The 55265-nt window shown below is 61.8% G+C and carries 58 protein-coding genes (2 of these 58 cut by a window edge); 20 read left to right on the top strand and 38 right to left on the bottom strand.

Annotated features, from left to right (window positions below):
- On the bottom strand, positions 1-56 hold the start of the coding sequence (locus DXT77_RS23870; protein WP_119429436.1) for a TIGR00730 family Rossman fold protein. The gene continues 532 nt to the left of window position 1, outside the view; 56 of the gene's 588 nt are visible here — the first part of the coding sequence; it begins with the start codon at positions 54-56; the stop codon falls past the left edge of the window.
- Positions 57-395: 339 nt separating this feature from the next.
- Between DXT77_RS23870 and azu the strand changes: the two genes are divergently transcribed.
- A complete protein-coding gene (azu, locus tag DXT77_RS23865; RefSeq protein ID WP_065258792.1) occupies positions 396-842 on the top strand; it encodes an azurin in 447 nt (148 codons plus the stop codon).
- 55 nt (positions 843-897) lie between these two features.
- Here azu and nadE read toward each other — a convergent pair whose 3' ends face one another.
- From nadE to DXT77_RS23850, 3 genes are all read right to left on the bottom strand, one after another.
- A complete protein-coding gene (gene nadE, locus DXT77_RS23860; protein ID WP_119429435.1) occupies positions 898-1725 on the bottom strand; it encodes an ammonia-dependent NAD(+) synthetase in 828 nt (275 codons plus the stop codon).
- A gap of 4 nt (positions 1726-1729) precedes the next feature.
- Positions 1730-2953 (bottom strand): nicotinate phosphoribosyltransferase, encoded by a 1224-nt coding sequence (pncB, locus tag DXT77_RS23855; protein ID WP_085685119.1) that lies wholly within the window; start codon positions 2951-2953, stop codon positions 1730-1732.
- Positions 2954-3060: 107 nt separating this feature from the next.
- Positions 3061-3966 carry a LysR family transcriptional regulator gene (locus DXT77_RS23850; protein WP_119429434.1) on the bottom strand — a complete coding sequence of 302 codons (906 nt, stop codon included), beginning with the start codon at positions 3964-3966 and terminating at the stop codon, positions 3061-3063.
- On the opposite strand from DXT77_RS23850, the gene DXT77_RS29845 reads away from it, so the two are divergent.
- The 10 genes from DXT77_RS29845 (at position 3965) to DXT77_RS23800 (ending at position 15122) form a co-directional block, all read left to right on the top strand.
- Positions 3965-4117 carry a hypothetical protein gene (locus DXT77_RS29845; RefSeq protein WP_158593104.1) on the top strand — a complete coding sequence of 51 codons (153 nt, stop codon included), beginning with the start codon at positions 3965-3967 and terminating at the stop codon, positions 4115-4117. The two genes, DXT77_RS23850 and DXT77_RS29845, sit on opposite strands and share 2 nt — an antisense overlap.
- A gap of 10 nt (positions 4118-4127) precedes the next feature.
- The gene (locus tag DXT77_RS23845) at positions 4128-5618 is read left to right on the top strand and encodes an aldehyde dehydrogenase family protein (RefSeq protein WP_119429433.1); all 1491 of its coding nucleotides are present in this window, start codon (positions 4128-4130) and stop codon (positions 5616-5618) included.
- Positions 5619-5791: 173 nt separating this feature from the next.
- Complete coding sequence (locus DXT77_RS23840; RefSeq protein ID WP_119429432.1) at positions 5792-7075, top strand: FAD-binding oxidoreductase; 1284 nt, start codon at positions 5792-5794, stop codon at positions 7073-7075.
- A gap of 364 nt (positions 7076-7439) precedes the next feature.
- Positions 7440-8573, top strand: a complete 1134-nt coding sequence (locus DXT77_RS23835; RefSeq protein WP_085711176.1) for an ABC transporter substrate-binding protein — start codon at positions 7440-7442, stop codon at positions 8571-8573.
- 145 nt (positions 8574-8718) lie between these two features.
- Positions 8719-9633: a branched-chain amino acid ABC transporter permease gene (locus DXT77_RS23830; RefSeq protein WP_007950661.1), complete on the top strand. Its 915-nt coding sequence runs from the start codon at positions 8719-8721 to the stop codon at positions 9631-9633.
- 3 nt (positions 9634-9636) lie between these two features.
- Positions 9637-10938, top strand: coding sequence for a high-affinity branched-chain amino acid ABC transporter permease LivM (gene livM, locus DXT77_RS23825; protein ID WP_085711177.1), 1302 nt, complete (start codon positions 9637-9639; stop codon positions 10936-10938).
- On the top strand, positions 10935-11807 hold the full coding sequence (locus DXT77_RS23820; protein WP_119429431.1) for an ATP-binding cassette domain-containing protein: 873 nt from the start codon (positions 10935-10937) through the stop codon (positions 11805-11807). The genes livM and DXT77_RS23820 overlap by 4 nt, the downstream gene beginning before the upstream one ends.
- Positions 11804-12520: an ABC transporter ATP-binding protein gene (locus tag DXT77_RS23815; RefSeq protein WP_064388664.1), complete on the top strand. Its 717-nt coding sequence runs from the start codon at positions 11804-11806 to the stop codon at positions 12518-12520. The genes DXT77_RS23820 and DXT77_RS23815 overlap by 4 nt, the downstream gene beginning before the upstream one ends.
- A gap of 757 nt (positions 12521-13277) precedes the next feature.
- Positions 13278-14042 (top strand): SDR family oxidoreductase, encoded by a 765-nt coding sequence (locus tag DXT77_RS23805; RefSeq protein WP_119429430.1) that lies wholly within the window; start codon positions 13278-13280, stop codon positions 14040-14042.
- Between the two features lie 174 nt (positions 14043-14216).
- A complete protein-coding gene (locus DXT77_RS23800; protein WP_119429429.1) occupies positions 14217-15122 on the top strand; it encodes a cation diffusion facilitator family transporter in 906 nt (301 codons plus the stop codon).
- Between the two features lie 81 nt (positions 15123-15203).
- Here the strand turns inward: DXT77_RS23800 and DXT77_RS23795 are convergent, their stop codons facing one another.
- The 7 genes from DXT77_RS23795 to DXT77_RS23765 all read right to left on the bottom strand — a co-directional run bounded on the left by DXT77_RS23795 (position 15204) and on the right by DXT77_RS23765 (position 20397).
- Positions 15204-16337 (bottom strand): AGE family epimerase/isomerase, encoded by a 1134-nt coding sequence (locus DXT77_RS23795; RefSeq protein WP_119429428.1) that lies wholly within the window; start codon positions 16335-16337, stop codon positions 15204-15206.
- 100 nt (positions 16338-16437) lie between these two features.
- Positions 16438-17010, bottom strand: coding sequence for a HupE/UreJ family protein (locus DXT77_RS23790; protein WP_064379124.1), 573 nt, complete (start codon positions 17008-17010; stop codon positions 16438-16440).
- Positions 17011-17037: 27 nt separating this feature from the next.
- Positions 17038-17652, bottom strand: a complete 615-nt coding sequence (ureG, locus tag DXT77_RS23785; RefSeq protein WP_007950645.1) for an urease accessory protein UreG — start codon at positions 17650-17652, stop codon at positions 17038-17040.
- A 23-nt stretch (positions 17653-17675) separates the two neighbouring features.
- Positions 17676-18350 carry an urease accessory protein UreF gene (locus DXT77_RS23780; protein ID WP_119429427.1) on the bottom strand — a complete coding sequence of 225 codons (675 nt, stop codon included), beginning with the start codon at positions 18348-18350 and terminating at the stop codon, positions 17676-17678.
- Positions 18347-18847 carry an urease accessory protein UreE gene (gene ureE / locus DXT77_RS23775; protein WP_119429426.1) on the bottom strand — a complete coding sequence of 167 codons (501 nt, stop codon included), beginning with the start codon at positions 18845-18847 and terminating at the stop codon, positions 18347-18349. The genes DXT77_RS23780 and ureE overlap by 4 nt, the downstream gene beginning before the upstream one ends.
- 277 nt (positions 18848-19124) lie before the next feature.
- Positions 19125-19757 carry a TetR family transcriptional regulator gene (locus tag DXT77_RS23770; protein WP_119429425.1) on the bottom strand — a complete coding sequence of 211 codons (633 nt, stop codon included), beginning with the start codon at positions 19755-19757 and terminating at the stop codon, positions 19125-19127.
- Positions 19758-19932: 175 nt separating this feature from the next.
- Complete coding sequence (locus DXT77_RS23765) at positions 19933-20397, bottom strand: hypothetical protein (protein WP_114881238.1); 465 nt, start codon at positions 20395-20397, stop codon at positions 19933-19935.
- Between the two features lie 375 nt (positions 20398-20772).
- On the opposite strand from DXT77_RS23765, the gene DXT77_RS23760 reads away from it, so the two are divergent.
- On the top strand, positions 20773-22848 hold the full coding sequence (locus DXT77_RS23760) for an AsmA family protein (protein WP_119429424.1): 2076 nt from the start codon (positions 20773-20775) through the stop codon (positions 22846-22848).
- Between the two features lie 102 nt (positions 22849-22950).
- Here DXT77_RS23760 and DXT77_RS23755 read toward each other — a convergent pair whose 3' ends face one another.
- Both DXT77_RS23755 and DXT77_RS23750 read right to left on the bottom strand, forming a co-directional pair.
- On the bottom strand, positions 22951-23481 hold the full coding sequence (locus tag DXT77_RS23755) for a bacterioferritin (protein WP_085711185.1): 531 nt from the start codon (positions 23479-23481) through the stop codon (positions 22951-22953).
- Between the two features lie 90 nt (positions 23482-23571).
- Entirely contained in the window at positions 23572-24501 is a 930-nt protein-coding gene (locus DXT77_RS23750) for a LysR substrate-binding domain-containing protein (protein WP_178083488.1), read from the bottom strand.
- 108 nt (positions 24502-24609) lie between these two features.
- On the opposite strand from DXT77_RS23750, the gene DXT77_RS23745 reads away from it, so the two are divergent.
- The 3 genes from DXT77_RS23745 (at position 24610) to DXT77_RS23735 (ending at position 26536) form a co-directional block, all read left to right on the top strand.
- Positions 24610-25248, top strand: a complete 639-nt coding sequence (locus DXT77_RS23745; RefSeq protein ID WP_114881240.1) for an FMN-dependent NADH-azoreductase — start codon at positions 24610-24612, stop codon at positions 25246-25248.
- Entirely contained in the window at positions 25249-25554 is a 306-nt protein-coding gene (locus tag DXT77_RS23740; protein ID WP_119429422.1) for a multidrug efflux SMR transporter, read from the top strand.
- Between the two features lie 91 nt (positions 25555-25645).
- Positions 25646-26536, top strand: coding sequence for a triacylglycerol lipase (locus tag DXT77_RS23735; RefSeq protein ID WP_119429421.1), 891 nt, complete (start codon positions 25646-25648; stop codon positions 26534-26536).
- Here DXT77_RS23735 and DXT77_RS23730 read toward each other — a convergent pair.
- Complete coding sequence (locus DXT77_RS23730) at positions 26533-27426, bottom strand: DMT family transporter (protein ID WP_114881242.1); 894 nt, start codon at positions 27424-27426, stop codon at positions 26533-26535. The two genes, DXT77_RS23735 and DXT77_RS23730, sit on opposite strands and share 4 nt — an antisense overlap.
- Positions 27427-27524: 98 nt before the next feature.
- On the opposite strand from DXT77_RS23730, the gene DXT77_RS23725 reads away from it, so the two are divergent.
- From DXT77_RS23725 to DXT77_RS23715, 3 genes are all read left to right on the top strand, one after another.
- Positions 27525-28319 (top strand): helix-turn-helix transcriptional regulator, encoded by a 795-nt coding sequence (locus DXT77_RS23725; RefSeq protein WP_085711295.1) that lies wholly within the window; start codon positions 27525-27527, stop codon positions 28317-28319.
- A 63-nt stretch (positions 28320-28382) separates the two neighbouring features.
- A complete protein-coding gene (locus DXT77_RS23720; protein ID WP_065258819.1) occupies positions 28383-28688 on the top strand; it encodes a PsiF family protein in 306 nt (101 codons plus the stop codon).
- A gap of 98 nt (positions 28689-28786) precedes the next feature.
- Complete coding sequence (locus DXT77_RS23715; protein ID WP_119429420.1) at positions 28787-29800, top strand: AI-2E family transporter; 1014 nt, start codon at positions 28787-28789, stop codon at positions 29798-29800.
- Between the two features lie 61 nt (positions 29801-29861).
- On the opposite strand, the gene DXT77_RS23710 is transcribed toward DXT77_RS23715, so the two are convergent.
- Positions 29862-31136 carry an Hsp70 family protein gene (locus DXT77_RS23710; RefSeq protein WP_119429419.1) on the bottom strand — a complete coding sequence of 425 codons (1275 nt, stop codon included), beginning with the start codon at positions 31134-31136 and terminating at the stop codon, positions 29862-29864.
- Positions 31137-31428: 292 nt separating this feature from the next.
- Here DXT77_RS23710 and DXT77_RS23705 point away from each other — a divergent pair, with 292 nt between their 5' ends.
- Both DXT77_RS23705 and DXT77_RS23700 read left to right on the top strand, forming a co-directional pair.
- Positions 31429-32379 carry a DnaJ C-terminal domain-containing protein gene (locus tag DXT77_RS23705; protein WP_119429559.1) on the top strand — a complete coding sequence of 317 codons (951 nt, stop codon included), beginning with the start codon at positions 31429-31431 and terminating at the stop codon, positions 32377-32379.
- Positions 32380-32402: 23 nt separating this feature from the next.
- Positions 32403-32708, top strand: coding sequence for a chaperone modulator CbpM (locus DXT77_RS23700; protein ID WP_119429418.1), 306 nt, complete (start codon positions 32403-32405; stop codon positions 32706-32708).
- Between the two features lie 4 nt (positions 32709-32712).
- On the opposite strand, the gene DXT77_RS23695 is transcribed toward DXT77_RS23700, so the two are convergent.
- From DXT77_RS23695 to DXT77_RS23585, 23 genes are all read right to left on the bottom strand, one after another.
- The gene (locus DXT77_RS23695) at positions 32713-33840 is read right to left on the bottom strand and encodes a sensor histidine kinase KdpD (protein WP_119429417.1); all 1128 of its coding nucleotides are present in this window, start codon (positions 33838-33840) and stop codon (positions 32713-32715) included.
- A 172-nt stretch (positions 33841-34012) separates the two neighbouring features.
- Positions 34013-35713, bottom strand: coding sequence for an urease subunit alpha (gene ureC / locus DXT77_RS23690; RefSeq protein ID WP_119429416.1), 1701 nt, complete (start codon positions 35711-35713; stop codon positions 34013-34015).
- A 149-nt stretch (positions 35714-35862) separates the two neighbouring features.
- Positions 35863-36168, bottom strand: a complete 306-nt coding sequence (locus DXT77_RS23685; protein ID WP_119429415.1) for an urease subunit beta — start codon at positions 36166-36168, stop codon at positions 35863-35865.
- On the bottom strand, positions 36168-36701 hold the full coding sequence (locus tag DXT77_RS23680; RefSeq protein ID WP_119429414.1) for a GNAT family N-acetyltransferase: 534 nt from the start codon (positions 36699-36701) through the stop codon (positions 36168-36170). The genes DXT77_RS23685 and DXT77_RS23680 overlap by 1 nt, the downstream gene beginning before the upstream one ends.
- A gap of 5 nt (positions 36702-36706) precedes the next feature.
- Positions 36707-37240, bottom strand: coding sequence for a GNAT family N-acetyltransferase (locus tag DXT77_RS23675; RefSeq protein ID WP_119429413.1), 534 nt, complete (start codon positions 37238-37240; stop codon positions 36707-36709).
- A 9-nt stretch (positions 37241-37249) separates the two neighbouring features.
- Entirely contained in the window at positions 37250-37552 is a 303-nt protein-coding gene (gene ureA / locus DXT77_RS23670; protein ID WP_039766748.1) for an urease subunit gamma, read from the bottom strand.
- 147 nt (positions 37553-37699) lie between these two features.
- A complete protein-coding gene (locus DXT77_RS23665; protein ID WP_119429412.1) occupies positions 37700-38539 on the bottom strand; it encodes an urease accessory protein UreD in 840 nt (279 codons plus the stop codon).
- Between the two features lie 43 nt (positions 38540-38582).
- On the bottom strand, positions 38583-39281 hold the full coding sequence (urtE, locus tag DXT77_RS23660) for an urea ABC transporter ATP-binding subunit UrtE (RefSeq protein WP_085685026.1): 699 nt from the start codon (positions 39279-39281) through the stop codon (positions 38583-38585).
- Positions 39282-39413: 132 nt separating this feature from the next.
- Positions 39414-40283 carry an urea ABC transporter ATP-binding protein UrtD gene (gene urtD, locus DXT77_RS23655; protein ID WP_085711202.1) on the bottom strand — a complete coding sequence of 290 codons (870 nt, stop codon included), beginning with the start codon at positions 40281-40283 and terminating at the stop codon, positions 39414-39416.
- Positions 40280-41359, bottom strand: a complete 1080-nt coding sequence (urtC, locus tag DXT77_RS23650) for an urea ABC transporter permease subunit UrtC (protein WP_119429411.1) — start codon at positions 41357-41359, stop codon at positions 40280-40282. The genes urtD and urtC overlap by 4 nt, the downstream gene beginning before the upstream one ends.
- On the bottom strand, positions 41359-42861 hold the full coding sequence (gene urtB / locus DXT77_RS23645) for an urea ABC transporter permease subunit UrtB (RefSeq protein WP_119429410.1): 1503 nt from the start codon (positions 42859-42861) through the stop codon (positions 41359-41361). The genes urtC and urtB overlap by 1 nt, the downstream gene beginning before the upstream one ends.
- Before the next feature lie 164 nt (positions 42862-43025).
- Positions 43026-44291 carry an urea ABC transporter substrate-binding protein gene (gene urtA / locus DXT77_RS23640; protein WP_119429409.1) on the bottom strand — a complete coding sequence of 422 codons (1266 nt, stop codon included), beginning with the start codon at positions 44289-44291 and terminating at the stop codon, positions 43026-43028.
- Positions 44292-44515: 224 nt separating this feature from the next.
- Positions 44516-44815, bottom strand: coding sequence for a hypothetical protein (locus tag DXT77_RS23635; protein WP_119429408.1), 300 nt, complete (start codon positions 44813-44815; stop codon positions 44516-44518).
- A gap of 45 nt (positions 44816-44860) precedes the next feature.
- Entirely contained in the window at positions 44861-45871 is a 1011-nt protein-coding gene (locus tag DXT77_RS23630) for an iron ABC transporter permease (protein WP_119429407.1), read from the bottom strand.
- Positions 45868-46815: an ABC transporter substrate-binding protein gene (locus DXT77_RS23625; protein ID WP_119429406.1), complete on the bottom strand. Its 948-nt coding sequence runs from the start codon at positions 46813-46815 to the stop codon at positions 45868-45870. The genes DXT77_RS23630 and DXT77_RS23625 overlap by 4 nt, the downstream gene beginning before the upstream one ends.
- A complete protein-coding gene (locus DXT77_RS23620) occupies positions 46812-47600 on the bottom strand; it encodes an ABC transporter ATP-binding protein (RefSeq protein ID WP_119429405.1) in 789 nt (262 codons plus the stop codon). The genes DXT77_RS23625 and DXT77_RS23620 overlap by 4 nt, the downstream gene beginning before the upstream one ends.
- 117 nt (positions 47601-47717) lie before the next feature.
- Positions 47718-49844: a TonB-dependent siderophore receptor gene (locus DXT77_RS23615; protein WP_119429404.1), complete on the bottom strand. Its 2127-nt coding sequence runs from the start codon at positions 49842-49844 to the stop codon at positions 47718-47720.
- Positions 49845-50004: 160 nt separating this feature from the next.
- Positions 50005-51384: a PepSY domain-containing protein gene (locus tag DXT77_RS23610; protein ID WP_119429403.1), complete on the bottom strand. Its 1380-nt coding sequence runs from the start codon at positions 51382-51384 to the stop codon at positions 50005-50007.
- Between the two features lie 128 nt (positions 51385-51512).
- Positions 51513-53633, bottom strand: a complete 2121-nt coding sequence (locus DXT77_RS23605) for a TonB-dependent copper receptor (protein ID WP_119429402.1) — start codon at positions 53631-53633, stop codon at positions 51513-51515.
- 84 nt (positions 53634-53717) lie between these two features.
- Complete coding sequence (locus DXT77_RS23600) at positions 53718-54164, bottom strand: DUF2946 domain-containing protein (protein ID WP_119429401.1); 447 nt, start codon at positions 54162-54164, stop codon at positions 53718-53720.
- A gap of 21 nt (positions 54165-54185) precedes the next feature.
- Positions 54186-54665, bottom strand: a complete 480-nt coding sequence (locus DXT77_RS23595; RefSeq protein ID WP_119429400.1) for a copper chaperone PCu(A)C — start codon at positions 54663-54665, stop codon at positions 54186-54188.
- A 48-nt stretch (positions 54666-54713) separates the two neighbouring features.
- A complete protein-coding gene (locus tag DXT77_RS23590; RefSeq protein WP_119429399.1) occupies positions 54714-55115 on the bottom strand; it encodes a DUF2946 domain-containing protein in 402 nt (133 codons plus the stop codon).
- A 47-nt stretch (positions 55116-55162) separates the two neighbouring features.
- Positions 55163-55265: the end of a hypothetical protein gene (locus DXT77_RS23585; RefSeq protein WP_039772019.1), read on the bottom strand. Its footprint extends 209 nt past the window's final position; the window shows 103 of its 312 coding nt (coding positions 210-312); the start codon falls outside the window, past its right edge — the gene reads right to left on this strand; its stop codon occupies positions 55163-55165.

Raw genomic sequence — 55265 nt, 5'->3', positions numbered from 1 at the left:
GCCGGGGTGGTGCCGGCGTTGGCACCGCAAAATACACAAACGGATGTGAGAGACATGCCTTCCTCCTGGGTCAATCGGTCACAGGGTAATGGCTGGCACGCCTCGATCCAAGGGCTAGACTTCGCGTTTCGGGGTTTCACAGGTGCCGCTGGCGCCACAGGCGTAAGCGGCGAGCACACTGCACAACAGGCTGTTGAAGGACATGACTGATGCTCCAGTTGAGTTGAGCCCTGAAGATACGTCCCGGCCAAACGTCTGGCTGTTAGATTGTTTCGATGAGTGTCATAGCCTGAAAGTTGTATACAATTTTTGACTCAAGTCATAGGAACTTGCGAAGATTTCAGGCAGTCTTTCCACCATTCGTGTTTTTGTTAACCCTGCCTTGGAGATTCACCATGTTTTCCAAAGTTGTTGCGGTATCCCTGCTGGCGCTGGCCAGCAGCCAATTGATGGCTGCCGAGTGCAAAACCACCGTCGACTCCACCGACCAGATGTCCTTCAACACCAAGGAGATCGTGATCGACAAGAGCTGCAAGACCTTCACTGTCGAACTGACCCACTCCGGCAGCCTGCCGAAAAACGTCATGGGCCATAATCTGGTAGTCAGCAAGACTGCTGACATGCAGCCGATCGCCACCGACGGCCTGGCCGCCGGTATCGACAAGAACTACCTGAAGGACGGTGACGAGCGCGTCATCGCCCACACCAAGATCATCGGCGCCGGCGAAAAAGATTCGCTGACCATCGATGTATCGAAACTGGCAGCCGGCACCGATTACGGCTTCTTCTGCTCGTTCCCTGGCCACATCTCGATGATGAAAGGCACAGTGGTTGTGAAGTAAGAAAACCGCAGTCCAAAAAAAGCGTCCCGAGGGACGCTTTTTTCATGCCTGAAATTCAAGGCGCAAACGGCATGACCCGCTTGTGATGGGTCTTCTTGTAGGTGTTGACGATGATGTCGAACGCTTCCTGACGCACCGGCTCGCCATGCAGGAACGCGTCGATCTCGGCGTAAGTCACGCCGTGGGACGCTTCGTCCGGCTTGCCCGGCGACAGGTCTTCCAGATCCGCCGTCGGCACTTTTTCCACCAGCGATTCCGGTGCACCGAAGCTGCGGGCGATGGCCCGGACCTGGTTTTTCACCAGACCGCTCAGTGGTGCCAGATCGCAGGCGCCGTCACCGAACTTGGTGAAGAAACCCATCACCGCTTCCGCCGCGTGGTCGGTACCGATCACCAGACCATGGGCCGCGCCGGCGATGGTGTACTGGGCGACCATGCGCATCCGCGCCTTGGTGTTGCCGAGCACGAAATCCACCGACACCGCGTGCTTGCCTTCGAAGGCTGCGACTTCGCCGGCCAGGGATTTCACTGCCGGGCCGATGTTGACGGTGTGACGCTCGTCCGGGGCGATGAAGTCCACCGAGGCCTGGGCGTCGTGTTCATCGAACTGCACGTCGTACGGCAGGCGCACGGCGATGAACTTGTAGGCCTCGTCTCCGGTGCGCTCGCGCAGTTCACGCATGGCGCGCTGGGCCAAAAGGCCTGCGGTCAGCGAATCGACACCGCCGCTGATGCCCAGCACCAGGGTCTTGAGCCCGGAACTGGTCAGGCAATCCTGGATGAAGGTGATGCGTCGGGCGACTTCCGCTTCAAGGGCCTGGTAATCGGCGAACGGCGGCTGAACGTTGAGCTGTTCAGCAATCTCACGCTGTACGGCTTGCATGAATTCACTCCTTGCTAGAAAGGCTGGAAACGGCAGGAACCTGGAAAACGTGTCGCAAATAGGCGACGAAATTCGGGTCTTTGCAGTGGGTCTTGCCCGGCTCGTCGGAGATCTTTGCCACCGGTTGGCCGTTGCAAGCGGTCATTTTAAGCACGATGCTCATCGGTTCGACACCCGGAATGTCACAGGTCAGGTTGGTGCCGATGCCGAAGCTGACATTGATCCGCCCCCGCAACGCCCGGAAGATCTCCAGCGACTTGGGCAGCGTCAGGCTGTCGGAGAACACCAGGGTCTTGCTCATCGGGTCGATGCCGAGCTTGTGATAGTGAGCGATGCATTTTTCGCCCCACTGCACCGGATCCCCGGAGTCATGGCGCAAACCGTCGAACAGCTTGGCGAAGAACAGATCGAAATCGCCGAGGAACGCGTCGGTGGTGATGCAGTCGGTCAGGGCGATCCCCAGCAAGCCACGGTACTCGCGGACCCAGCAATCGAGGGCGGCGATCTGGCTGTCGATCAGCCGTGGGCCGAGTTGCTGGTGCGCCATTATCCACTCGTGAGCCATGGTGCCCAGGGGTTTCATGTCCAGTTCGCGGGACAGGTGCACGTTGCTGGTGCCGACGAAACGTCCGGGGAAGTCGTGCTTGAGCACGTTCACCACTTCTTCCTGCACACGGTAGGAAAACCGGCGGCGTGTGCCGAAATCGGCGACCTGCAACTGCGACAATTCTTCGGCCGAAGCGTTGGCGGTCAGCCAGTCGAACTTGCGGTACAGCTGCTCGCGGGCCTGTTCCAGCACGGTTTCACGGTAGCGATAGCGGTTGCGCACTTCGCTGACGATCGCCAGCAACGGCACTTCGAACAGAATCACATGCAGCCACGGCCCGCGCAGGCGGATGAACAGCTCGCCGTTCTCGATGCCGGTGTGCAGGTAACGCAGGTTGAAGCGGAACAGACCGAGGAACCGCAGGAAATCCGGCTTGAGGAACGAGATGCGCTCGAGAAAGCTCAACTGATCGGCGCTCAGGCTCAACTCGGCCAGACGCTCGACCTGAAAGCGGATCTCCGCCAGATACGGGCGCAGATCTTCACTGTTACGGCAACGGAACTCCCATTCGACTTCGACGTTGGGGTAGTTGTGCAGCACCGCCTGCATCATCGTCAGTTTGTAGAAGTCGGTGTCGAGCAGGTTCTGCACGATGCGATCGGCAAACACACTCTCGCTCATAACGGGGTCTCCAGGCGGGCCGCGCGTTGGCGCGGTATCAATCAATGGCGCTAGTGGCGCATATCCGGGGTGTGGATTGCCAGCGATTTTTATCCCGGCACCGGCCCTCAGACCGCGTCAGGACTGTCGATCTGCTCCAGCATCCACTTCACGAAATCCCGCACCTTGGGCACTTCCGCCGCGTGTTCCGGGTAGGCCAGGTAATACGCGTCGGTGCTGGGCATTGCATGCTGCCAGGGAATGACCAGTTTGCCGTCGGCCAATTCCTCTTCCACCAGAAACCTCGGCAGCAACGCTACGCCGCAGCCGACCTGCGCCGCGCGGATGCACATATAAAAGGTTTCGAAGCGCGGGCCGTGGTAGCTGTGCTCGGTCTGATGGCCCTGGCTGTCGAACCAGTCGTGCCACGCTTGCGGGCGCGAAGCATTCTGCAGCAGCACCAGATCGGTGAGTTGCGTTGGATCAGTCAACGGCGTGTCCGGCAGGCTGCCGGGCGCGCACACCGGAACCAGCTCTTCGCCGAACAGCTTCAGGCACTCGGTGCCGGGGCGTGAACCCTGGCCGAAATAGAACGCCAGGTCGCTGCGCCCTTGCAGCAAGTCATCGGCCTCCTGCTCGTTGCACAGGTCCAGATGAATCGACGGATGGCGCAGGCGCCAGCCCTTGAGGCGCGGCACCAGCCAGCGGGCGCCGAAGGTCGAGGGTGTGGAGACGCGCAGGACTTCGGTCTCGCCGCCGTAGGAACGCAGGTAATGGGTCGACATCTCGACCTGGGTCAGGATTTTTCTGACTTCCACCAGGTACAGATCGCCGGCCGGGGTCATCTGCAAACGGCGGCGTACCCGACGGAACAACAAGTGCTGCAGCAATTCTTCGAGCTGCGCCACCTGCTTGCTGACAGCGCTCTGGGTCAGGTTCAGTTCCTCGGCGGCCCGGGTGAAACTCAGGTGCCGGGTCACGGCCTCGAAGCACTGCAGCGCGGTGATCGACGGCAAGTGGCGTTTGTTCAGCATGGGCGATCCTTTTCTTGTCTTTCTGCGCAGCATGAATAAACGGAATGATATCTCGCGTAAAGGTCGTTTGTTGCATGGCCTTCCTGAAGCTACAACTAAAGGCCTGCCCGGTCGTGAAGGCGCGACCGCACACATTCAGTTTTTTGCTTGAGGAGTGACCCATGGTTGCCGCATTGCTTGATCGTCTTGGTGTGAACCCGGCCCTGTACCAGAACGGCAAAGTGCCGGTGCATTCGCCCGTCGACGGCAGCCGCATCGGCGCCGTGAACTGGGAAGGCCCGGCCGAAGTCGAGCAGCACATCAGTCGCGCAGATCATGCGTTCGAACAATGGCGCAAGGTGCCGGCCCCCCGTCGCGGCGAACTGGTGCGTCAGTTCGGCGAAGTGCTGCGGGAATACAAGGCCGACCTCGGCGAGCTGGTGTCGTGGGAGGCGGGCAAGATCACCCAGGAAGGCCTCGGTGAAGTGCAGGAGATGATCGACATCTGCGACTTCGCCGTCGGCCTGTCCCGTCAGTTGTACGGTTTGACCATCGCTTCCGAGCGTCCGGGCCACCACATGCGTGAAACCTGGCACCCGCTGGGCGTGGTCGGCGTGATCAGTGCGTTCAACTTCCCGGTCGCGGTATGGGCGTGGAACACCACGCTGGCGCTGGTCTGCGGCAACCCGGTGGTGTGGAAACCGTCGGAAAAGACTCCGCTGACCGCACTGGCCTGTCAGGCGCTGTTCGAGCGCGTACTGAAGAATTTCAGCGATGCCCCGGCGCATCTGAGCCAGGTGATCATCGGCGGCCGCGATGCCGGCGAAGCGCTGGTGGATGACCCGCGTGTCGCGCTGATCAGCGCCACCGGCAGCACCCGCATGGGCCGCGAAGTGGCGCCGAAAGTCGCCGCGCGCTTCGCCCGCAGCATCCTTGAACTGGGCGGCAACAACGCCATGATCCTCGGCCCGAGCGCCGATCTGGACATGGCGGTGCGCGCCATTCTGTTCAGCGCCGTCGGCACTGCCGGTCAGCGTTGCACCACGTTGCGTCGCCTGATCGCCCATGAATCGGTGAAAGAAGAAATCGTCACCCGCCTGAAAGCCGCGTACTCCAAAGTCCGTATTGGCCATCCGCTGGAAGGCACCCTGATCGGCCCGCTGATCGACAAACACAGCTTCGAAAACATGCAGGACGCGCTGGAACAAGCGCTGAGCGAGGGCGGCCGGGTGTTCGGTGGCAAGCGCCAACTGGAAGACCAGTTCCCCAACGCCTACTACGTGTCGCCGGCCATCGTTGAAATGCCGGAGCAGAGCGATGTGGTGTGCAGCGAAACCTTCGCACCGATCCTGTACGTGGTCGGCTACAGCGATTTCGACGAGGCGCTGCGCCTGAACAATGCCGTGCCGCAAGGCCTGTCGTCGTGCATCTTCACCACTGATGTGCGCGAGGCCGAGAAATTCATGTCGGCAGTCGGCAGCGACTGCGGCATCGCCAACGTCAACATCGGCCCGAGTGGCGCGGAAATCGGCGGCGCGTTTGGCGGTGAAAAGGAAACCGGTGGCGGTCGCGAGTCGGGCTCGGATGCTTGGCGCGCCTACATGCGCCGCCAGACCAACACCGTGAACTACTCGCTGGAGTTGCCGCTGGCGCAGGGCATCACATTCGACTGATCCCTTCGGTCAAATGGAGATCCCCTTGTGGGAGCGGGCTTGCCCGCGAATGCGGTGGTTCAGTCGACATTAAAGTTGGCTGAAACGCCGCTTTCGTCGGAGCGTCGTCCGGAGCAGGCTCGCTCCCACATTATTGAACTGTGTGTTTGTTAGGTTTCTGTTGGAGTCTGGCAATGCCGTTACGCGAAGAATGTCTGTGGGAAAAACTCACGCCGCAACGACCGGATAACCCGGCGCTCAGGGGCGAGGTCAAAGTCGATGTCTGCGTGATCGGCGCCGGGTTTACCGGGCTGTCGGCGGCGCTGCATCTGTTGGAGAAAGGCAAAAGCGTCTGCGTGCTTGAAGCCCATCGCGCCGGGCAGGGTGGCTCCGGGCGCAATGTCGGGCTGGTCAACGCCGGGATGTGGATCCCGCCGGACGAGATCGAGGCCGGCTTCGGCGAGGCGGTCGGCAGCCAGCTCAACCGCATGCTCGGTGCGGCGCCGGCGCTGGTGTTCAGCCTTGTGGATAAATACGACATCGATTGCCAGTTGCGCCGCGAAGGCACCCTGCACATGGCGCACAACGCCAAGGGTGAGGCGGATCTGCGCAGTCGCGAAGAGCAGTGGAAACGCCGCGGTGCGCCGGTTGAACTGCTGACCGGCAAGGCCTGTGAACAGGCGACCGGCACGCAGAAGATTGCCGCCGCGCTGCTGGATCGACGTGCCGGCACGCTCAATCCGATGGCGTATGTCACCGGCCTGGCGAAAGCCGTGGCGGGGCTCGGCGGGCAGATGTTCGATCATTCCCCGGTCACCCGCCTTGAGCGTCAGGGCCAGCAATGGTCGGTGCAGACCGGTCAGGGCTCGGTCCAAGCCGAGCAAGTGGTCATTGCCTCCAACGCTTACACCGAAGGCGACTGGACCGAACTCAAACGCAATTTCTTTCCCGGTTACTACTATCAGGTCGCTTCGGTGCCGCTCACCGAAGATGCGGCTCAGGAAATCCTGCCGGGCGGGCAGGGCTCGTGGGATACCCGCCAGGTGCTGAGCAGCATCCGCCGCGACAAGGATGGCCGCTTGTTGCTGGGCAGCCTCGGTAACGGCAATCAGAAACCGACCTGGTTCCTCAAGGCCTGGGCCGACCGGGTGCAGCAGCATTACTTCCCCAACCTCAAGCCCGTCGAATGGGAATGCACCTGGACCGGGCGCATCGCTTTCACTCCCGATCACTTGATGCGCCTGTTCGAGCCAGCCCCCGGATTGGTGGCCGTCACCGGTTACAACGGCCGTGGCGTAACCACCGGCACCGTGGTCGGCAAGGCCTTCGCCGACTACCTGTGTAACGGAAATCCTCAGGCCTTGCCGATTCCCTTTGCACCGATGCAGCCCCTGACAGGCGTTGGCCTGCGCAGTTGCCTGTACGAGGCCGGGTTCTCGCTGTATCACGCGGGCCAGTGCCTGCGCATCGTCATCTGAGTGTTGAAATATGTTGCCGGAAGCGGCGCTTTTCGATGTAGCGACTAGCCTGTAATGGTGCGGGTTGTAGCAGTCCCGCACCAGCAGTGTGCAGTTCGGTGACGCGGGCTGTTACAGGCTGGTTGCACGTCGTTTGGCGCCGCGGTTGCAATGATGGCGCGTGCGGGTTGCGCCTGAAAAAACAAATGGTTTCACCTTCCGCGGTTTAGACGGTTGCACGCCCAATGAAAATGGGAACGAAACAGTCGAAAAAACAAGAAAGCAGCGACTTTTTGAAGAATAAAAAACCGATGGCACGGCCCTTGCTCTGAGCAATCCAGTGAAGTCGCAGTGCCAACTAAAAAAAACCTTGGAGCACCACCTCATGTCCCAGACGTTTTACAAGAAAGGCTTTCTGGCCCTCGCAGTGGCTACTGCGCTGGGTGTTTCTGCGTTTGCACAAGCTGATGTGAAAATCGGTGTGGCGGGCCCCATGACTGGCGCCAACGCGGCATTTGGCGAGCAGTACATGAAGGGGGCACAAGCGGCGGCCGATGCGGTCAACGCGGCGGGCGGCGTCAACGGGGAGAAAATCGTTCTGGTCAAAGGCGATGACGCCTGCGAACCGAAACAGGCGGTGACGGTCGCCAAGGACCTCACCAACCAGAAAGTCGCCGGTGTGGTCGGCCACTTCTGCTCGTCTTCCACCATTCCTGCGTCGGAGATCTACGACGAAGCCGGCATCATCGCGATCACCCCGGGTTCCACCAACCCGCAAGTGACCGAGCGCGGCCTGAGCGCCATGTTCCGTATGTGCGGCCGTGACGACCAGCAAGGCATCGTTGCCGGCGACTACATCGTCGACGTGCTCAAGGGCAAGAAAGTGGCCGTGCTGCACGACAAGGACACCTACGGTCAGGGCCTGGCCGATGCGACCAAGGCACAGCTGGAAAAACGCGGCGTGAAGCCGGTGCTGTACGAAGGCCTGACCCGTGGCGAGAAAGACTTCAGCGCCGTGGTCACCAAGATCCGCGCGGCCGGTGCCGACGTGGTCTACTTCGGTGGCCTGCACCCGGAAGCCGGTCCACTGGTCAAGCAACTGCGTACCGAAGGCCTGAAAGACGTGAAGTTCATGTCTGACGACGGCATCGTGACCGACGAACTGGTCACCACCGCCGGCGGCCCGCAATACGTTGACGGCGTGCTGATGACCTTCGGCGCCGACCCGCGCCTGCTGCCGGAAAGCAAAACTGTCGTGGATGCCTTCCGCAAGGCCGGTACCGAGCCTGAAGGCTACACCCTGTACGCCTACGCCTCGATCCAGGCCCTGGCCGCCGGCTTCAACGGTGCCAAGTCCAACAAGGGCGAAGACGCTGCCAAGTGGCTGAAAGCCAACCCTGTGAAAACCGTGATGGGCGAGAAGACCTGGGACGCCAAGGGCGACCTGAAAGTCTCCGACTACGTGGTCTACCAGTGGGACGCGACCGGCAAATATCACCAGCTGGAAAAACAGAAGTAAGGGCTGACGCGATCGGCTGACCTCCACAGAACTTCTGTGGGGGCAGTCCGGTCGTGGCTGACACTGCTCCGACGTAAATCTGTATTTTTCCTAGAAGAACCGCGCGCCCCCGGGTGTGCAGGTTCTCACTGCGTGAGATTGCGTTATGGATGGTATTTTCCTGCAGCAACTGGTCAACGGCCTGACCCTCGGGTCGGTCTATGGCCTGATCGCCATCGGCTACACAATGGTCTACGGCATCATCGGCATGATCAACTTCGCCCACGGCGAGGTTTACATGATTTCCGCTTACCTTGCGGCAATCAGTCTGGCTCTGCTGGCTTACTTCGGTATCGAATCCTTCCCGCTGCTGATGCTCGGCACACTGGTCTTCACCATCGTCGTCACGGGGGTGTATGGCTGGGTCATCGAACGCATCGCCTACAAACCACTGCGCAACTCCACCCGACTGGCTCCGCTGATCAGCGCCATCGGTATCTCCCTGATCCTGCAAAACTATGCCCAGATCAGCCAGGGCGCCCGTCAACAGGGTGTTCCGACGCTGCTCACCGGTGCCTGGCGCATCGACGTCGGTTCGGGCTTCGTCCAGCTGACCTACACCAAGATCTTCATTCTCGTCGCGGCATTCGTCGGGATGGGCCTGCTGACCTACGTGATCAAGTACACCAAGCTCGGCCGCATGTGCCGCGCCACCCAGCAAGACCGCAAGATGGCTTCGATCCTGGGGATCAACACCGACCGGGTGATTTCCTATGTGTTCATCATCGGTGCAGCGATGGCGGCCCTGGCCGGCGTGCTGATCACCATGAACTACGGAACGTTCGACTTCTACGCAGGCTTCGTCATCGGCATCAAGGCGTTCACCGCTGCGGTGCTCGGCGGGATCGGCTCGCTGCCTGGCGCCATGTTGGGCGGGATCATCCTCGGGATCTCCGAGTCGCTGTTCTCGGGCCTGGTCAACTCCGACTACAAAGACGTGTTCAGCTTCTCGCTGCTCGTACTTGTTCTGGTCTTCCGGCCTCAGGGCCTGCTGGGCCGTCCTCTTGTGTCGAAGGTGTAAGCGATGTCTTCAACCACTACAAAATCCATTGATGTCAAAAAAAGCCTGGTTGAGGCGATTCTCGCCGGTCTGATCGCCCTGATCGTGTTCGGGCCGATTGTCGGTGTGGTACTCGACGGCTACAGCTTCAACCTCGAAGCGACCCGCGTGGCGTGGATCATTGCCATCGTCATGGCTGGCCGCTTTGCCCTCAGCCTGTTCCTGCAAACCCCCAAGGGCCTGAAAATCCTCGAAGGATTCGAAAGCACCGGTTCCGGCGTGCATGTGCTGCCTGCCGACCACAAGTCCAGGCTGCGCTGGATCATCCCGCTGCTGATCGTGCTGGCCGTGATCGTGCCATTCGTTTCCAACTCCTACCTGCTGGGCGTGGTCATCCTCGGACTGATCTACGTGCTGCTGGGGCTGGGGCTGAATATCGTGGTCGGTCTGGCCGGCCTGCTCGACCTGGGTTACGTGGCGTTCTACGCCATCGGCGCCTACGGTCTGGCGCTCGGTTATCAGTACCTCGGCCTGGGCTTCTGGACGGTGCTACCGCTGGCGGCGATCACCGCTGGCCTTGCCGGTTGCATCCTGGGTTTCCCGGTGCTGCGCCTGCACGGTGACTATCTGGCGATCGTGACCCTCGGTTTCGGTGAAATCATCCGTCTGATCCTCAACAACTGGCTGTCCCTGACTGGCGGTCCGAACGGCATGCCGGCACCTCTGCCGACGTTCTTCGGTCTGGAATTCGGCAAGCGGGCGAAGGATGGCGGGGTTCCGTTCCACGAGTTCTTCGGCATCGCCTACAACCCGGACGTGAAGTATTACTTCATCTACGCGGTGCTGTTCCTGGTGGTGCTGGCCGTACTGTACATCAAGCACCGTCTGGTGAAGATGCCGGTCGGCCGCGCCTGGGAAGCCCTGCGTGAAGACGAAATCGCCTGCCGCTCGATGGGCCTCAACCACGTGCTGGTCAAGCTCTCGGCGTTCACCATCGGTGCGTCCACGGCGGGTCTGGCGGGTGTGTTCTTCGCCACTTACCAAGGCTTCGTCAACCCGACCTCGTTCACCTTCTTCGAATCGGCATTGATCCTCGCCATCGTCGTGCTCGGCGGCATGGGTTCGACCATCGGTGTGGTGATCGCAGCGTTCGTGCTGACCGTCGCCCCGGAACTGCTGCGCGGCTTCGCCGAATACCGCGTGCTGCTGTTCGGGATCCTGATGGTATTGATGATGATCTGGCGACCTCGTGGGCTGATCCGCATCAGCCGTACCGGGGTCACTCCACGCAAAGGTGCCATTCACTATGAGAGGACTGCGCCATGAGTGAAGTCGTACTCTCTGTTGAAAAACTGATGATGCACTTCGGTGGCATCAAGGCCTTGAGCGACGTCAGCCTGAAGGTCAAACGCAACTCGATCTTCGCCCTGATCGGCCCGAACGGCGCCGGCAAGACCACGGTGTTCAACTGCCTGACCGGGTTCTACAAGGCTTCCGGCGGCAAGATCGAACTCAACGTGCGCGGCAAGCAGACCAACGTCATCAAGCTGCTGGGCGAGTCGTTCAAACCGACCGACTTCGTCTCGCCGAAAAACTTCGCCAGTCGCCTGTACTACAAGATGTTCGGCGGCACCCATCTGGTGAACCGCGCGGGCCTGGCCCGGACGTTCCAGAACATTCGCCTGTTCAAGGAAATGTCGGTGCTGGAAAACCTGCTGGTGGCCCAGCACATGTGGGTCAACCGCAACATGCTGGCCGGCATCCTCAACACCAAGGGCTATCGCAAGGCCGAAAGCGATGCGCTGGACTGCGCGTTCTACTGGCTGGAAGTGGTGGATCTGGTGGACTGCGCCAACCGTCTGGCCGGTGAACTGTCCTACGGCCAGCAACGCCGTCTGGAAATCGCCCGGGCCATGTGCACGCGGCCGCAGATCATCTGCCTCGACGAGCCGGCCGCCGGCCTCAACCCTCAGGAAACCGAAGCGCTGAGCGCGATGATCCGGCTGCTGCGCGACGAGCACGATCTGACCGTGGTGCTGATCGAACACGACATGGGCATGGTAATGAGCATTTCCGATCACATCGTGGTGCTGGACCACGGCATCGTCATCGCCGAAGGCGGTCCGGACGATATCCGCCACGATCCGAAGGTGATTGCGGCTTACCTGGGTGCCGACGAAGAGGAAGTCGTATGACGCAACCCATCCTCGAACTCAAGGATCTGGACGTGTTCTACGGCCCGATCCAGGCCCTCAAAGGCGTCTCGCTGCAGATCAACGAAGGGGAAACCGTCAGCCTGATCGGCTCCAACGGTGCGGGCAAGTCGACGCTGCTGATGTCTATCTTCGGCCAGCCACGGGCGGCGGGCGGGCAGATCCTCTATCAGGGCGTGGACATTACCCATAAGTCATCGCATTACATTGCCTCCAACGGCATTGCGCAGTCGCCGGAAGGGCGGCGGGTGTTCCCCGACATGACCGTCGAGGAAAACCTGCTGATGGGCACCATCCCGATTGGCGACAAGTACGCCAAGGAAGACATGCAGCGCATGTTCGAGCTGTTCCCGCGGCTCGAAGAGCGCCGTAACCAGCGCGCAATGACCATGTCCGGCGGCGAGCAGCAGATGCTGGCCATCGCCCGGGCGCTGATGAGCCGTCCCAAGCTGTTGCTGCTGGATGAGCCGAGCCTGGGACTGGCGCCGATCGTGGTGAAACAGATCTTCGCCACCCTGCGGGAACTGGCGAAAACCGGCATGACCATTTTCCTCGTCGAGCAGAACGCCAACCACGCGTTGAAACTGTCCGACCGGGCCTACGTGATGGTCAACGGCGAGATCCGCCTGACGGGCACCGGCAAGGAACTGCTGGTGAACGAGGAGGTGCGTAACGCCTATCTTGGCGGGCACTGAGTTCTCAGGTTTTCCACAGCGATACAGAGCCCCGAGACGCGAGTCCCGGGGCTTTTTTGTATCCAGAATCGATCACGATCCACGCCATTCCCGAAATTGTGGAAAACAAAATCCCCAACCTGCCAAAGCGCGACATATAGACGCTGCAAATCGCTGTTTTTTCACAGTTTTGACTTGTCCCCGTTTGCTGTGGAGCCGGCTGTGAATAACGTGGGAGTAGCTGGCTGAGAACCTTTAAAACCGTGGCTTGCAGGCGTGCGGTTGTTTTTTGATCAGGGCGTTTCCCGGTTGCTGAAGACCTGTTTGTCAACCTTTTTATGACCATGGCAAAACAGGCGAATGCATGTGGGCAAGCCTGTGGATAAGTCTGTGATTAAACTCTGGAAAGACTGCGCCAAGGGCCGTGATTACTGGCCCTGCGCAATCACGGCGATGACTGGCCGGTCGTGCAGAATGCCTTGCCCGGCACAATCGGCGGATCAGGGTCAAGCGAAAAACTTTGCTTTTGCCGCGCAAAGCCTTGTGTGGCGCGGCTCTGCGCGTTTCCACTTGCCCCCGGAAACTGTGGAAGGGCTTGTGGATAACATGCGTGCATGTGGCTACAGGCCACGCTATTCAAGGCGTTGCGAGGGTTGATCAATTTATGAGCAGAAATGCACGCCAGCCGGTGGTTGCTCGTGAATGCCGGGCCGGGCATGCTGCCTGCTGATTTTCTATTCCAATGGCTGCCCCGGGTGGCCGAAGCAAGGAGAACACGATGTCCAACACCCTGTTTATCACCGGCGCGACGTCCGGTTTTGGTGAAGCCTGCGCCCGTCGTTTTGCCGAGGCCGGCTGGAAACTGGTGCTGACCGGTCGTCGTGAAGAACGCCTCAACGCGTTGTGCGCCGAGCTGTCGAAGCTGACCGAAGTGCATGGCCTGGTGCTGGACGTGCGTGATCGCAAGGCGATGGAGGAGGCGATTGCCAACCTGCCGCCGTCCTTCGCCAAACTGCGCGGCCTGATCAATAACGCCGGGCTGGCGCTGGGCGTGGACCCTGCCCCCAAGTGCGACCTCGACGATTGGGACACCATGGTCGACACCAACGTCAAAGGCCTGATGTACAGCACTCGCCTGTTGCTGCCACGCCTGATCGCCCACGGTCGCGGCGCCGGCATCGTCAACCTCGGTTCCATCGCCGGTAACTACCCGTACCCGGGCAGCCACGTTTACGGCGCGACCAAGGCGTTCGTGAAGCAGTTCTCGCTGAACCTGCGTTGCGACTTGCAGGGCACCGGTGTGCGCGTCAGCAACATCGAGCCGGGCCTGTGCGAGAGCGAGTTCTCGCTGGTGCGTTTCGCCGGTGACCAGGCGCGTTACGACGCGACCTACGCCGGTGCCGAGCCGATCCAGCCGCAGGACATCGCCGAAACGATTTTCTGGGTGCTGAATGCGCCGGCGCACATCAACATCAACAGCCTGGAACTGATGCCGGTGAGCCAGACCTGGGCGGGTTTTGCCATCGAGCGCAACAAGGTTTAAGACCGCTTAACGGCCCATCGCCAGCAGGCTGGCTCCCACATTGATTGCATTTTAATGTGGGAGCCAGCCTGCTGGCGAAGAGGGCAAATCGGCCAGAATCTGGCAGTAAGGTAGACTCATCCCTCAACAACCCCACCGCACCCTGCGGTTTTCAAGGTTTTTCGAGGAGTCAAAGTGAGTAACCGAGGTGAGCAGTCGCTGCTCAAACAATCGACCATCCTGATGTTCGCCGTGTCGATCGCCGGGATCGCCACCGGTTTTATTTCGGGTTCCCAGTCCATCCTGTTCGATGGCTTTTTTTCGCTGATTGCAACCTTCATCAAAGTCCTGATGCTGATCACCGCGAAGCTGATCGCCAAGCAAAGCAACCAGCGTTTTCAGTTCGGCTTCTGGCATCTGGAGCCGATGGTGCTGTTGATCGAGGGCAGCTTCCTGCTGCTGATTGCGATCTACGCGTTTCTCAATGGTGTGTTCGGCATCATCAATGGCGGTCGTGAGATCGAACTGGGTCTGGTGATCATCTACGCGGCGGTGTTTACCGTTGTCGAGTTCGCCTACTTTTTCTACGTGCGCCACCGCAATCGCAAGCTCAAGTCGAGCCTGATCCAGTTCGACAACATCAGCTGGCTGGTGGACGCGATGCTCTCCGTAGGCCTGTTGATCAGCTTCCTGGCGGCGCTGCTGCTCAAGTCCCAGGGCTATGGCGAGTGGGCGAAGTTCGTCGATCCGCTGATCCTGATCGTGCTGGCCCTGACCATGTTGCCGCCGGCCTTCAAGATCCTCGGCCCGGCGCTGCGTGATGTGCTCGGCATGGCGCCGGACACGCTGGATGAGCAGGTGCGCGAGGTGATGGAGGCGGCGAAGGTCGAGCATGGTTTCGACGATTACGTGTCCTACGTGCAGAAGCACGGGCGGGCGCGGTTCATCGAGATTCATGTGGTGTTGCCGGCGGATTACCGGTTGCAGAGCGTCGGCGAGCTGGATGTGCTGCGCGAGCAGATTTCCGCGAAGCTGGGCAAACCGGACGCGGCGCGCTGGCTGACCATCAGCTTCACCGGCGACAGGAAGTGGATTGCCTGAGGACCAATCGCCAGCAGGCTGGCCCCACATTGCAATGCAAATCCTGTGGGAGCCAGCCTGCTGGCGATAGCGGATTGTCAGTTAGCGTAGATACTCAGCAAGACCGGCATAGCAGGTCGCCAAGTGATACGGCGTGGTCGACGGCATGTCCTTGCGGCTGACCTCGCCCTGCTCGTCGCGGCATTCATGCCAGCCACCGGCATGCAGGAAGCGCTGCTGCAACGCCTGCAACTGGCGCAGCACGACGGCTTCGCTGCCCGGGCGCAAGGTCAGGGCGCGCAGGTATTCGGCCTGGGCCCAGATGCGCTGGGTCGAATCTTTCGGCCGCCCGTCCATATTCAGATCGAGCATGGCCCGCACGGCACCGGACGATTGCACCACGCCGTACTGCTCGGTGAAGGCAAAGGCCCGGTCCAGCGCGGCATGCAGTTTCGAGCCGCGCAGCAGGGGCGAAGACTCCAGCAGGAAATACCACTCGAACTGATGGCCCGGCTCATACCAGTTATCCACAGCCCCCAGCGGTTTCTCCATCAGCACACCGGCCTGCGGATCGACGAAGTGCTTGTGCATGGCTGTGCATAACTCGCTCAACGCCTGCTGGGTCTGGGGATCTTCGCGCACGGCCAGAGTAGCCAGGAAGGCTTCGGCCAGGTGCATCAGCGGATTTTGCAGCGGGCCGGTTTCCAGGGTGATCCAGTCGCGGTCGAGGCAGGCTTCATAGAGGCCGTCACCGGTGGCGAAACGCCGGCCGATGACTTCCAGCGCAGCGTTCAGGGTCGATTCGACCAAGGGCTCGCGGGACTTTTCCCAGTAATGCGCGCAGGCGAACAGGATGAAGGCGTGGGTGTAGAGATCCTTGCGCTGATCCAGCGGTTTGCCCTGGGGATCGATGCTGTAGAACCAGCCGCCGAACTCGGCATCGTGGAAGTGCCGTTGCAGGGAGCGGAACAACGCGGCCGCGCGGACTTCGGCGTTATCCACAACCCCGATCAGGCTGGAAAACAGGTACAGCTGCCGTGCACAGGCCATGGCCCGATAGCGCTGCGGTGGCAGCGGCTGATGCGCGGCGTCCAGCGCCTCGTAAGGCAGCGCCATGTCAGCGTTCCAGCCCGGTCCCTGCCAGAGGGGCACGATCACGTCCAGAAAGTGCTGTTGCACTTCACCGAACAGGGTGGTCAATTCAGGCAGGGAGGCAGAGCGGGAAGCGTGGGGCATGGGCGGACGTCGTCACGGCAGGGGCGATTGCGCGACATGGTAGCAGAGAGTGGCGATCGATCGTTCCCGCGCCATGCCCGGGAACGATCAGAGGTGCAATTCAGCCGGCCAGCAACCACGCGCCGGTCACCGCCGAAGCGGCTCCGGCCAGGCGCACCAGCGGCGCAGCCGCCTGAGGCAGAAAACGCACGACCGCATAACCCGCCGCGTGCAACGCAGCCGTCGCGACCACGAAACCGGCGGCATACGCCCACGGGCTCGACATGTCCGGCAACTCCAGACCATGGGCCACGCCATGGAACAGCGCAAACAGCGCCGTCGCCGCCACGGCCATCACCAGCGGCGGACGCACCGCCAGCGCAACCGCCAGGCCCAGCGCCAGTACTGAAGCGGCAATACCGCTTTCCAGCGCCGGCAACTCCAGCCCTTCAAAGCCGAGCAGGCCGCCGATCAGCATGGTGCCGACGAAGGTGCACGGCAGCGCCCAGCGTGCCGCGCCTTGCTGCTGCGCCGCCCACAGTCCGACGGCCACCATCGCCAGCAAATGGTCGAGGCCGCCGATCGGGTGGCTGATACCGGCCACCAGGCCAGAGTCGCCGTGGCCAGGGTGAGCGAAGGCCAGTGCCGGTGTCAGCAGGAGTGCGACGGCGCCGAGAATGCGTTTGAGTGTCATGGAGAAGCTTCCTTGTTGATCAGTGAATCAGGCTGCAGTCAGCAGGCCCTGGCGTTCGATGAAGGCAATGATGTCTTCCAGGCCCTGACCGGTTTTCTGGTTGCTGAACACGAACGGCTTGCCGTTGCGCATGCGTTGGGTGTCGCTGTTCATCATCTCCAGCGAGGCGCCGACCAGCGGCGCGAGGTCGATCTTGTTGATCACCAGCAGGTCGGACTTGCAGATGCCGGGCCCGCCCTTGCGCGGCAGCTTGTCGCCGGCAGAAACGTCGATCACGTAGATGGTCAGGTCGGACAGTTCCGGGCTGAAGGTCGCGGAAAGGTTGTCGCCACCGGACTCCACCAGAATCAGGTCCAGCCCCGGAAAGCGCCGGTTCAGTTGATCCACCGCTTCGAGGTTGATCGAGGCGTCTTCGCGGATCGCCGTGTGCGGGCAGCCGCCGGTTTCCACGCCGATGATGCGTTCCGGTGCCAGCGCTTCGTTGCGTACCAGAAAGTCGGCGTCTTCGCGGGTGTAGATGTCGTTGGTGACCACGGCCAGGTTGTAGCGCTCGCGTAGCGCCAGGCACAGGGCCAGGGTCAACGCGGTTTTGCCGGAACCGACCGGGCCGCCGATGCCGACGCGCAGGGGTTGTGTGTTCATGTGATTCTCCAGACTGAAAGGCCCTAGGAACGGAACAGGCGGCTGTACTGGCGCTCATGGGCCATGCACGCCAGGGACAGACCGAACGCGGCGCTGCCGAGGTGTTCGGGATTGATTCGGGTGGCGTCCTGCTGGGCCTGTTGCAGCAGCGGCAGCAGTTCGCTGGTCAGGCGCTGGGCGGCTTGCTGGCCCAGCGGCAGGGTTTTCATCAGCACCGCGAGCTGGTTTTCCAGCCAGCTCCACAGCCAGGCGGCGAGGGCGTCCTGCGGGCTGATTTGCCAGGCGCGGGCCGCCAGCGCCCAGCACAGGGCCAGGTGCGGTTCGGCGCAGTGTTCGAGAAAGTCCCGCGCGGCCTGATCGAGTTCGGGCAAGCCGTTAAGCAATTGCTGCAACGAGTAGCCCATCTGCCGGCTCTCCAGATGCAGCTCGCGGGTTTCGCGGCTGGCGCGGTGGCTTTCGCAGAGCTTGCGCAATTCATCCCAGTGTTCGTTCGCCGCCGCCTGGCAATGGGCGAGCAGCAGCGGCGCTTCGAATCGCGCGAGGTTGAGCAGCAATTGATCGCTGATCCAGCGTCGGGCGCTTTCCGGGCTGTCGACGCGGCCGTTATCCACAGCCATCTCCAGACCCTGGGAATAGCTGTAGCCGCCAATCGGCAGTTGCGGACTGGCCAGGCGCAGCAGCGCCCAGGCCGGGTTCACAAACGGACGCCGAACTGGTGGAGTTTCGGCGCGTAGTTGAAGTCTTCTTCACCGTGCCGCGAATGGTGGTGGCCACCACCGTAGGCGCCGTGTTCCGGCTGGAACGGGGCTTCGATGGATTCGACCTGCGCACCCAGTTGTTCGAGCATGGCTTTGAGCACGTAGTCGTCAAGCAGGCGCAACCAGCCGTCACCGACTTGCAGCGCAACGTGGCGATTGCCCAGGTGATAGGCCGCGCGGGTCAGTTCGAAGGCGTTGGCGCAGGTGACGTGCAACAGTTGCTCGGGGCGGGCGCAGACCCGGACGATCCGGCCATCTTCGGCTTGCAGGTATTCGCCATCATGCAGCGGCGGCTGGCCGCGCTCCAGAAACAGTCCGACGTCTTCACCGTCGGCACTGAAACAGCGCAGACGGCTTTTGCTCCTGGCCTCGAAGGTCAGGTGCAACTCGGCGGCCCAGACGGGTTGGGGGTCGATTCTGCGATGAATCACCAGCATCGGAAAGCTTCCTGCTAAGAACAATGCTCAGGCTAGAGCAAGGGGCTTGCCAATCGGACGAGACGTAGGAAAACCCTGTCGGAGACTAGCGGATGTTTCAAGATGTTGCAGGGTTGTGAGGTGTTTTGGTGCATGAAGTTTTTTACATGCACCAAACAGGAGCCAGTGTGGGAGCGAGCCTGCTCGCGATAGCGTGCGCTCAGTCAGCATCGAGGTGACTGATACACCGCTATCGCGAGCAGGCTCGCTCCCACAGGGTGATTGGGGGGCTGGAGGATTACTCGGTACTGCCGAGCCCTTGCCAGTGCTTCAACCCGATGAAGATGAAGCGCAACTGCTGGGTGATCTTCGCCTGGGGCGTCAGATGTTCGGGCAGGGCTTCGGCCGGCGGGTCGATGATGTCCGGCAGGGTGGCGAACACCGATTTGACGATCAGGTCGGCCATCACGCTCAGTCCCTCGTGATTGAGGTGCTGGAGCTTGGGCATCAGGGCCAGGTCCGCCGCCAGGTCGGAGCTGATGTCCTCCCGCAAACGGCCAATCGCCTGACGTACCGGCAGCGATCCGCCGTACTGCTCGCGGGCCAGGAACAGAAACTGCGAACGGTTGGCACTGACCACGTCGAGGAAGATCCTCACCGAGGCATCGATGATGCCGCCCATGACGAATTCGTTGTGGCGCACCAGGCGGATGGTTTCGCGAAAGGTCTGGCCGACTTCGCTGACCAGTACCAGACCGAGTTCGTCCATGTCGGCGAAATGCCGGTAGAAACCGGTGGGCACGATGCCGGCGGTTTTCGTCACTTCACGCAGGCTCAGGCTGCCGAATCCTCGGCCGCTTTCCATCAAGTGGCGGGCAGCGTCCATCAGGGCGTTGCGGGTCTGTTGTTTCTGTTCGGCGCGGGGCAGCATCGCAAGGGTGTGTTCTTAGGCAAGACAAGCGCCGCACTCTAGCAAATAGGCTTTGTCGGCGTCGAACGGCAGCGGGGGAGAGGGAGCAGTGAAATCTCGACTTCTTTTATGCCGGCCTCTGAAAAGTCAAAAGCCCAATCCGGGGATTGGGCTTTTTTTCCAGGCCGCCACGGGCTTAGCTCAAAGCGCTGTTGCGTTCGATCACACGGTCACCACCACCTTCGGCCAGAGTCTGACCTTGTGGGGTCTTGTCATAACCGTCGGAGGCGAGAGTCTGACCTTGTGGGGTCTTGTCGTAGCCATCGGAAGCCAGGGTCTGACCTTGTGGAGTCTTGTCGTAACCGTCCTGAACCAGACCTTTCTCTTCCAGACGATCACGGCCGCCTTCGGCTAAGGTTTGGCCTTGTGGGGTTTTGTCATAGCCATCTTGAACCAGACCTTTTTCTTCCAGGCGGTTACGGCCGTTTTCAGCCAGGGTCTGGCCTTGTGGAGTGCGGTCCGAACCGTCAGCAGCGACAGTCTGGCTGAACACCGAGTGGCTGGATTTCACTTGCGGGGTAGCCTGGTCGGCAGCTGGCAGAGCGAAAGCGGTGCTGGCCAGCATCGAGAGGGTAAGACTGAACAGAAGTTGGCGTTTCATGATGGGTTGCTCCTTGGGAGGGCGATAAAGTGGGTACGAAGCCAATGCTACTCTCGATAAGTCGATATAAAAGTTCATAAACACAATGGTAATAATCAACAGAATTGATTGTTCGCTTGGGAGGCTCTAGCTCGGGCGTTTCAGGCGGGCGGTTTTGCACTGCGGTGGGTATTTTCCACCCACTTGCGCCCCGCAAAAGTGCGGGGCCGGTAACGCCGATTCGACCGATCGGTCAGAATGGCCACCGTTTTTTGGCCCCGATGGGGCTTTCGATTAAACCTGCGGGCGGTTTGTCAGTCGTAGACTTCATGAGGGCCTTGCAAGGCCCGTTGTATCAGCGGCGTCGATCCGCAGTCGTTTTCAGGAGTTTTGTGCATGACGCGCACCCGTAAAATCTTCGTCTGGACCTTCGCCACCCTCGTGCTGTTGCTGGCGGTGCTGGTCCTGATCATCGTGTTCTTCGACTGGAACCGGATCAAACCGCCGCTCAACGCCAAAGTTTCGGAAGAATTGCACCGACCGTTCGCCATCAACGGTAACCTCGCCGTAGTCTGGCAGCGCGAGCCGGACGAGGGCGGCTGGCGCGCCTGGGTGCCGTGGCCCCATGTGGTGGCCGAAGACCTGACCCTGGGCAACCCGGACTGGTCGAAGCAGCCGCAGATGGTCACCCTCAAAAAGGTCGAATTGCGCATTTCGCCGCTGGCCTTGCTGGCGCAACGGGTGACGATCCCGCGCATCGACCTGACCGAACCCAACGCCCAATTGCAGCGCCTGGCCGATGGCCGCGCCAACTGGACGTTCAAATTCGATCCCAAGGACCCGAACGCCGAACCCTCGAACTGGGTGGTGGACATCGGCGCCATCGGTTTCGACAAGGGGCACGTCACCCTGGACGACCAGACCCTCAAGACCAATCTCGATCTGTTGATCGATCCGCTAGGCAAGCCGATTCCCTTCAGCGAAATCGTCGGCGACAAAGCGGCGAAAACCGCGCTGGAAAAGGGCGGCGCCCCGCAGGATTACGCTTTTGCACTGAAAGTCACCGGCCAGTATCACGGTCAGAAACTCACCGGACAAGGCAAGGTCGGCGGCCTGCTGGCCCTGCAGGATGCGGCCAAACCGTTCCCGTTGCAGGCCCAGACGAAGATCGGCGACACCAGTATCGAACTCGCCGGCACCCTGACTGATCCGCTGAACCTCGGCGCCCTCGACCTGCGCCTGAAACTGGCGGGTGCCAGCCTCGGCAATCTCTATCCGCTGACCGGCGTGACCCTGCCGGACACGCCGCCGTATTCCACTGACGGTCATCTGATCGCCAAACTCCATGAGCCGGACGGCGCGCAGTTCCGCTACGAGCAGTTCAACGGCAAGATCGGCGGCAGCGACATTCACGGCGACCTGGCCTACGTCGCCAGCCAGCCACGGCCCAAACTCAGCGGAGCGTTGCTGTCCAATCAACTGCTGTTCGCCGACCTTGCACCGCTGATTGGTGCCGACTCCAACGACAAGCAGAAGGCCCGTGGTGGCGAGAGCAAGCAACCGGCGGACAAGGTGTTGCCGGTGGAAGAGTTCAAGACTGATCGTTGGCGGGCGATGGACGCCGACGTCGAATTTACCGGCAAACGCATCGTCCACAGTGAGAAGCTGCCGTTCACCGATCTTTATACCCACCTCAAGCTCAACGACGGCGAACTGAGCCTGGAACCGCTGCGCTTCGGCGTGGCCGGCGGCAACCTCGATGCGCAGATCCGCCTCAATGGTCGCACCGAGCCACTGGAAGGCCGGGCGAAACTGACCGCGCGCAAGTTCAAACTCAAGCAGCTGTTCCCGACCTTCGAGCCGATGAAGACCAGTTTCGGCGAGCTCAACGGCGATGCCGACATCAGCGGTCGCGGCAACTCGGTGGCCAAGCTTCTGGGTGGTGCCAACGGCAACCTGAAGATGCTGATCAACGACGGCGCGATCAGTCGTGAGCTGATGGAGCTGGCGGGCCTCAACGTCGGCAACTACGTGGTCGGCAAGGTATTTGGCGACAAGGAAGTGAAGATCAATTGCGCGGCGGCGGATTTCGATATCAAGACCGGTCTGGCGACCACGCGGCTGTTCGTGTTCGATACCGAGAACGCGATCATCTACATCGACGGCACGGCGAACATGGCCACCGAGCAACTGGACCTGACCGTGACACCGGAATCCAAGGGCTGGCGTCTGATCTCCCTGCGTTCGCCGTTGTACGTGCGCGGCAAGTTCATCAAGCCGGACGCCGGGGTCAAAGCGGTGCCGCTGATGCTGCGCGGTGCCGGCATGGTAGCGCTGGGCGTGATCGCCGCGCCGGCGGCGGGGTTGCTGGCGCTGGTGGCGCCGAGCGGTGGCGAACCTAATCAGTGCGCGCCGTTGCTGGAGCAGATGAAGGCGGGCAAGGCGCCCGTGACCGTCAAACCCACTAAATGATTCTCTAGCGTTTATCAGAAAGCTATCGCGGGCAAGCCCGCTCCCACAGGTTCAGTGAAAACCCTGTGGGAGCGGGCTTGCCCGCGATTGGATCTGGAGGAATCAGAGGTCTTTGAGGATGTCCGCCATGTCATCCGCATGCTCTTCTTCCTGAGCCAGGATGTCTTCGAAGATCCGGCGCGTGGTCGGATCCTTTTCGCCGATGTACTGGATGATCTCGCGATAACTGTCGATGGCGATCCGCTCGGCCACCAGATCTTCGTAGACCATTTCCTTCAGGGTTTTGCCCGCCACGTATTGTGCGTGGGACATCTTCGACAGCAGATCCGGGTTGAACTCGGGCTCGCCGCCCAGTTGCACGATGCGCTCGGCGAGGCGGTCGGCGTGAGCCGCTTCCTGAGTGGCGTGCTCGAGAAATTCATCGGCGGCGACGTTGGCCTTCAAGCCGTTGGCCATGAAGTAGTGGCGCTTGTAGCGCAAGACGCAGACCAGTTCCGTGGCCAGCGATTCGTTGAGCAGACGCAGCACTTCTTCTCGATTGGCGCTGTAGCTTTCGGTCACTGCGCCGTTTTCGACGTGCTGGCGTGCGCGCTCGCGCAGGGTTTGAACATCAGACAAATGCAGGTCACTCATTTCAGTCTCCTGGAGGCTAATCCGATTGGCGCCACGTTCTGCCGACGTGATCGCTACCCAGGTTGTGAGTGATGCGCGCTGCAAAAAGTTTTATGTATTTTTCGGCGATCTCGGCGACAGTCCGGACAACTGCGCTTCTTCCTGCAGCCAAGCGAAGAATGCCCGCACCGGCGGATGCCGCTCGCGCCCCGGCACGCACAGTGCGCTGTAACCCGCCCCATCGACCTGCACCTCGCCCTTGTACGGCACCAGCAAGCCGCTGGCGACGCTTTCCGACACCAGAATATTGCTCGCCAGCACCAGCCCTTGCCCGGCGATCGCGGCTTGCAGGGCGTAGTGCTCTTCGTCGTATTCACGGATGACCGGATGCTGATTGAGCCAGTTTTCGCCTGACTGCGCGCACCACGCTTCCCAGCCATGGGCATACAGCTTCGAGTTATGCCAGTGCACGCTGATCAGCGCCGGTGTGCGACGAGCGGCCAGCGCCACCTGCTCCGGCGAGCCGTACACGCCGAACGATTCATCGAACAGGCACAACCCGTAGAGGTTCGGGTAATCGTCGAGGCTGTAGCGCAGCACCAGATCGACGCTGGCGTCCTGGTGCAGGTCGATCACTTCGCAGTGGGTGTCCAGCCGCACATTGGTGTTCGGATGCTTCGCGTAAAACCGCCCCAGTCGCGGCACCAGCCACAGCGCGGCGAACGCCGCTGTGGTCGACAGCGTCAGGCTGCTGCCGCTGCGTTGCGGGCGCAGGGTGTCGACGCTTTGTGCCACCTCCAGTAATGCGCCGTGCAGGCTGCGAAACAGCCGCTCACCGCCCTCGGTCAGGCGCACCTGACGCGGCAGGCGTTCGAACAGCGCCACGCCGAGCCAGTCTTCCAGCGAACGAATCTGATGGGAAATCGCCGTCGGCGTCACCGCCAGTTCTTCGGCGGCTGCCTTGAAGCTCAACAGGCGCGAAGCGGATTCGAACGCGCGCAGGGCGGTCAGTGGCAGTGAAGCGAACATGGAAAACTCCACGGATGAAATCAATTCATCCAGACTGATTTTTGCTCATTTGAGGTGAAGAAGTGATGCCTGCAATCTGGCGCCACACAGTCACTCAAGTCTAGCCCCAAGGAGTTTCAGATGAGCAAGATTCTTGCGATCCATGCCAGCCCACGCGGTGAGCGTTCCCATTCACGGCGCCTGGCGGAAAGTTTTCTCAGTGCCTGGCAAGTCCGTCATCCGCAGGCGCAAGTCACCCGCCGCGAAGTGGGCAGGGCACTGATCCCGGCGGTCAACGAGGCGTTTGTCGCCGCAGCGTTTTATCCGGAGCCCGAGGCCCGGCCGCTGTCGATGCAGGCCGATCTGGCCCTCAGCGATCAACTGGTGGGAGAGCTGTTCGATCACGACCTGCTGCTGATTTCCACGCCGATGTACAACTTCAACGTGCCCAGCGGCCTCAAGGCCTGGGTCGATCAGATCGTGCGGTTGGGCCTGACGTTCGACCACACCCTGGACAACGGCGTGGCCCAGTACACGCCGCTGCTGAAGGGCAAGAGAGCGCTGATTGTCACCAGTCGCGGTGGCTTCGGTTTCGGCCCGGGCGGCGAGCTGGAGGCGCTGAACCACGCCGATCCGTGGCTGCGCACGGCGCTGGGGTTCATCGGCATCAACGACGTCACGGTGGTCGCGGCCGAGGGCGAAGAATCCGCCGAACGCACCTTTGCGGTGTCAGTGGCCGAGGCCGAGCAGCGCTTGCTCGACCTGGCCCGGGAGTTCTAGGTGGCCTGGCTGTTTCTGCTGATCGCGGCCGGATTCGAAGTCACTTTCGCCATGGGCATGAAATACGCCGAGGGTTTCACCCGGCTGTGGCCGTCTCTGATTACCGTGGTTGCGGCGGTAGGTGGAATTTATTTCCTGACCCTGGCCATGCGCGAGCTGCCGGTGAGCATCGCCTACCCGATCTGGACTGCCATCGGCTCGCTCGGCACGGTGTTTCTCGGTTTCGCGCTGCTGGGCGAAAGCCTGACGCTGATGAAACTGCTGTCGGTGGGGCTGATTGTGGCGGGGGTGGTGGGGCTGAAGTAGGCTGGTCGTGGAGTTGTCATCATCGAGGAGGATGCTTGGCGGGCGTTTTGCACGTCATGCATCCACCCACCGACCACAGGGATGTCTGCCCATGTCGCAGGAATCGGCCACACGTTATCCACTGGTGCTGGTGCCGGGAATGCTCGGTTTCATCCGTCTGGTGCTGTACCCGTACTGGTACGGGATCATCAAAGCGTTGCGTCGGGGTGGGGCGACAGTGATTGCGGTGCAGGTGTCGCCGCTCAATTCCACCGAGGTGCGCGGCGAGCAGCTGCTGGCGCGGATCGATGAAATCCTGCGCGAGACCGGTGCAGCGAAGGTCAATCTGTTCGGCCATAGCCAGGGCTCGCTGACGGCGCGTTATGCGGCGGCCAAACGCCCGGATCTGGTGGCCTCGGTGACCTCGGTGGCCGGGCCCAATCATGGTTCGGAGCTGGCCGACTATCTGGCGAAACACTATCCGGCGGACAGCGCCCGGGGCCGCATCCTCGAGGCGCTGCTGCGGTTTGTCGGCTGGCTGATGGCACTTATGGAAACCGGCTACCACGGGCCGAAACTGCCGGTGGATATCCACGCCTCGCACAACTCCCTGACTACTGAAGGCGTGGCGCTGTTCAACCAGCGTTATCCACAGGGCCTGCCGGAAACGTGGGGCGGGCACGGGCCGGAAGAGGTCAACGGCGTGCGCTATTACTCGTGGTCTGGCACCTTGCAGCCGGGCAAGACTGACCGTGGCGGCAACCTGTTCGACGGCACCAATCGCAGTTGCCGGTTGTTCGCCAAAACCTTCGTGCGCGAACCGGGGCAGTGCGACGGCATGGTCGGACGCTACAGCTCGCATCTCGGCACGGTCATCGGCGATGACTACCCGATGGATCACTTCGACATCGTCAACCAGTCGCTGGGACTGGTCGGCAAAGGCGCGGACCCGGTGCGGCTGTTCGTCGAGCACGCGGCGCGGTTGAAGGCCGCCGGGGTTTAGGCCGCGCTCGGAGTGCGGGAGCGACCGAGGACGGTGGTCCAGCGCTCGGAAAGAATCACCCCGCCCAGCGTCAGCAAGCCACCGACCAGGTGATACATCGCCAGTTGTTCCTTCAGTACCACCGCTGCAATCAGCGCGGTGATCAATGGCAACAGGTTGAAGAACAGCGTGGTCCGGCTCGGCCCCAGACGCTGCACGGCCTGCATCCACGCCAGCGGCGCAAGCATCGAGGCCAGCAGGCACGCGTACAGCACCAGCGGAATGTTCTGCAGGGTCAGGCCGGTTTTCGGCGACATGGCGTACAGCGGGAAAAGCACCACCACCGCCACCAGCACCTGCAAGTACAGCAACACCAACGGCGGTAGGCGCAGCTGCCATTTTTTCAGCAGGGTGCTGTAGATCGCATAGGCGAGGGTGGCGATCAGCATCATCGCGTCACCCAGGTTTACCCCGTGTTGCAGCAGCGCGCCGAGGCTGCCGGACGACACCACCACCAGCACCCCGGCGAATGACAGCACCGCACCGACCAGCGCGCCGGCGGTCAGACGCTGGCCGAGACTGATGATCGCCATGGCCAGCGACATCAACGGCATCAGCGACAGGATGATGCCCATGTTGGTGGCGCTGGTCATGGTCGCCGCGAAGTAGGCCAGGCTCTGATAGACCGCCATGCCCAGCACGCCGAGGATGAAGATCTTGCCCAGGTTCGGGCGGATCTGCGGCCAGTGTTCAATTACCTTCTTGAGCATGAACGGGGTGAACAGCAGGCCGGCGAGCAGCCAGCGGTAGAAGCCGATCTCGGCGGGGAATATCGCGCCGACAGCCAGCTTGTTGATCACGGTGTTGCCGGCCCAGATGAAAATTGCCAGCAGGGGAAACGCGTATTGCATGGGAGGAGAAACCAGTACGTTGATGAACGGTGATTATCCCCTGTCTGGATGCAGGCCTATACTGCGAACCGGACAACCCGCCCCTGATTCCGGACAGCATGAACAGTAAACACATCGATCTGCTGGATTTCAGCGAACTGCCGTCGGCGGTGTACTTCCGCTACGCCGACTTCAACGCCCATGAATACGCCGCACCGCATCGCCACCCGTGGGGCACGCTGGAGTACGCGGCCCACGGCGTGCTGCACATGGATGTCGACGGCAGCCGCTTCATGTCGCCGCCGCAATACGCGGTGTGGGTGCCTCCGCAGGTCGAACACAGTTTCTACAGCCATCAACCGGTCAACTATCGAGCAGTGTGCCTGGCGCCCGAGGTGTGCGCGGATTTGCCGGCGCAGGCTTGCACGCTGGCGATCAGCGACATTCTCAAGGCCATTCTCAAGGACTTCGCCGCCCGGGATGTGAAGATCCCCGCGTTCGACGCCGACCAGCGCCTGGCCCAGGTGCTGGTGGATCAACTGCGCCAGGCGCCGGTTCATCAGTGTTATCTGCCGTACGCCAGCAGCCCCGGGCTGCTGACCATCCTCGAAACCTTGCAGGCCGAGCCCGGCAACAACGAGCCGCTGGCGCACTGGGCGGCGCAGGTGCATGTCAGCGAACGCACCCTGGCCCGGCAATTCGTGCGGGAGTTGGGGATGAGTTTCGGCGAGTGGCGCCAGCGCCTACGCTATCTCGCCGCCATCGAGGCGCTGGAGAGTTCGCGCAGCGTGCAGGAAATCGCCTTCGATCTCGGTTACAGCAGCGGCTCGGCGTTCATCGCCATGTTCGCCCGCCAGGCCGGGTGTACGCCGGAGCAATACCGGCGCAGTCACCTGGAGAGCAGGAAGGTGTAACAAGCTTTGACTACACTCAGCCGGAGGCCGTATCCATCGATGCGGCGACAAGGAGAAAACTCCATGAAGATGCTGCGTGTCCCTTTGTTGATGATCGGTCTGCTGCTGTGCTCCCAGGGTTTTGCCGCCACGGCGCAACAGAACAAGATGACCACCTGCAACGCCGACGCCACGGCCAAGAGCCTGAAAGGCGACGAGCGCAAAGCCTTCATGAGTACTTGCCTGAAGGCAGCGCCGGCGGCCAATGACGCCAAGACCCTGACCCCGCAGCAGGAAAAGATGAAAACCTGTAATGCCGACGCCAAGACCAAGGCCCTGACGGGCGATGCGCGCAAGGCGTTCATGAGTGATTGTCTGAAGAAAAAATAAGATCGACAAATCGCAGCGAGCGGCAGGGCATCCGCTCGCTTCGGCGCCGGATCGCTGGCAGACTGCCAATCCTTTTACGCCGTTCGTTTTGAGGCTGTATGCCAACGTTTTCTGAGCGTCAAGTTGTGTTCTGGGTCAGTTGCATCATCATTTTCGGCGGTTTGCTGCTGGTGTTGCCGCTACGCCTGTTGCCCAGTCTGCTGGCCGGTCTGCTGGTGTTCGAGCTGGTTAACATGCTCACCCCGCAACTGCAACGGCTGATCGAAGGCCGTCGCGCACGGTGGCTGGCGGTGGCATTACTGGGCACGCTGGTGGTGAGTGTGCTGGCGCTGATCTTTGCCGGGGCCATCAGCTTCCTGCTGCACGAGGCGGAAAATCCCGGGGCTTCCCTCGACAAATTCATGGGTGTGGTTGACCGTGCGCGCGGGCAACTGCCGCCGTTTCTCGACAGCTACCTGCCCGCCAGCGCCGCCGAGTTCCGTGTGGCCATCGGTGAATGGGCGAGCAAGCATCTGTCCGAGCTGCAACTGGTGGGCAAGGACGCGGCGCACATGTTCGTGACCCTGCTGATCGGCATGGTGCTCGGCGCGATCATCGCCCTGCAGCGCGTGCCGGATGTCACCAAACGCAAGCCGCTGGCGGCCGCACTGTTCGACCGTCTGCACCTGCTGGTTCAGGCGTTTCGCAACATTGTCTTCGCGCAGATCAAGATTTCCCTGCTCAACACCTTCTTCACCGGGATCTTCCTGGCGGTGATCCTGCCGCTGTTCGGGATCAAGCTGCCGCTGACCAAGACCTTGATTGTGCTGACGTTCCTGCTCGGTCTGTTGCCGGTGATCGGCAACCTGATGTCGAACACGCTGATCACCATCGTCGGCCTGTCGCTGTCGATCTGGGTGGCGGTTGCCGCGCTGGGTTATCTGATCTTTATCCACAAGCTCGAATACTTCCTCAACGCGCGCATCGTCGGCGGGCAGATCAGTGCCAAGTCCTGGGAGTTGCTGCTGGCGATGCTGGTGTTCGAGGCCGCGTTCGGCCTGCCGGGGGTGGTGGCGGGGCCGATTTATTACGCGTATCTGAAGAGTGAGTTGAAGCTGGGCGGGATGGTTTAAGGACTGCGAAGATCCTTGTCAGATTGTTCCCACGCAGAGCGTGGGAACAATCATCGTGGTGTCAGTTCATCGAGCCGTAACGCTTCATGGCTTCAATCGCCAGACCGCTGCCGATGCTGCCGAAGATATTGCCTTCCACATGCCGCGCGTTCGGCAACATCGCCGAAACGCTGTTGCGCAGCGCCGGGATGCCGCTGGAACCGCCAGTGAAGAACACCGTATCGACCTGACCCACCGCCACATTGGCGTCCGCCAGCAATTGCGTGACGCTGCCACGCACGCGCTCAAGCTGCGAATCGATGGCCGATTCGAACAGGGCGCGGGTCAACTCGACGTTCAGCCCGGATTCGATCCGGTCCAGCGCAACATGGCGGCTGTCGTTGTGGGTCAGATGAATCTTGGTTTCTTCCACTTCCATCGCCAGCCAGTGCCCGGCACGCTGTTCGATCAGCTTGAACAGACGGTCGATGCCGCCGGTGTCCTCGATGTCGTAGCGCATGCTGCCCAGGGCCAGGGTCGATTTCTGCGAATACACCGAGTTGATGGTGTGCCAGGTCGCCAGGTTCATGTGATGGCTGGTCGGCATGAACGCGCCGCTCTTCATGCGGCTGCCGTAGCCGAACAGCGGCATCAGGCCCTGCAGGCTCAATTGCTTGTCGAAATCGGTCCCGCCGATGTGCACGCCGCCGGTGGCGAGAATGTCGTCGTGACGGTTATCCATGCCCCGACGCTCGGGCGACAGGCGCACCAGCGAGAAGTCCGACGTACCACCGCCGATGTCGACGATCAGTACCAGCTCTTCCTTTTCGATGGTCGACTCGTAGTCGAAGGCCGCAGCGATCGGCTCGTACTGGAACGAAACGTCCTTGAAACCGAGCTTGCGCGCCACTTCCACCAGGGTGTCTTCGGCTTCCTGGTCGGCCAGCGGATCGTCGTCGACGAAGAACACCGGGCGGCCCAGCACCACCTGCTCGAACTCACGACCGGCGGCGGCTTCGGCACGGCTCTTGAGCTGGCCGATGAACAGCCCGAGCAGGTCCTTGAACGGCATCGCGGTCCCGAGAACGCTGGTGTCGTGCTTGATCAGCTTGGAACCGAGCAGGCTCTTGAGCGAGCGCATCAGTCGGCCTTCGTAGCCTTCCAGGTATTCGTGCAGCGCCAGGCGACCGTAGACCGGGCGGCGTTCTTCGATGTTGAAGAAGACCACCGACGGCAGGGTGATCTTGTCGTCTTCCAGCGCGATCATCGTTTCCATGCCGGGGCGCAGCCAGCCGACGGTGGAGTTGGACGTGCCGAAGTCGATGCCGCAGGCACGGGCTGGAGAGGCGTCTTTCATGTCTTTCGGTTCCGGTCAAAAAAACGGCCGCGCAGTGTATGTCAGTGCGCGACAGATTCGAAGGCCGGTCATCCGCTATTTAGCGTCTAAGCTTGCTTGAAAGTCGGCGCTTTGCCCCAAACTTGCTGGCATGGGCCGGCAGACATACCGGCGGTCGCAAGAACCGCCGTCCACTGCCGATAAACTTCTGCTGCGCCACCCGGTCACAACCTTGAGATCGGTCAACCGGCCTTGCGCGAATCGGCGCATGCTGGCAACGGCGCGAAATCGATAACGGATGGTGATTCCTTCGATGGACTTCAAAGACTATTACAAGATACTCGGTGTGGAGCCGACGGCTGACGACAAGGCAATCAAGGCTGCCTATCGCAAGCTCGCGCGTAAATACCACCCCGATGTCAGCAAGGAAAAAGACGCCGAGGCCAAGTTCAAGGACGCCTCGGAAGCCTATGAAGCACTGAAAAGCGCCGACAAGCGCGCCGAATACGACGACCTGCGTCGCTACGGCCAGCACGGTCAGCCGTTCCAGGGCCCGCCGGGCTGGCAGAGCCGTGGCGGCTTCGGTGGCGGTGGTGGCGAAACGGGTGATTTCTCGGACTTCTTCAGTTCGATCTTTGGCAATCGCGGCCCCGGTTTCGGTGGCAGCGCTGGCCGGCAATCCCGCAGCGCCGGGCGCCGAGGGCAAGACGTGGAACTGGAACTGCCGATTTTCCTGGAAGAAACCCTGTCGAACGAATCGAAAAAGATCAGCTTCCAGGTACCGCAATACAACGCCAGCGGCCAGCACGTCAGCAACACCAGCAAGAGCCTGAACGTGAAGATCCCGGCGGGCGTGACCGACGGCGAGCGCATCCGCCTCAAGGGTCAGGGCGCGCCGGGCATTGGTGGCGGCGCCAACGGCGATCTGTACCTGACGATTCGTTTCGCGCCGCACCCGAAATTCGACGTCGAAGGCGAAAACCTGATCATCACCTTGCCGCTGGCCCCTTGGGAACTGGCGCTGGGTACCGAAGTGGCGGTGCCGACCCTGACCGGCAAGATCAACCTCAAGGTGCCGGCCGGCAGCCAGAACGGTCAGCGCATGCGCGCCAAGGGCCACGGTCTGCAGAACAAGGCTGGCGAACGCGGTTACCTGTTCGTCCAGCTCAAGGCCGTGATGCCGAAGGCCGCCGGCGATGACGTCAAGGCGCTGTGGCAGGAACTGGCGAAGAAGGCCGCCTTCAATCCGCGAGAGAACTTCTGATACTGACGACGGAGTAGCCCATCATGAGCAGCCCCCTGATCGTTCAACTGGACATGGCAGAATTCTGTGAGGCGGCCGATCTGTCGGACGTCTACGTGATCGAAATCGTCGAACACGGCATCCTCGAACCTCAGGGCGCGCAGCCCCGGGAATGGCGCTTCACCGACTACGAACTGGCCCTGGCCAAACGCGCCGCGAAGCTGCGGCGCGACCTGGAGCTGGAATGGGAAGGCGTCGCCCTGGCGCTGGACCTGCTGGAAGAAGTGCAGGAACTGCGGGCCGAGAACCGCATGCTGCGTCAGCGGTTGGGGCGGTTGGTGGTCGAGTAGCGTCTCAGGCCTGTCTGGGCAGCGTCACGCTGAACAGTGTTCCGTCGGCTTCGCTGGAACTGACTTCGATCGTCCCGCCATGGGCGGTCACCACTTCCTTGACGATGAACAGGCCGAGCCCGAGGCTGGTCGAGGCCTGACCGAGTTCTTCATCGGAGCTGCGCACCAACGGATCGAAAATCGTGCCGATCGCCTCCTCGGAAATCGGCTCGCCATGGTTGTGCACCGTCAGGCTGACGGTGTCGGCCTGCCCTCTGAGTGTCACGATCAGATCTCTCGGGTGCGTTCCATGCTGCAAGGCGTTGCCGATCAGATTTTGCAGCAGTTGTGCCAGTCGACCTGAATCCCAGACACCCCGTGTATCACCTTCGATGATCAGCGTCGGATCGCTTTGCGGGTTGCCGGCGCAGGCTTCTGCAATCGCAGCCCGCGCCGTATCGGCCAGATCCATGGGCACCGGCTCGATCGGCAGGCTCTTGCCCAGACGACTGCGCACCAGCTCCAGCAGATCGCTGACCATCGCCGCCATGTGCCGCGAACCCTGCCTGATGTTCTGTGCGCAGAGCAGGGCTTCATCCTGCAGCGTCGTTTTGCGCATCAGCAGTTCGACGGACATGCTGACGGCCTGCAACGGTGCGCGCAGGTCGTGGCCAAGGATGGCAAGGAATATGTCCCGGGAGCGATTGACCTGTTCTGCGTACGCCGCAGTCGATTCCGCCAAGGCTTCATCGATGGCTTCGTTGAAACGGATCATGTCCTGGAAAGCGGCCATGTCCGGTGATTTCAGATGAGTGATCCACAGCCGGATCACACAGGCACGCAGATGCCGAAATTCGGACGTCATCTGGACCAGATCAAAGCCCACCGTGTGGCGCAGTTCACCGTGGCTGGCACCCGCCTTGTCCAGGCTGGGAGTCTTCTCCGGACCTTCGCCTTTGGCCTTGGCCACCTGCTCGCGGGGCGTCTGGGGTTTACTCATGTCGCGCGCAGCGGCCAGCAGGATCGACCGGGCATGGTCGCGCAGGGCCGGGCCGTCGAGAAAGTCGGCTGCGGGGGTGATGGTCCGGGCGAATTTTTCCCATTCACCGACGATTGCATCAACATGAGTTTCGATGAATCCGGAAAGACGCATGAAGGATTACCTGAACGGGAATTGCAGTGTGCGTCTCGAAGCGTAGTCCGTCTGGCGAGAATCACACGACCGTTCGAGAGTTCCGCCATCCTCAGACAATCGATCGACACGGAAAAGGCCTCGGTCCGCGCGTCATGCGCGAGCCCGAGGCCTTTTCCGTGTGTCGGTGAACCTAGAACAGAAAGTAACGCTGGGCCATCGGCAGAGTCTCGGCCGGTTCACACCAGAGCAGCACGCCGTCGGCCTTGACCTGATAGGTCTGCGGGTCGACGTCGATCTGCGGCAGGTAATCGTTGTGGATCAGGTCGGTTTTCTGCACGTCGCGACAACCTTTGACCACGGCGATTTTTTTCTTCAAGCCCAACGCTTCGGGCAGCCCGGATTCCTGCGCCGCCTGGCTGATGAACGTCAGGCTGGTGGCGTGCAACGAGCCGCCGTAACTGGCGAACATCGGACGGTAATGCACCGGTTGCGGAGTCGGGATCGAGGCGTTGGCGTCGCCCATCAGGCTCGCGGCAATGGCGCCGCCCTTGAGGATCAGCGTCGGTTTCACGCCGAAGAACGCCGGGCGCCACAGCACCAGATCCGCCCATTTTCCGACTTCCACCGAACCCACTTCATGGCTGATGCCATGGGTGATCGCCGGGTTGATCGTGTACTTGGCGATGTAGCGTTTGGCGCGGAAGTTGTCGTTGCCTTCGCCATCCTGAGGCAGCGGGCCGCGCTGCTTTTTCATCTTGTCGGCGGTCTGCCAGGTGCGCGTGATGACTTCACCGACGCGGCCCATGGCCTGGCTGTCGGAGCTGATCATCGAGAACGCGCCGAGGTCGTGGAGGATGTCTTCGGCGGCAATGGTTTCACGGCGGATGCGGCTCTCGGCGAACGCCACGTCTTCGGCGATGCTCGGGTCGAGATGGTGGCAGACCATCAGCATGTCGAGGTGTTCGTCGATGGTATTGCGGGTGAACGGCCGGGTCGGGTTGGTCGAGCTCGGCAGCACGTTGGCGAAACCGCAGGCCTTGATGATGTCCGGTGCATGGCCGCCGCCGGCCCCTTCGGTGTGGTAGGTGTGGATGGTCCGGCCCTTGAACGCGCCGAGGGTGGTTTCGACGAAACCGGACTCGTTGAGGGTGTCGGTATGAATTGCCACTTGCACGTCGTACTGGTCGGCGACGCTCAGGCAGTTGTCGATGCTCGCCGGGGTGGTGCCCCAGTCTTCGTGCAGCTTGAGGCCGATGGCGCCGGCCTTGACCTGTTCGATCAGCGGCTCCGGCAGGCTGGCGTTGCCCTTGCCGGTGAGGCCGATGTTCATCGGGAATGCGTCCGCCGCCTGAAGCATCCGCGCCAGGTGCCACGGCCCCGAAGTGCAAGTGGTGGCGTTGGTGCCGGTGGCCGGCCCGGTGCCGCCGCCGATCATGGTGGTGACGCCGCTCATCAGCGCTTCTTCGATCTGCTGCGGGCAGATGAAGTGGATGTGGGTGTCGATGCCGCCGGCAGTGAGGATCATGCCTTCGCCGGCAATCACTTCGCTGCTGGCGCCGATGGCGATGGTCACGCCGGGCTGCACGTCCGGGTTGCCGGCCTTGCCGATGGCGGCGATGCGCCCGTCCTTGAGGCCGACGTCAGCCTTGACGATGCCCCAGTGGTCGATGATCAACGCGTTGGTGATGACGGTGTCGACCACTTCAGCGGCCAGCAACTGGCTCTGGCCCTGGCCGTCGCGGATCACTTTGCCGCCGCCGAATTTCACTTCTTCGCCGTAGCTGGTGAAGTCCTGTTCGACCTCGATCCACAGCTCGGTGTCGGCCAGGCGCACCTTGTCGCCGACGGTGGGGCCGAACATGTCGGCGTAGGCTTGACGCGAGATCTTCATGTGTTCGCCTTGGAATTCAATTGGTTTTGAGATCGTTCGCTGCGCTCACTTTCGCGAGCAGACTCGCTCCCACAGGGGGGCGGACTCCAGCTGGAGGAACTCGGTTTAATGTGGGAGCGAGCCTGCTCGCGATGGAGGCACCGCAAAATTCAGAGGTCACCCATGACCCGCCCGGCAAACCCGAACACCCGCCGGTGCCCGGCGTATTCCACCAGTTCCACCTCGCGGCTTTGTCCCGGCTCGAAGCGCACGGCCGTGCCCGCCGGAATGTTCAGGCGCATGCCACGGCTGGCGGCGCGGTCGAAGGTCAGGGCGTCGTTGGTTTCGAAAAAGTGGTAGTGCGAGCCGACCTGGATCGGCCGGTCGCCGCTGTTCGCCACTTTCAGGCTGATCGTGCGGCGACCGACGTTGAGTTCGATATCGCCGGGCTGGATCCGGTATTCGCCGGGAATCATCAGTTCGCTCCTTGCAGGACTTTGTAATAGAGGGCCGTCGGGCGATAGGTGCCGTTCGGGTCGCAGGCGTAGTCGGGGATTTCCCCGGCGCGGGTGTAACCCAGGGCCTTGTAGAAATCTTCGGCCGGGGAGCCGGCCTCGGTGTCGAGGTAGAGCATGCCGCGCTTGTACTGGCGGGCCGTCAGTTCCAGTGCTTCCATCAACTGCTGGCCGAGGCCGCGTCGCCGGGCCTGTTCGCGCACCAGCAGTTTCTGCACCTCGGCGCGGTTCAGACCGTTGGCCTTCTGGCACAGGCCCAGCTGCACGCTGGCCTGCACCTGTTCGTCCTTGACCACCACCCACAGCAAGACGTTGCCCTTGTTCAGGTTGTCCTGCACTTCATCGAAATAGGCGCGGGCCTGCGCGGCATCGAGATCGGCCATGAAGCCGACGCTGGCGCCATAACCCACAGCATCCAGCAGCAGCTCGATCAGGCCCTGACGATAGTGGGCAAAACTTTCGGCATTGACGCGTCGCAGTTGGGCGGGGTTCATCGGTGTCACTCCTTGTTGGCGGGCGGCGGCTCCGCGCCAGGATTGAGGGTCAGTTGCATGAACGTCAGGTCGAGCCAGCGGCCGAACTTGGTGCCGACCTGCGGCATTTGCCCGGTGGTGATGAAACCGGCGCGTTCGTGCAGGCGGATTGATGCCGCGTTACCGCTTTCGATGGCGGCGACCATGACGTGCTTGCCGCAGGTTTTCGCGCGTTCGATCAGCGCGCTCATCAATTGCGGGCCGAGGCCGTTGCCGCGCTGGTCGCTGCGCACGTAAACCGAGTGTTCGACCGTGTGGCGGAAACCGTCGAACGGCCGCCAGTCACCGAACGAAGCGTAGCCGAGGGTGGTGTTGTCGGCGTCGACGATCACCAGGATCGGATAACCCTGGGCCTGGCGCGCGCTGAACCACGCCTGACGGTTGCCGAGATCGACGGCGGATTCATTCCAGATCGCCGTGGTGTTGAGCACGGCGTCGTTGTAGATGTCGCGGATCGCCGGCAAGTCGGCGTGCAGGGCATCGCGGATGGTGTAAGTCATGGCGCGGCCTCAGACGATCGGTTGGTGGACGGTCACCAGTTTGGTGCCGTCGGGAAACGTCGCTTCGACCTGGATCTCCGGGATCATTTCCGGAATGCCTTCCATCACCTGATCGCGGGTCAGCAGGGTGGTGCCGTAGTGCATCAGCTCGGCCACGGTCTGGCCGTCCCGGGCGCCTTCGAGCAGCGCCGCCGAGATATAGGCCATGGCTTCCGGGTAGTTGAGCTTCACGCCACGGGCCAGTCGCCGCTCGGCAACCAGGCCGGCGGTGAAGATCAGCAGCTTGTCTTTTTCGCGTGGGGTCAGGTCCATCGTAGAAATCCATTTGGGCAGTAAGAGTTATATGCACAGGGCCTGTGGGAGCGAGCCTGCTCGCGATTGCGGAATGTCAGGCAACTCAAATGTTGAATGTGTCGACGCCATCGCGAGCAGGCTCGCTCCCACAGTTTCAATTGCATTTCAGGTGTTCCAGATTCGGGGAGGCAGGGCTTCGCGGCCAAGCAGCGCAGGCCTGAGCAATCGCCAGAGTTCGATAAGCCACGCTCGCGCCAGCAACGCTTCACTGGCCAGGCAACGGGCGACCAAAAGACCGGGCAATTGCGTCAGATCCCCGCGCACTTCATGCCCCAGCGAGCGGCAGCGCTCCAGCAGTTCGGCATCGATTTCGCCGGTCACCAGCAAGGTCGCAAAAACCGGATTACCATCCAGCCCGATCGGTGAATCAAGCAAACCGTCAGCGCCGACGATGCGCTGGCGCTCATGCCAGAGCAACCGGCCATCGCGGCAAATATCCAGATGGGCCTGGAAATGCCCGAGGTCGAAACGCTCGCCACTGGCCGGGCGCCCGAGTGCCACCACGTCCCAGTAGAACAGCCGCGCATCGCCTTCAAGGTCGATCGAGGTCGAGAGTTGCGCCTGGGCGGCGCTGTAGACGATGGTTTCCTGAGGCAGCCACTCCAGTGTCGCGCCGGCGGCGACATGCAGGTTCAGCGACTGATAAGCGGGGCCCGCCGCGCGATACCACTTGGCCGCGCCGGGGCTGGTGATCTGTGCCCAGGCATCCTGTTCAACGCGGGCGCTGATGTTCAGCCGGTCACCGCCGGCAATGCCGCCCGGCGGGTGGACGATGATGTGCTGGCAGACCTCGGGCCCTTCGGCGTACAGATGCTTTTGCACCCGCAGCGGGCCGAGGTGCCGGCGTCGGGTCGGGCGCGTGCAATCGCCGAAGCGGGCGTAGGCCAGCTCAAGCTCGGCATGCCAGCTCGGGGTAAACAGGGCAGTCGCTAAAGGTAAGTTCATGTTTTCTGATTATCGTTAGGACGCTACAGATTAGACCGTAACTTCAAATAGTCACCAGCCCGCGCACACCTTCGGCTTCCATATTTTCGCCACGGCCCTGCTGCACGATCTCGCCCCGGGACATCACCAGGTACTGATCGGCCAGTTCGGCGGCGAAATCGTAGAACTGCTCCACCAGCAGAATCGCCATGTCGCCCCGGGCCGCGAGCTTCTTGATCACTGCTCCGATTTCTTTGATCACCGACGGCTGGATGCCCTCGGTGGGCTCGTCGAGGATCAGCAGACGCGGGCGGCTGGCCAATGCACGACCGATGGCGAGTTGTTGTTGCTGACCGCCGGACAGGTCGCCGCCGCGCCGCTGTTTCATTTGCAGCAGCACCGGAAACAGCTCGTAGATGAACGCCGGAACCTCTTTGGCTTCGCTGCCGGGGAAGCGCGACAGGCCCATCAGCAGGTTTTCTTCCACGGTCAGCCGGCCGAAGATCTCCCGACCCTGCGGCACATAGGCGATCCCGGCGTGCACCCGCTGATGCGGCTTGTACGTGGTGATCGGTTGGCCTTCCCAGTTCACCGCGCCTTCCTTGGCCGGCAACAGGCCCATCAGGCATTTGAGCAGCGTGGTCTTGCCCACGCCGTTACGGCCGAGCAGGCAGGTGACTTCGCCGACCTTCACGTCAAAGCTCAGGCCGCGCAGGATGTGGCTTCCGCCGTAGTACTGGTGCAGTTTGTCGACTTGCAGCATGTTCAGCCTCTCCTCAAATCCCCCGTGGGAGCGAGCCTGCTCGCGATGACGGTAGATCAGGCAGCAGATGTGTTGTTGGATAAATCGCTATCGCGAGCAGGCTCGCTCCCACATGGGGTGTGTATTGACAGGCTAACGGCCGAGGTAAACCTCGATCACGCGCTCGTTGTCCTGCACCTGTTCCAGCGAGCCTTCGGCCAGCACGCTGCCCTGGTGCAACACGGTGACGTGGTCGGCAATCGAGCCGACGAAGCCCATGTCGTGTTCCACCACCATCAGCGAATGCTTGCCGGCGAGCGACTTGAACAGCTCGGCGGTGAACTCGGTTTCGGCGTCGGTCATGCCCGCCACCGGTTCATCGAGCAGCAGCAGTTGCGGGTCCTGCATCAGCAACATGCCGATTTCCAGAAACTGTTTCTGCCCGTGGGACAGCAGCCCCGCCGGGCGATTGACCGAGGTGGTCAGGCGAATGGTGTCGAGCACTTCGCTGATCCGGTCTTTTTGCTCGCCGCTCAACTTCGCCCGCAGACTGGCCCACACCGACTTGTCGGTTTTCTGCGCCAGCTCCAGGTTCTCGAACACGCTCAGCGCTTCGAACACCGTCGGTTTCTGGAACTTGCGACCGATGCCGGCCTGGGCGATCTGCACTTCGCTCATCTGCGTCAGGTCGAGGGTTTCGCCGAACCACGCCTTGCCGTGGCTCGGGCGGGTCTTGCCGGTGATCACGTCCATCAGCGTGGTCTTGCCCGCGCCGTTGGGGCCGATGATGCAGCGCAGTTCACCGACGCCGATGTACAGGTTCAGAGCGTTCAGCGCGCGGAAACCGTCGAAGCTGACGCTGATGTCCTCCAGGGTCAGGATCGTGCCGTGACGGGTGTCGAGGCCCGGACCGACGCGTTGTCCGAGGCCGATCGAGTCGCGGCTGGTGCCCTCGTCCTTGTTGGGCTCCACCGGGAAGAAGGCCGGTTCCAGCATGAATTCAGCGCTCGCCGTGACTCTCATGATTCACCTCGTTTCTTCAGCAGACCGATCACGCCTTTGGGCAGGTACAACGTCACGACGATGAACAGCGCCCCGAGGAAGAACAGCCAGTATTCGGGGAAGGCCACGGTGAACCAGCTCTTCATGCCGTTGACCACGCCGGCGCCGAGCAGCGGACCGATCAGGGTGCCGCGCCCGCCAAGGGCTACCCAGACGGCGGCTTCGATCGAGTTGGTCGGCGACATTTCGCTCGGGTTGATGATCCCCACTTGCGGCACATAGAGCGCACCGGCCAGACCACACAACACCGCGCTCAACACCCAGACGAACAACTTGAAACCGCGCGGATCGTAGCCGCAGAACATCAAACGGTTTTCCGCATCGCGCAGCGCGGTCAGCACCCGGCCGAACTTGCTGCGGGCCAGGCGCCAGCCGATGAACAGGCTCGCCACCAGCAACAGCACCGTCGCCAGAAACAGCACCGCGCGAGTGCCGGGTTCGGTGATGCCGAAACCGAGAATCGTGCGGAAATTGGTGAAGCCGTTGTTGCCGCCGAAGCCGGTCTCGTTGCGGAAAAACAGCAGCATCCCGGCGAAGGTCAGGGCCTGGGTCATGATCGAGAAATACACACCCTTGATCCGTGAACGGAAGGCGAAGAAACCGAACACCAGCGCCAGCAGCCCCGGCGCCAGCACCACCAGGCACATGGCCCAGAGGAAGTTGCCGGTGCCGCTCCAGTACCACGGCAACTCGGTCCACGACAGGAAGGTCATGAACGCCGGCAAGCCATCACCGGCGGCCTGACGCATCAGGTACATGCCCATCGCATAACCACCGAGGGCGAAGAACAGACCGTGGCCCAGCGACAAAAGACCTGCGTAACCCCAGACCAGATCCAGCGCCAGGGCGACGATGGCGTAGCAGAGAATCTTGCCGACCAGCGTCAGAGTATAGGCCGAGACGTGCAGCGCACTGTCCGAAGGCAACAGCGACAGCAGCGGCAGGGCGATCAGTAGCGCGAGAACGACAGCACCGACAGCGAGGGTGACTTTGGGGCCGGCCTTTTGCGTGGCCGTAAGCATCAATGGCTGGTTCATCAATCGATCACCCGTCCTTTCAGTGCGAAGAGGCCTTGCGGACGTTTCTGGATGAACAGAATGATCAGCGCGAGGATCAGGATCTTGCCGAGCACCGCACCGATCTGCGGTTCGAGAATCTTGTTGGCGATGCCCAGGCCGAAGGCGGCGAACACGCTGCCGGCCAGTTGCCCGACGCCGCCGAGCACCACCACCAGGAACGAGTCGATGATGTAGCTCTGGCCGAGGTCCGGGCCGACGTTGCCGATCTGGCTCAGGGCCACGCCACCGAGTCCGGCGATGCCCGAGCCGAGGCCGAAGGCGAGCATGTCGACACGCCCGGTGGGCACGCCGCAGCAGGCGGCCATGTTGCGGTTCTGGGTGACGGCGCGCACGTTCAGACCGAGGCGAGTCTTGTTCAGCAGCAGCCAGGTCAGCACCACTACGAACAACGCAAACGCGATGATCACGATGCGGTTGTAGGGCAGCACCAGATTCGGCAGCACCTGAATCCCGCCGGACAGCCAGGCCGGATTCGCCACTTCAACGTTCTGCGCGCCGAACACCAGACGCACCAGCTGAATCAGCATCAGGCTGATGCCCCAGGTGGCGAGCAGGGTTTCCAGCGGCCGGCCGTAGAGGTGACGAATCACCGTGCGCTCCAGGGCCATACCGATGGCGGCGGTGACGAAGAACGCCACCGGCAGTGCAATCAACGGATAGAACTCGATGGCCTGCGGTGCGTAGCGCTGGAACATCAACTGCACCACATAAGTAGAGTAGGCACCGAGCATCAGCATCTCGCCGTGGGCCATGTTGATTACACCCAGCAAGCCGAAGGTGATCGCCAGGCCCAGTGCCGCGAGCAGCAGAATCGAACCGAGGGACATGCCGCTGAAGGCCTGACCGAGCAGTTCGCCGATCAGCAGTTTGCGTTTGACCTGGGCGAGGCTGGTTTCGGCGGCGGTGCGCACATTGGCATCGGTTTCGACGCCGGGTTCGAGCAGGCCTTCGAGGCGAGTGCGGGCCAGCGGGTCGCCGGTTTCACCGAGCAGACGCACGGCCGCCAGACGCACCGCCGGGTCCGCGTCGACCAGTTGCAGGTTGGCCAGCGCCAGGCTCAGGGCGGCATGGACGTTTTCATCTTTTTCGCCAGCCAGTTGCCGGTCGAGGAATTTCAGCTGCGCCGGTTTGGCGCTTTTCTGCAATTGCCGGGCGGCGGTCAGACGGGTTTTGGCGTCGGCGGCGAGCAATTGGTGGCTGGCCAGAGCGGTGTCGATCAGACCCCGCAGGCGGTTGTTCAGGCGCAGGGTCTTGGGTTGGCCGTCGACAGTCAGTTCGCCTTGTTGCAGGGCGTTGATCAGTTCGACACGGGCCGGGTCGGGCTGCGCGGCCCAGGCTTCCAGCAGTCTGGCCTGTTGCGTGGGGTTGGCGGCGACGAAGTCTTCGGCATCCCCGGCGTGGGCGGCCATCGGCAGCAGCAGTGCGATGGCCAGGATCAAGCGATAAAGGGCAGTGGGCATAGAGAGGCGCCTTGCTCGGACTATTGTGGGAGCGAGCCTGCTCGCGATAGCGGTGGTTCAGTCACAGTGATGTTGAATGTGCTGCCGTCATCGCGAGCAGGTCGAACCGTCGCTCCCACAGGGATTTGTACCCGCCTCAAGTATCGAGGCGGGCATCCAATGGCTCAGTTGCTCTTCACCGCATACTCCGGCTTCTTGTCGTTACCCGGAATGAACGGGCTCCACGGCTGCGCACGAATCGGCCCTTCGGTCTGCCACACCACGTTGAACTGACCGTCGGCCTGGATCTCGCCGATCATCACCGGTTTGTGCAGGTGGTGATTGGTCTTGTCCATGGTCAGGGTGTAGCCGGACGGCGCAGCGAAGGTCTGGCCACCGAGGGCTTCGCGGACCTTGTCGACGTCGGTGGACTTGGCTTTCTCCGCCGCCTGCGCCCACATGTGGATACCGACGTAAGTGGCTTCCATCGGGTCGTTGGTCACGGCTTTGTCGGCGCCCGGCAGGTTGTGTTTCTTCGCGTAGGCTTTCCAGTCATCGACGAACTTCTTGTTCACCGGATTCTCCACCGACTCGAAGTAGTTCCACGCCGCGAGGTTGCCCACCAGCGGTTTGGTGTCGATGCCGCGCAGTTCTTCTTCGCCCACCGAGAACGCCACCACCGGTACGTCGGTGGCCTTCAGGCCCTGGTTGGCCAGCTCTTTGTAGAACGGCACGTTGGAGTCGCCGTTGACGGTGGAGATCACAGCGGTCTTGCCGCCGGCCGAGAATTTTTTGATGTTGGCGACGATGGTTTGATAGTCGCTATGACCGAACGGGGTGTAGACCTCTTCGATGTCCTTGTCCGCTACGCCTTTTGAGTGCAGGAACGAACGCAGGATCTTGTTGGTGGTGCGCGGGTACACGTAGTCGGTGCCGAGCAGGAAATAGCGCTTGGCGCTGCCGCCTTCTTCGCTCATCAGATATTCAACCGCCGGGATCGCTTGCTGGTTCGGCGCGGCGCCGGTGTAGAACACGTTCGGCGACATTTCTTCGCCTTCATATTGCACCGGGTAGAACAGCAGACCGTTGAGTTCTTCGAACACAGGCAGCACCGATTTGCGCGACACGGAGGTCCAGCAACCGAACACCACCGCCACCTTGTCCTGAGTCAGCAACTGCCGGCCCTTTTCTGCGAACAGTGGCCAGTTCGACGCCGGGTCGACCACCACCGGTTCGAGCATCTTGCCGTTCACCCCGCCCTTGGCGTTGATCTCGTCGATGGTCATCAACGCCATGTCCTTGAGCGACGTTTCGGAGATCGCCATGGTGCCGGACAATGAATGCAGAATCCCGACCTTGATGGTATCGGCGGCCTGTACGGTCCAGGTCATGCCCATCGCGGCAATGGATGCCGTGAGTGTGAAAGCCTTGATCAAACTGCGACGCTTCATTGTGCGATCTCCACGAACGTTAAAGTTTTTTATGGTTGGCAGATGCGAACGACTGAAGGCTGTTTTGCAAGGGCTGTGCCCGGTCGGGATCGGGCAGCAAAAGGTCGGTTTAGAGCGGTTGCGCGCAGAGACAGCGCACCAGGAGGGGACAGGCGGCAGGGTATGGTGCAGGGAAGTGCTTCATAGTGGTGCTGCCGCGAGGCGGCAGCGGTGTCGGGTGGAACTCAGTTCACACCGGGGAACGAATCGACGTACTTGATGGTGAAATCAGGGAAGGAATCAACGATCTGGATTTTGTAGTCGGGAAAGCTGTCGACGGTTTTCCATTTGCCGGCCGAATCCGGGAACGAGTCGACTTTCTTCACTTTGAGGTCGGGAAACGAGTCCACGACCTTCACCTTGTAATCGGGGAAGCTGTCGACGAATTTGATCTTGCCGTAGATCTTCGAGACATCGACGGTCGTATCGGCCAGCACCGAGCTGGATCCCACAAACAGCAACGCGACAACAGCTGCTTTCAACATGACGCTCATCCTGAGAAAAAATCGGGCGCGCAGTTTAAGGCAGGCTCAGCGGCGGCGCATCAGCCCGATGAAGAAGAGGCCGCCGAGGGCCGCGGTGGCGACGCCGATGGGCAGGTCTTCGGGAGCGATCAGCGTGCGTGCGGCGACATCGACCCACACCAGAAACACACTGCCGAGCAACACGCACACCGGCAGCAGGCGTCGATGTTCTGCCCCGATCAGGCGCCGGGCGATGTGCGGCACCATCAGCCCGACAAAACCGATGGAACCACTGATCGATACCAGCACCCCGGTCATCAGCGAGGCGATCACGAACACTCGCAGCCGCACCGCCCGCGCATTCAGGCCGAGGGTGACGGCAGTCTGTTCGCCGGCCATCAATGCGTTCAGCGGACGGGCCATGCCGATCAGCAGAATCAGCCCGAGCAGGACGCTGAGCGCCGGCACCGCGAGCAATTCCCAGCGCGCCAGACCGAGGCCGCCGAGCATCCAGAACATAACCGCCGAGCTCGCCCGGTGATCGCCCATGAACAGCAGCAGGTTGGCGACCGCCATCATCACGAACGACACCGCCACGCCGCACAACAGCAGACGATCACTGTCCAGCCGACCCTGTCGGTTGGCGATGCCCAGCACCAGAAACATGCTCAACAGCGCGCCGATGAATGCGGCAATCGGCAAGGTCAGCAGACCGACAATTTCACCGACGTGCAGCACCACGATCACTGCGCCGAGGGTGGCGCCGGAGGTGACACCGAGCAGATGAGGATCGGCCAGCGGGTTGCGCGTCACCGCTTGCAGCACCGCGCCGATCAATGCCAGCCCGGCGCCGACCAATGCACCGAGCAACATGCGCGGCACGCGGATCAGCCAGACGATGTGTTCCTGGCCGGCGCTCCAGTCCGGCACGCCGAGGCCGAACAACTTGTGCAGCAGAATCCGCCACACCACGTCCACCGGCACCCGCGCCGGTCCGAAGCCCAGCGACACCACGCACGACACCAGCAGTACCGCGCCGAGGGCGATCAGCAGCCAGGCGTAACGACGATTGATCATTCTCCGTGGAAACCTTTGGCCAGGGTTTCAACGGCCAGCACGTTGTCGATCCCTGGCGTGGCCTGCACGTAAGGGATGACGATGAAGCGCTGGTTCTTGATCGCATCCACCGATTGCAGCGCCTTGTTCTTCAGAAGGAATTCAATCTTCTGTTCGGCGGTGATTTCGCTGTAGTCGACGATCACGATCACCTGCGGATTGCGCTCGACCACGGTTTCCCAGTTGACCCGGGTCCAGCTCGCTTCGACGTCATCGAGAACGTTGCGCCCGCCAGCGGCGTCGATCAGCGCCTGCGGCATGCCGAGGCGGCCGGAAGTCATGGCGCGGTCCTCGCCGCTGTCGTACAGGAACACTCGCGGTTTTTCGGCGGGCAGGTCTTTGCGGATTTCCGCGACCTGGCTTTGCATGTCGGCGATCAGCGCGTTGGCGCGGTCCTGCACGTCGAAGATCTTTCCGAGGTTGCGCAGGTCGTTGTAGGTGTCTTCCAGCGTGGCGGCCGGGCGCTTCATCACGAAGGCGCAGGATTCGGTCAGCTCATAAACGTTGATGCCCAGCGGTTGCAGGGTTTGTGGCGTGAGGTCACCACCGACGCGCATGCCATAGTCCCAGCCGGCGAAGAAGAAATCGACGTTGGCGTTGAGCAACGTTTCCACTGACGGGTACTTGGCTGCCAGCTCCGGCAAACCGTCGAGCAGGCTCTGCATTTCCGGTGTCACCGACTTCCAGCCACTGACGCCGCTGTAGCCGGCCATCTTCGACTTGAGGCCGAGGGCGAGCATCATCTGGGTCATGTTGATGTCGTGGCTGACCGCATGTTTCGGCGCTTCCTTGAAAGTCACTTCGCGGTTGCAGCTGTGGATCGTCAGCGGGTACTTCGTGGCCTCGGCGAAGGCATGGGTGGTGCCCAGCAGCAGAGCAAGGCAAAGCAGGGAGCGCACAGTCATGGTCGGGTTATCCAGGTGATTCGCGGGTAGCCGTGGAGGGGGTGTGGATCGATCAATGCTTCGACGCCGAACACGTCGCGCAGCAATTCAACAGTGAGCACTTCTTGCGGTGTGCCGCTGGCGACGATGCGACCGTGGTTGATCACATACAACCGGTCGCAGAACGCGGCGGCCAGGTTCAGGTCGTGGATGCTCGCCAGGGTGCCGATCTGCAAACACTTGACCAATTGCAGCAGTTCCAGCTGATAACGCGGGTCGAGGTGGTTGGTCGGCTCGTCGAGGATCAGCAGTTGCGGTTGCTGGGTCAGGGCGCGGGCGAGGATGACACGCTGTTTTTCACCGCCGGACAGCGTGGCGAACGCGTGATCTTCGAAGCCGTCGAGGCCCACGGATTTCAGTGCCTGAGTGGCGAGCTGGCGGTCTTCCAGCGTGTCGCCATCGAACAGGCCTTTGTGCGGTGTGCGGCCCATGGCGACCACTTCTTCGACGGTCAGGCCGAAGGCGTCGGGGAATTCCTGCAGCACCACGGCGATGCGTTGCGCGCACCAGCGTGAGGATTGTTTCCAGACGTTGTGGTGCCCGAGTCTGACCTCACCGTGCTCCGGCTGACTGAAGCGATAGGCGCAGCGCAACAGGCTGGTCTTGCCGCTGCCGTTGGGCCCGATCAGCCCGACGAACTCACCGGCGGCCACTTGCAACGAAGCGTCACGCAGCTGGAACTGGTGATGGCAGTGGTTGTGGCCCAAGGGGGACCACGCGAGGTTCGTCAGGGACAGTGAAGTCATGCATTTCTCTTGAGAGCTTCGGTGCATCTTATGGCCTCATCGCGAGCAGGCTCGCTCCCACAAATGAACCCATTCCAAATGTGGGAGCGAGCCTGCTCGCGATAGGGACAACACGATTTAAAACTGGTAATCAGCCGTGACAAAGAACGAACGAGGCTCACCCAGAATCCACTGCTGGCCCTCATTGTATTGGCTTTGCGCATAGGTCCGGTCAAACAGATTGTTCACCTGCAAGCCCAGCGTGGTGTTGCGCAGGGCTTTCCACGACAGCGTCGCATCGACCACGGTGTAGCTCGGCAGCTCGTTGTGGTTGGCCATGTCGGCATAACGTGCATCGACATAACGCACACCGGCACCGGCCTTCAGGTCATCGGTCAGCGCTTTGCTCAGCCACAGGTTGGCGGTGCGGCGTGGCACGTCCACCGGACGATTGCCGTTGCGCGACACCGGCACGCCGCCGACCACCTCTTCGAAATCGTCGTACTTGGCTTTGACGATGGCGGCGTTGGCTTGCAGTTGCCAGGCGTTCGGTAGTTGCAGATCGAGGCTGGCTTCCAGGCCGTTCGACGATTGCTGGCCGACCTGTTGCTTGAGCGTCGGGTTGCCCGGATCGTCGGTCAGCAGCTTCTTCTTCACGATGCGATACGCCGCCAGGGTGAACTCGCCGCGCTGATCCCAGAACAGCTGCTTCAGGCCGATCTCGGTCTGCCGCGCGGTGGACAGGTCATATTGCTGCTGGCTCGGGCTCAGGGAAATCAGCCCGCCGATGCCATCGGTGCTGGTGGCGACCTGGCCGTAGAACGAGGTGTCCTGGGTCAGCGCGAACACCAGGCCGGCCTTCCAGTTGTTGCCGGTCAGGGTCTTGTCGCTCTGGCTGTCGTCGACCAGATTGGTGCGATCCACGTGCACGTAGTCGCGTCGTACACCGGTCACCAGCGACCAGCGCTCGCTCAGTTGCGTGCGGTTTTCGGCGAACACCGACATCTGCTTTGTGGTGCTGTCGAATTGATCGCGGTACGGGTTCGCGCTCTCGAAATAGCCAGGTTGCGGGTGATACAGATCCAGCGGCTGGCCGTTCGGCAACACGTCATTGAACGGCGAGTTGCTGTCGAGCTGGAAGCGGATGCGGTTGTAATCAACGCCGGTCACGGTCTGGCTGTCGAGGCCGAACAGCGAATGCTTGAAAGTGAAGGTCTGGCGATCGCCGACCTGTTCCTGTTTATGGCCGATGCCGAAGTAGCCGCTGCGGCTGAGTTGCTGGCTGCCGGTGTCGAAGTTGTAGTTCTCGGCGTTCTGCCAGCGGCGCTGGGCCTTGAGGTAGTACAGCTCGTTGCTGGCGCTGACCGCATCGTTGAGCTGCCAGTCCGTGGTCAGGCGCGTCCATTGATCGTTGTAGTGCTGCTTGTCGTCGCGCACGTTGTAGTTCTTGTTGCGCAGGCTGTCCTTCAACTGGCCGTTGATCAGCGGCGTGCCGAAGTAGTTCTGCGGGCGCTGATCGCCGTAATCGTGGGCGAGGGTGAAGGCCAGATCATCGGTGGCCTGCCAGCGCAGGGCGACGCTGATGAAGTCGCTGGACGAGTCGCCACGATCGATCCAACCGTTGCTGCGCAGGCGATTGAGGTTGAGGCGATAGCTCAGGGTGTCGGTCAGCGAACCGCCGCTGTCGAACGCCTGCTGCTGGAGGTCGAACGAGCCGTAGCCGACGCGCACGTGGTTTTCGATTTCGCCTTCGAACGGCTTCTTCGGGATCACGTTGACCACCGCGCCGGTCGCGCCTTCGCCGTACAGTACCGAGGCCGGGCCGCGCAGCACGTCGACGCGCTCCACCGACCAGGTGTCGACCGGGAACGTCACGGTGCCCATGCCGGTGTACATGCGGTTGCCGTCATACAACTGCATCACCGAACTCTGTCCGGTAAATCCCCGGGCCTGCAACGAAGTGCCGCCATCGCCCGGCGTGCCGGTGCGGCTGATGCCGGTGCTGCGCGACACCGCGTCCTGCACGCTGCGATCACCACGGGCGCGGACCTGCTCGCCGCTCAGACTTTCGACGCTGGCCGGGGTTTCCATGGCCGTGAGGTTCAGGCGCGAGCCGGCGCTGGTCGGCGTGGTCAGGCTGACGTTCTGGTCGTCATTGGCGAGCGCGGTAATGGTGCCGGTGGGCAACGTCAGCGGCGCGCTGTCGGCATGGGCGCTGTTGTTCAGGGCGAACAGGCAGAGGCTGGACAAGAGGAACTTGTTCATCGGGCGGTGAATCACTTCTTCAAATGAAAAGCCCGCAGGCTCATGACAATGCATGACTGCGGGCAGAGCAGCAATTAGCGTTATACAGTAACACTAAAAATTGCCGGAGTTTAAGCCCCGGCAGTTTAAAGATCTGTCTAGGTCGCGCATCTCGCCTGTTTCATGATGAAGTTGAGGCAGATTCAGTTTGCCGGCCCAGACGCGACAGCAGCAGTCGGTCCAGCAACCACACCACCACCAGCGAAGCGCCTACCAGCGGAAACACCACCGCCAGCACCAGCATGATCGCCACCCCGGTTTTCCATTTCGGCAGATCGTGGCGCAGCGGCGGTACGCCGAACTTGCCCTGTGGCCGGCGCTTCCACCAGATCACCACGCCGCTGACGGCGCTGAGCAGGATCATCAGGCAGATCAGCAGCACGATGATCTGGTTGAAGGTGCCGAACATCTTGCCTTCGTGGAGCATCACGCCGATTTCCGTGGCCCGGGCCACGGCACCGTAGTGCTCGAATCGCACATCGGCCAACACCTTGCCGGTGTACTGGTCGACGTGCAGGGTTGCATCGTTGCGCGGGTCGTCGGCGAACACCGCGATGGTGAACACGCCGGTGGCGGTGGTCGGCATCGTGATGCTGTAGCCGGGCTCGACCTTGCGGTCGACGGCGATGTTCTGCACGTCCTGCAGGCTGATGATCGGTGCGGCGGGGCCGTGTTGCATGCCGCCGTGGGCCATGTGTTCGGCGTGGTCGCCGGACATCGGCATCGGCGTATTTTCCATGGCCCACGGTACGGTCTGGCGGGCGGCGTTGTTGAGGCTGCCAGCCTCGACGTCGGAGGTCGGTACGTTGTTCCACATTGCCGCCGGGAACACGTTCCACACCTGGGCGTATTGCTTGCCCCAGAAGCCGGTCCAGGTCATGCCGCTGAGCAGCATCACCAGCAGCAATGCGGCGCCCCAGAAACCGGTGACGGCATGCAGGTCACGCCACAGAACGCGACCGCGACTGTTCAGCCGTGGCCACAGAATCCCCGCGGCCTGACCGCGCGGCCACCACAGGAAAACCCCGGACACCACCAGCACCACGCCCCAGCCGGCGGCGAGTTCGATCAGTCGGTCACCGACGGTGCCGATCATCAGTTCGCCGTGGATGGCCCGGGCGAGCGCCTGCAGGTTCTGCTTGGCATCCTGCTCGCCGAGGATGTCGCCGTGGTACGGATCGACGAACACGTTCAGCTCATGGCCGGCATTTTTCACCACGAATTGCGCGCTGCGTTCGGCGTTCGCGGGTGGCAGGTACTGGGTGACCTGGCCTTGTGGATAAGCGCTTTTGACCTTTTGCAGCAGGTCATCGGCCGGTACGGTGTGATGCCCGGCCGGGACGTTCAGCAGGCTGCTGTACATCAGCGAATCGAGCTGCGGTTTGAACAGGTAAATGATGCCGGTCAGGGCCAGCATCACCATGAAAGGCGCGACGAACAATCCGGCATAGAAATGCCAACGCCAGGCCAGGTTGTAGAAATTCGGTTTGGGCTGTTTCATCACGAGTGCTCCGCTTGGCTTGGATCTTCTAGTTGTCTGTTGCGGTTGCTGCGCAACCTATCGCTAGCAGGGCTAGCTCCCACAGGTACAACTCGATCCATGTGGGAGCCAGCCTGCTGGCGATGCTTTTAGAAACTCATGTCCACCTTGGTCCAGAGCGTGCGCCCCGGCTCATTGATGGCTTGCGGGTCGTTGGCCGGATAGCCGAAACCGGCGTTGCCCGCCAGGTTCAGGTGTTCGGCGTAAGCCTTGCCGAACAGGTTGTCGACGCCGGTACTGACCTTCCAGTTCTTATTGATCCGGTAGGCACCGTTGAGCGAGAACACGCCGAAGCCCGAACTCTTGTCGTAATCCTTGCCGACCACGTTGCCCTTGTTCTGGTCGATACGGTTTTGCGCGGCAACCACCCTCCACAGTGCTCCGGCGCTCCAGTTGTCTTCGCTGTAGGTGAGGCCGAAACGTGCATCCAGCGGCGGCATCTGCGGCAGGGCCTTGCCGTCGCTGCTGTTCTTGCCCCAGGCGTAGGCCAGGGTCGCATCGGCTTTCCAGTTGTCGGTGAGCTTGTAGGCTGCACCGAGTTCACCGCCCATGATCCGCGCGTCGATGTTCTCGGCGCGGGAGGTGCTCATGCCCATCATCGTCGGGGTGTAGTCGAACAGGATGTAGTCGCGCACCACGCCGATGTAGCCCGAGGCCCAGGCTTCGAGGTCGGCGTCCTTGTAGTTCACGCCGAAGTCGAGCTGGGTGGTCTTTTCCGGTTTGATCGAATCGAACGCGTTGACCGAACCTGCCGGGCCGGACTTGGGCGAAAACAGCTCCCAGTAATCCGGGAACCGTTGCGCGTGGCCGAGGCCGGCGTAGAGCGTGGTCGGGGTGTCGGCCAGGTCATGCTCGTAACGCACGAAACCGCTCGGCAGGGTGTCGGCGCGGGTATCGCCGGCGGTCGGATTCGGCCGGGACATCATTCCCGAACCGGTGGTCTGCCGGAAATCCCTGGCCGAGGCGCGGTCGACCCGGGCTCCGGTGATCAGCCGGTCGCGGTCGGCGGCGTACCAGGTCATTTCGCTGAACACGCCGTAGTTATGGAAGTCGGCGTCCTTGGTGTACGGCTGATCCTTGTAGGTATCGATGCCCATGCCGCTGCGCTGACGGTGTTCGTTGGTCTGCGCATCGAGGCCGGTGATCAGCTGGATATCGGCCCAGCGCCAGGTAGCCTTGATCCGCGCGCCGAGGGTGCGGCGGTCGACGTTGGACGCCATGGGACCTGCCATCATCCCGGTGCCGGACGGCGTGCGCAGGGTGTAGTTGTCCATCACGTGGTCGGCGTAGTTGTAGTAGACCTGCGCTTCGAGCTTCTCCAGCACGTCGGTAATGTTGGATTTCTCGAAACGCAGGCCGAGGCTTTCGCGCAGGAACTGTGAGCCGTCCATGCCGCGTCCGGCGTAGCGTGCTTCGCCGTCGCCCTTGCCGGCGGTGAGTTCGATCAAGGTGTCGGCGTCCGGGGTCCAGCCCAGCGCCACGTCGCCGTTCCACTTGTCGTAGCGTGAGGCAACGGTGTCGTTGTTGCCGTCGCGGTAGTCGTCGGAATGTGCGGTGTTGCCGATCACCCGCACGTAACCCAATGGTCCACCGACAGCGGCATCGACGACTTTGTCGAAGCGCCCGTTGGAACCCGCCAGCACGCTGGCATTCACCCGTGTGCCGAGTTCGCCGAAGCTTTCCGGCTCGCGGTCGAAGAGGATCGTGCCGGCGGATGCGCCCGGTCCGTAGAGCACGGTTTGCGGTCCTTTGATCACGGTGAGTTTGTCGTAGGTCTCGGGCGAGATGTACGAAGTCGGCGCGTCCATCCGGCCGGGGCAGGCGCCGAGCATCATGCTGCCGTTGGTGAGGATGTTCAGGCGCGAACCGAACATCCCGCGCAGCACCGGATCGCCGTTGGTGCCGCCGTTGCGCACCAGGGCGAAACCGGGAATGGTCTTCAGATAGTCGCCACCGTCGCTGGCCGGCACCGGTTGGCGCGGGTCTTTCGGGTTGGTGACGATGGTCAGCGGCGAGCTCGGGGCGATGGCGGTGATCACCGTCGGGCTCAGTTCTTCAGTGTGGCCGGCATGTTCATCTGCGTGGACCAGCGGGGACAGCAGGACGCCGCAAAGGACGGCGGTAGCGTGCCTGAAACGGATGCGCGATTCGTTCAGGGCGAAGGACGCCGGGGCAGAACCCGAGCGTGGGACAGCAGAAAACCTGGACATGACAATTTCCATCAAACAGTCGTAAACGACACGGCCGGCAGCCTGAAGCTGTCTTCTCAACCGTGTGCAATCAGAAGTGGGTGTTTACGCTGCGACGGGCGGGGCGCGGCTGCGGGCGCCAGGGAAGAAGGTCTGCCGGGCATGGCCCAGATGTGGGGAGGATGGGGTGAAGGTGTTGACGTGGGGAATGCTGAACGTGGCGAAACTGCTGCCGCCGGTCAGTGCCGGGCAGTTGAACAGCAGGCTGCAATAACCGCATTTTTCCCACAGCACATGGTGCGAGGATTGCGGCGGACAGTGCTCGGCCAAGGGTTTCGCGTCATGGGCGGAATGATCCATGCCTGGCATGGCCATCGACATGTCCATGCTCATTTGCATGGATGTCGAGGCGTGCTGATCCATCGGCATCGACTGAGAAATCAGCGGGCCGATGAAGATCATCAACATGGCGAACAGGGCGATCCAGCTGCCGCGTGTCAGGCGTTCGGTCTGACGGCGTTGCATGGATGCCCTGGCGCTGCGCGAGCGCACGGGCGGAGTCTGCCGGAACGGTTATTGGGCGTGCGAGTGTTCCGGCATGTCCTGCGGTGGTTTCTTCTGCACGGCGACTTCGACCGTTACGTTACCGGCCTTTTCGAAATGCATCGTCAGCGGGAAGCGCTTGCCGTCGACCAACAGGCTGCGGTCGGTCGGATTCATCAGCATCACGTGATAGGCCATCGGCGCGAAGGTCACGTTTCCACCGGCCGGGATGGCCACGTTCGGCACCTGTTGCATCTTCATCAGATCGCCCTGCATCACGTGTTCGTGCAGTTCCGCTGTCGGGGCGATGGGCGAATCGACACTGAGCAGGCGGTCAGCGGTTTTGCCACCGTTGTGAATGATGAAATACGCGGCAACGGTCGGTGCATTCGGCGGCAGTTCCTGCGACCACGGGTGGGCGATTTCCAGCTCGCCGACCTTGTATTCGTGGGCATGGGCGAAGCACGCAGGCAGCAACAGCGCAGCGATGACGATGAATTTGTTCAACATGGCAGTTCTCCAGAACGATTTGAAACGCAGGTCAAATGCGGGAACAAATCAAACCAGAGGAGAGGCGCGGGGATTGAGGCTCGGCCATTGCTGGCGCGGTGTCGGGGTCTGCAGCAGGGCGGGCGCCACACTGCGATTGCTTTCGTATCGGGCGAAATACAGCTGCGGCGAATGCCCCGGCAACGCCACCACCGGCGCCGATCCGGAACAGCACCAGCAATGCTGCATGGTCGAATGATTGTCACCGCTCTGCGGCGCTTTCTGATCGAGGCCGCCGATGTCGATCGCCACCATCTTCGTCCCGCTGCCAGTGCAGAAACTGCTCCACAGCAACTGCTCGGCCGGCGTCTGCGCCGCCTGCGCCATCGCTCCCGTCAACGGCATGGCGAGCATGTTGAACAGCACTGCAAAGCAGGCGATCCAGGCAAATGCGAGCCGGTGTCGGTTCATGGGACAGGTCCGTAGGGTGGGCGATCAGGCGCGGCTATTTAGCCTGATCAGGGCCGATAAGTAAAAAAGCGTCGTGCGGTTTGGTGTCGCAGCGCTACATGCAATTGTGCGAGTAGCATGCTTGCCAGTTCCGTCTCGCCGTTATGAAAG

The sequence above is a fragment of the Pseudomonas sp. 91RF genome, from assembly GCF_003576265.1.
In the GTDB taxonomy this organism is placed as follows: Bacteria; Pseudomonadota; Gammaproteobacteria; order Pseudomonadales; family Pseudomonadaceae; genus Aquipseudomonas; species Aquipseudomonas kribbensis.
The sequence above is the reverse complement of the archived record's forward strand: the minus strand, read 5'-3'. Positions and strand labels throughout refer to the sequence as shown.

Excerpts from the sequence above, each read along its gene's own strand:
- azu (WP_065258792.1), top strand. The coding sequence starts at position 396 with ATGTTTTCCAAAGTTGTTGCGGTATCCCTGCTGGCGCTGGCCAGCAGC.
- nadE (WP_119429435.1), bottom strand. The coding sequence starts at position 1,725 with ATGCAAGCCGTACAGCGTGAGATTGCTGAACAGCTCAACGTTCAGCCG.
- pncB (WP_085685119.1), bottom strand. The coding sequence starts at position 2,953 with ATGAGCGAGAGTGTGTTTGCCGATCGCATCGTGCAGAACCTGCTCGAC.
- DXT77_RS29845 (WP_158593104.1), top strand. The coding sequence starts at position 3,965 with ATGGGCGATCCTTTTCTTGTCTTTCTGCGCAGCATGAATAAACGGAAT.
- DXT77_RS23850 (WP_119429434.1), bottom strand. The coding sequence starts at position 3,966 with ATGCTGAACAAACGCCACTTGCCGTCGATCACCGCGCTGCAGTGCTTC.
- DXT77_RS23845 (WP_119429433.1), top strand. The coding sequence starts at position 4,128 with ATGGTTGCCGCATTGCTTGATCGTCTTGGTGTGAACCCGGCCCTGTAC.
- DXT77_RS23840 (WP_119429432.1), top strand. The coding sequence starts at position 5,792 with ATGCCGTTACGCGAAGAATGTCTGTGGGAAAAACTCACGCCGCAACGA.
- DXT77_RS23835 (WP_085711176.1), top strand. The coding sequence starts at position 7,440 with ATGTCCCAGACGTTTTACAAGAAAGGCTTTCTGGCCCTCGCAGTGGCT.
- DXT77_RS23830 (WP_007950661.1), top strand. The coding sequence starts at position 8,719 with ATGGATGGTATTTTCCTGCAGCAACTGGTCAACGGCCTGACCCTCGGG.
- livM (WP_085711177.1), top strand. The coding sequence starts at position 9,637 with ATGTCTTCAACCACTACAAAATCCATTGATGTCAAAAAAAGCCTGGTT.
- DXT77_RS23820 (WP_119429431.1), top strand. The coding sequence starts at position 10,935 with ATGAGTGAAGTCGTACTCTCTGTTGAAAAACTGATGATGCACTTCGGT.
- DXT77_RS23815 (WP_064388664.1), top strand. The coding sequence starts at position 11,804 with ATGACGCAACCCATCCTCGAACTCAAGGATCTGGACGTGTTCTACGGC.
- DXT77_RS23805 (WP_119429430.1), top strand. The coding sequence starts at position 13,278 with ATGTCCAACACCCTGTTTATCACCGGCGCGACGTCCGGTTTTGGTGAA.
- DXT77_RS23795 (WP_119429428.1), bottom strand. The coding sequence starts at position 16,337 with ATGCCCCACGCTTCCCGCTCTGCCTCCCTGCCTGAATTGACCACCCTG.
- DXT77_RS23790 (WP_064379124.1), bottom strand. The coding sequence starts at position 17,010 with ATGACACTCAAACGCATTCTCGGCGCCGTCGCACTCCTGCTGACACCG.
- ureG (WP_007950645.1), bottom strand. The coding sequence starts at position 17,652 with ATGAACACACAACCCCTGCGCGTCGGCATCGGCGGCCCGGTCGGTTCC.
- ureE (WP_119429426.1), bottom strand. The coding sequence starts at position 18,847 with ATGCTGGTGATTCATCGCAGAATCGACCCCCAACCCGTCTGGGCCGCC.
- DXT77_RS23770 (WP_119429425.1), bottom strand. The coding sequence starts at position 19,757 with ATGCTGCCCCGCGCCGAACAGAAACAACAGACCCGCAACGCCCTGATG.
- DXT77_RS23765 (WP_114881238.1), bottom strand. The coding sequence starts at position 20,397 with ATGAAACGCCAACTTCTGTTCAGTCTTACCCTCTCGATGCTGGCCAGC.
- DXT77_RS23760 (WP_119429424.1), top strand. The coding sequence starts at position 20,773 with ATGACGCGCACCCGTAAAATCTTCGTCTGGACCTTCGCCACCCTCGTG.
- DXT77_RS23755 (WP_085711185.1), bottom strand. The coding sequence starts at position 23,481 with ATGAGTGACCTGCATTTGTCTGATGTTCAAACCCTGCGCGAGCGCGCA.
- DXT77_RS23745 (WP_114881240.1), top strand. The coding sequence starts at position 24,610 with ATGAGCAAGATTCTTGCGATCCATGCCAGCCCACGCGGTGAGCGTTCC.
- DXT77_RS23735 (WP_119429421.1), top strand. The coding sequence starts at position 25,646 with ATGTCGCAGGAATCGGCCACACGTTATCCACTGGTGCTGGTGCCGGGA.
- DXT77_RS23730 (WP_114881242.1), bottom strand. The coding sequence starts at position 27,426 with ATGCAATACGCGTTTCCCCTGCTGGCAATTTTCATCTGGGCCGGCAAC.
- DXT77_RS23725 (WP_085711295.1), top strand. The coding sequence starts at position 27,525 with ATGAACAGTAAACACATCGATCTGCTGGATTTCAGCGAACTGCCGTCG.
- DXT77_RS23720 (WP_065258819.1), top strand. The coding sequence starts at position 28,383 with ATGAAGATGCTGCGTGTCCCTTTGTTGATGATCGGTCTGCTGCTGTGC.
- DXT77_RS23715 (WP_119429420.1), top strand. The coding sequence starts at position 28,787 with ATGCCAACGTTTTCTGAGCGTCAAGTTGTGTTCTGGGTCAGTTGCATC.
- DXT77_RS23710 (WP_119429419.1), bottom strand. The coding sequence starts at position 31,136 with ATGAAAGACGCCTCTCCAGCCCGTGCCTGCGGCATCGACTTCGGCACG.
- DXT77_RS23705 (WP_119429559.1), top strand. The coding sequence starts at position 31,429 with ATGGACTTCAAAGACTATTACAAGATACTCGGTGTGGAGCCGACGGCT.
- DXT77_RS23700 (WP_119429418.1), top strand. The coding sequence starts at position 32,403 with ATGAGCAGCCCCCTGATCGTTCAACTGGACATGGCAGAATTCTGTGAG.
- DXT77_RS23695 (WP_119429417.1), bottom strand. The coding sequence starts at position 33,840 with ATGCGTCTTTCCGGATTCATCGAAACTCATGTTGATGCAATCGTCGGT.
- ureC (WP_119429416.1), bottom strand. The coding sequence starts at position 35,713 with ATGAAGATCTCGCGTCAAGCCTACGCCGACATGTTCGGCCCCACCGTC.
- DXT77_RS23685 (WP_119429415.1), bottom strand. The coding sequence starts at position 36,168 with ATGATTCCCGGCGAATACCGGATCCAGCCCGGCGATATCGAACTCAAC.
- DXT77_RS23680 (WP_119429414.1), bottom strand. The coding sequence starts at position 36,701 with ATGAACCCCGCCCAACTGCGACGCGTCAATGCCGAAAGTTTTGCCCAC.
- DXT77_RS23675 (WP_119429413.1), bottom strand. The coding sequence starts at position 37,240 with ATGACTTACACCATCCGCGATGCCCTGCACGCCGACTTGCCGGCGATC.
- ureA (WP_039766748.1), bottom strand. The coding sequence starts at position 37,552 with ATGGACCTGACCCCACGCGAAAAAGACAAGCTGCTGATCTTCACCGCC.
- DXT77_RS23665 (WP_119429412.1), bottom strand. The coding sequence starts at position 38,539 with ATGAACTTACCTTTAGCGACTGCCCTGTTTACCCCGAGCTGGCATGCC.
- urtE (WP_085685026.1), bottom strand. The coding sequence starts at position 39,281 with ATGCTGCAAGTCGACAAACTGCACCAGTACTACGGCGGAAGCCACATC.
- urtD (WP_085711202.1), bottom strand. The coding sequence starts at position 40,283 with ATGAGAGTCACGGCGAGCGCTGAATTCATGCTGGAACCGGCCTTCTTC.
- urtC (WP_119429411.1), bottom strand. The coding sequence starts at position 41,359 with ATGAACCAGCCATTGATGCTTACGGCCACGCAAAAGGCCGGCCCCAAA.
- urtB (WP_119429410.1), bottom strand. The coding sequence starts at position 42,861 with ATGCCCACTGCCCTTTATCGCTTGATCCTGGCCATCGCACTGCTGCTG.
- urtA (WP_119429409.1), bottom strand. The coding sequence starts at position 44,291 with ATGAAGCGTCGCAGTTTGATCAAGGCTTTCACACTCACGGCATCCATT.
- DXT77_RS23635 (WP_119429408.1), bottom strand. The coding sequence starts at position 44,815 with ATGTTGAAAGCAGCTGTTGTCGCGTTGCTGTTTGTGGGATCCAGCTCG.
- DXT77_RS23630 (WP_119429407.1), bottom strand. The coding sequence starts at position 45,871 with ATGATCAATCGTCGTTACGCCTGGCTGCTGATCGCCCTCGGCGCGGTA.
- DXT77_RS23625 (WP_119429406.1), bottom strand. The coding sequence starts at position 46,815 with ATGACTGTGCGCTCCCTGCTTTGCCTTGCTCTGCTGCTGGGCACCACC.
- DXT77_RS23620 (WP_119429405.1), bottom strand. The coding sequence starts at position 47,600 with ATGACTTCACTGTCCCTGACGAACCTCGCGTGGTCCCCCTTGGGCCAC.
- DXT77_RS23615 (WP_119429404.1), bottom strand. The coding sequence starts at position 49,844 with ATGAACAAGTTCCTCTTGTCCAGCCTCTGCCTGTTCGCCCTGAACAAC.
- DXT77_RS23610 (WP_119429403.1), bottom strand. The coding sequence starts at position 51,384 with ATGAAACAGCCCAAACCGAATTTCTACAACCTGGCCTGGCGTTGGCAT.
- DXT77_RS23605 (WP_119429402.1), bottom strand. The coding sequence starts at position 53,633 with ATGTCCAGGTTTTCTGCTGTCCCACGCTCGGGTTCTGCCCCGGCGTCC.
- DXT77_RS23595 (WP_119429400.1), bottom strand. The coding sequence starts at position 54,665 with ATGTTGAACAAATTCATCGTCATCGCTGCGCTGTTGCTGCCTGCGTGC.
- DXT77_RS23590 (WP_119429399.1), bottom strand. The coding sequence starts at position 55,115 with ATGAACCGACACCGGCTCGCATTTGCCTGGATCGCCTGCTTTGCAGTG.